Here is a 47,549-nt window from a genome sequence, read left to right on the forward strand (position 1 = left end):
GCACCGCCCCCTGGATGGCCACGCCCCTTCGGGGCTCGCCATGACGGGGGAGGGGACGGGGAGCCGATCTCGGAGGCTGATCTGCACGCATGGGCGAGTCGCGGCCTCTTCTGGTCTCGCGCCGCCGCTTTCGGCTATGGTGCCGGCCGTTCCCGCGGAAGCCGGCGTCATGACCGTACCCGATCCCTTGACCATCGCCCTGCCCAAGGGCCGCATCCTGGACGAGCTGCGCCCGCTGATGGCGCAGGCCGGGCTGGAGCCGGAGCCGGCCTTCGACGACCCGCGTCATCGCGGCCTGTCCTTCGCCACCAACCATCCGCACATCCGGCTGATCCGGGTTCGGTCCTTCGACGTCGCCACCTTCGTCGCCTTCGGCGCGGCGCAGCTGGGCGTCGCCGGGAACGACGTGCTGATGGAGTTCGACTATCCCGAGCTCTACGCGCCGCTGGACCTCGGCATCGGCGCCTGCCGCCTGGCGGTGGCCGAGCCGGTGGACCTGGCCGAAACCGACGACCCGCGGCGCTGGAGCCACATCCGCGTCGCCACCAAGTATCCGCACGTGACCCGCCGCCACTTCGCCGCCCGCGGGGTGCAGGCGGAGTGCATCAAGCTGAACGGGGCGATGGAGCTGGCGCCGACGCTGGGCCTGTGCCGCCGCATCGTCGACCTCGTCTCCTCCGGCGCGACGCTGGAGGCGAACGGGCTGCGCGAGATCGAGCACATCGCCGACGTCACCTCGCGGCTGATCGTCAACCGCGCCGCCTTCAAGACCCGGCCGGAGGAGATCGCCGGCTGGGTCGACCGTTTCCGGAACGCCGTCCATGCCGCTGCGTCTTGATGCCCGCTCGCCCGGCTTCGCCGAGGATTTCGAGGCCTTCGTCTCCGCCCGCCGCGGCGCCCATGCCGACGTCGCCGGCGCCGTCGCCGCCATCGTGGCCGACACCCGGGCGCGCGGCGACGCGGCGCTGATCGACCATACCGAGCGCTTCGACCGGGTGCGGCTGACGCCGGAGACCCTGAGACTCAGCCCGGAGGAAATCGTCGCGGCCAAGGCCCGGGTCGATGCCGAGACCCTGGCGGCCCTGGACCTGGCCGCCCGCCGGATCGAGTCCTTCCATGCGCGGACCGAGCTGCCGAGCCTGTCCTATGTCGACGAGGACGGCATCGGCCTCGGCGCCCGCTGGACCCCGATCGACGCGGTCGGGATCTATGTTCCGGGCGGCCTCGCCAGCTATCCGAGCTCTGTCCTGATGAACGCGATCCCGGCCCGGGTGGCGGGGGTCGGCCGCATCGCCATGGCGGTGCCGGCGCCGGACGGTGTGCTGAACCCGCTGGTTCTGGCCGCGGCGGAGCGCGCCGGGGTGACCGAGATCTGGCGCGTCGGCGGCGCCCAGGCGGTGGCGGCCCTGGCCTACGGCACCGCCAGCATCCGCCCGGTCGACAAGATCACCGGCCCCGGCAACGCCTATGTCGCCGAGGCCAAGCGCCAGGTCTTCGGCGCCGTCGGCATCGACATGATCGCCGGCCCGTCCGAGATCCTGGTGGTGGCCGATGCCGGCAACGACCCGGAATGGATCGCGGTCGACCTCCTGTCCCAGGCCGAGCACGACACCCATGCCCAGTCGGTGCTGATCACCGACGACGCCGCCTTCGCCGACGCCGTGGCGGCAGCGGTCGACCGGGTGCTGGCGCGGCTGCCCAAGGCGGAGATCGCAGGGGCCAGCTGGCGCGACCAGGGCGGCGTGATCGTGGTCGGTTCGCTGGACGACGCGGCGGCGCTGGTCGACCGGCTGGCGCCCGAGCATCTCGAGCTCGCCGTCGCCGATCCGGACCGCATCGCCGACCGGGTCCGCCATGCCGGGGCGATCTTCCTCGGCCGCCATGCGCCGGAGGCGGTGGGCGACTATGTCGCCGGGCCGAACCATGTGCTGCCGACGGCGCGCAGCGCCCGCTTCGCCAGCGGCCTCAGCGTGTTCGACTTCGTCAAGCGCACCACGCTGGTGCGCTGCGACGCCGCGGGCCTGGCCCGGATCGGTCCGGCGGCGGTGCGCCTGGCCCGGGCCGAGGGGCTGGAAGCGCATGCGCTGTCGATCGCCCAGCGGCTGAAGGGATGAACCGCGAGGCCGGCGACGCGGAGGAGGGGCGTCTCGTCGAGATCGTGATCGACGAGAGCGCCGCCGTCCGCCGGTCGCCGGAGGTGGCGCATGAGCGCCGGGTCGCGATCCACGACCTGATCGAGCAGAACAGCTTCCGCCTGGTCGCGGGGCCGCCCGGCCCCTACCGCCTGCGCCTGCGCATGGAGGAGAACCGGCTGATCTTCGAGATCACGAGCGGAGAGGGGGGCGAGCCCGAGCGGGTGGCGCTGCCGGTCCAGCCCTTCCGCCGGATCATCAAGGACTATTTCCTGGTCTGCGAGATCTACTACGCCGCGATCAAGACCGCGCCGCCATCCAGGATCGAGGCGATCGACATGGGCCGGCGCGGGCTGCACGACGAGGGCTCGGTCATGCTCGGCGAGCGGCTGGCCGACCGGATCGCGATCGACCATGCGACGGCGCGGCGGCTGTTCACGCTGCTCTGCGTCCTGCAGATCCGCGGGTGAGCGATGGCGGGGCCGACCAGCGTCCTCTTCGCCTGCACCCAGAACGCGATCCGCTCGGCGATGGCCGAGGCGATCCTGAAGCATGTGGCGGGGTCGCGCATCTTCGTCGACAGCGTCGGGGTGCGGCCGGACGAGCTCGACCCCTTCGCCGTGGCGGTGATGAAGGAGATCGGCATCGACCTCAGCCGCCACCGGCCGAAGGGCTTCGACGACCTCGAGGACGACAATTTCGACCTGGTGATCTCGCTGTCGCCCGAGGCCCAGCACCGGGCGGTGGAGATGACCCGCACCACCGCCTGCGACCTGGAGTTCTGGAACACCTTCGACCCCACTGCGATCGAGGGCAATCGCGAGGCCCGGCTGGCCGCCTTCCGCCAGGTCCGCGACCTGCTGCTGGCCCGCATCCGCGAGCGCTTCGGCGATCTGGAGAAGGAGCGGGCGTGACAATCGTCTCCCGGGTTTCCCTGAATGGCCGGACCGCGGCACAAAACCGCACAAATTTCTTGACCCGGCAGGTCCGGTCGCCCACTTCTTGGGCGGATTCTCAACATGGCGAGTTTGGATGGCCAAGGAAGATTTGATCGAGTTCTCGGGCACCGTGACCGAGCTACTCCCCAACGCGATGTTCCGGGTGAAGCTCGACAACGACCATGAGGTTCTCGCGCACACCTCGGGCAAGATGCGCAAGAACCGCATCCGGGTGCTGGCGGGGGACCGGGTCAATGTCGAGATGACCCCCTACGACCTGACCAAGGGTCGCATCACCTTCCGCTTCAAGTAACCGCCGTGCCCGGTCAGGGCACGGCCGACGTGCTTATCCTCGCCTCGGCCTCGCCGAGGCGTCTCGATTTGTTGCGCCAGATCGGCATCGTGCCGGACCAGGTCCTGCCCGCCGATCTCGACGAGACCCCGCTGAAGCGCGAGCTGCCCGGCCCGCACGCCCGGCGCCTGGCCCAGGCCAAGGCCGAGGCGATTCGGGCCCGGGCGCCCGGCGGCTTCATCCTGGCGGCCGACACCGTGGTCGGCTGCGGCAGGCGGATTCTGCCCAAGGCCGAGACCGACGCCGAGCTGCGGCAGTGCCTGGAACTGCTGTCCGGCCGGCGCCACCGCGTCCATGGCGGCGTCTGCCTGATCGCGCCGGACGGCACCATACGCCAGCGCCTGGTGCAGAGCAGCGTGATCTTCAAGCGTCTGACCCCGGACGAGATCGACGCCTATGCCGCCTCGGGCGAGGGCCGCGGCAAGGCCGGCGGCTATGCCATCCAGGGGCGGGCGGCGGCGCTGATCCGCGCCATCGAAGGGTCCTATTCCAACATCGTCGGCCTGCCGCTGTTCGAGACCGCGCAACTGTTGCGCGGCGCGGGCTTCCGCTGGTGAAGACGGTCGAGGTCACCTCCACGGACGGCGTGCTGCTGGCCGGCGTGGTGATCGACGGCCGGCTGACCGATCTCGCGGCGGAACGCCTGTCCCAGCCCAGCCTGGCCGGCGCGGTGGTGCTGGCGCGGGTCGAGCGGGTCGACCGCGTCTCGGCCGCCGCCTTCCTCGACATCGGCACCGGCCGCAGCGGCTACCTGCCGCTGCGCGGGCCGGACGCCGACGCGCTGCGCGCCGGCGCGCCGGCGATCGTCCAGATCGTGGCCGACCCCCGGGGCGAGAAGGGGGCCGAGGCCACACGCGACGTGGCCCTGCCCGGCGCCGGGCTGATCCATCTGCCGTTCTCGGCGAGCGTGGCCGTATCGACTCGGCTCGGCCCCGCGGCGAAACGGGACTGGCGGCAGCGCCTCGAAGGCGGCTGGATCGTGCGCGCCGCCAGCGCCGGCATGGCGGTCGACGCGGTGCTGGACGAGGCGACGCGGCTGGCGCGGCGCTGGGAGGCGGTCGCCGACCGCGCCGAGGCCACCCGCGCCCCGGCGCTGCTGGAGCCGGCGCCGGGCGCCGCCCGCCGGCTGATCCTGGACCATCCCGACGCCGCCCGAATCGTCGTCGACGGCGCCGCCCTGCTGCCGCCGCTGCAGCGCTGGGCCGCCACGGCGGTGCCCGGCCTCGCGCCCCGCATCGCCGCCGGCGCCGCGCCGCTGGGCGACGCGCTGGACACGCTGCTGAGCCCGACCGTGCCGCTGCCCTCCGGCGGCAGCATCACCATCGAGGCGACGCGCGCCCTGACCGCGATCGACGTCGATGGCGGCCGGGCGCCCGACCATGTCCGCGCCAACCGCGAGGCGGCGGTGGAGATCGCCCGGCAGCTGCGGCTGCGCAACATCGGCGGCACCGTCGTGGTCGACTTCATCTCGATGCGCCGCGGCGGCGACCGCGCGGCGCTGCTCAACGCCTTCCGCGGCGCGCTGGCCGACGACCCGCTGCGGGTTCAGCTGAGCGAGTCGCTGTCGCCGCTGGGCCTGGCAGAGCTGGCGCGCGAGCGGCGCGGCCAAGCCCTGGCCGACGTCGTCCACGTCTGACGGCGGGCTTGAAGCCGCGTGCCGAAGACCCGATTCTGAGAGCCATGACCACGATCACAGAGACCAAGGGGCGCTGCCCGATCTGCCGCAAGCCGACGGTGCATCAGTACCGTCCGTTCTGCTCGCGCCGCTGTGCCGACATCGATCTCGGCCATTGGTTTTCCGAGGCTTACACGGTCCCGGCGAAGCCCGAGGACGAGGCCGAAGAAACATTGCAGCCGGATGAAGATCAGCGCTAGACAGCCGCCGTCCGGTTTCCTATAAGCACGGCCTCCGCACCGCGGAGCCAACGGCGCCCAGGTAGCTCAGTTGGTAGAGCAGGGGATTGAAAATCCCCGTGTCGGCGGTTCGACTCCGTCCCTGGGCACCATTCTCTCTTCTCATCAGCGACACAGGCGCCTTGCGAGGCGGCCGATTTGGGCCGAGGCCCGATCGGCCGATCAGATCAGCAGCCTGCAACGATCCGATGCCGTCAGAGCAGGAAGGCGTCGGCCGTCAACTCCTGCGTGACGCCGGCGAGGTGGATGGAAACCAATCCGAACCACCAATTGCCCCCCACATCGATCACGACGTCGGTGCCGTCCCCGGATCGAACGAGGCGAACTTCGCGGCTCGCGCCGCTGAACTCGTCGTATCCGATGAAGGTGAGGTTCGAGGGCAAGCCGTTGATCGGAGGGCGCCAGTCGGTAAATTCGCTGAGGATGGACAGGTCGATCTTGTCCTGCTCTTGCGCATTGAACGTGAAATCGGTGATCACGTCCGGATCGTCCGGGCGGCTGGCCTCGATCCAATTGAAGACGAACACATCATTTCCGGCGCCGCCGGTGATCTGGTCCGAGCCTGTGGAGTTGGACATGATGGTGTCGTTCCCATCCCCACCATCGAGTTCGAAATGTGTTCCGGCAGGAGAAAATGTGGGATCGGCACCGAGGAAGATCAGATCGTCGCCGCTCTCACCATAGACGTGGCCATTATTTGTCGGAGCCTTAAAGTCCACAGTCGCATACAGCAGGTCGTTGCCGGCCCCGCCGTGTACGAGCGTATTGTTGCCCATGAAGTTGATCGTGTCGTTGCCGTCGCCGCCATAGAGGCGGTCATTCGCCACGACCGCGCGGGTGCGCGTGTCGATAACATCGTCTCCGGCGCCGCCGAAGATGGTGTTCTCTCCTCCTGTGGGATAGTCGGCATCGATACGCACTGTATCAACGCCGTCACCGAGGAGGATCAGGCTGGACCTGCCAATCAGGAGTTGATCGTCGCCGGAGCCGGCGAGAACAATTGCATTGTCGCCCGTGTCGATCGTGTCGTTGCCGCGTCCTGCGAGGATGAGGTCGGCCTCTGCATCCAGGCCAAAGTCTTCCCTCGCGTCGATCACGTCGTTGCCATCGAGCCCGAGGATCAGGTCCGAGGCAGCCGTGCCGGTGAGGCTGTCATCCGCCATGGTCCCGATGATCAGGTTCGGCAAAGCGGCCAGGGCGTTGTCGATATAGTCCCGGATGTCCGTGCTGTCGAACGGCAGTGCGGCTTCGAGTGCTGAAATGCGCATCGACGTTTCCCCCATCTGGCTTGCCGCCGGCTCACCTCACGGGAAAGGCCTTTTGTCCCGGCCGATATCGGCGGCTTCGATTTTCCAGGCTCATTAGGACCGCGATCGATCCAATTTGATTTTATTCTGTCTGATGGCGGTCGGCAATGAGGGGGCCGTTGTAGAGAAGCGGAAACGGACGCCAGCGGATCTGCCGGCGTCCGCTTCTGGGTAATCCCGCTACTCCGCCGGCGCCGCGGCCACCCGCCGCGGCCGCTCCAGGTCGGGCAGGAAGACCGTGAGCAGCCCGATCAGCGGCAGGAAGGAGCAGAGGCGATAGACGAAGCCGATGCTGGTCAGGTCCGCGACCTCGCCCAGCACCGCGGCGCCGATGCCGCCCATGCCGAAGGCGAAACCGAAGAACAGGCCGGCGATCGTGCCGGTCTTGCCCGGCACCAGCTCCTGCGCATAGACGACGATGGCGGAGAAGGCCGAGGCCAGGATCAGGCCGATGATGATGCTGAGGACCACCGTGCCGGTCAGCCCGACATAGGGCATGGCCAGGGTGAAGGGCAGCACGCCCAGGATCGAGCCCCAGATCACGACCTTCCGGCCGAAGCGGTCGCCGATCGGGCCGCCCGCCACCGTGCCCACGGCGACGGCGCCGAGGAAGATGAACAGGTGGATCTGCGCCTCCTGCACCGACACGCCGAAGGTCTGGATCAGGTAGAAGGTGAAGTAGCTCGTCAGGCTGGCCAGGTAGACGTACTTCGAGAACACCAGCAGGCCGAGAATGCCGAGCGACAGGCCCACCTTGCCGCGCGACAGGTCGACCGGCGCGACGGGACGGCGCGGCTTGGCGGCCTGGCTGCGCCGATGCCGCTGGTACCAGGCGCCGACGCCGGTCAGCACCAGGATGGCGAGCAGGGCGGCGGCCGAGAACCAGCCGATGCTGGCCTGGCCGCGCGGCAGCACGATGAAGGCGGCGAGCAGCGGGCCGATCGCCGAGCCGATGTTGCCGCCGACCTGGAACACCGACTGCGCGAGGCCGTGCCGTCCGCCCGAGGCCAGCCGGGCGATGCGCGAGGATTCCGGATGGAACACGGCGGAGCCCATGCCGACCAGGGCCGCGCCCAGCAGCAGCAGCGGGAAGGTCGGGGCCACCGAGAGCACGACGAGGCCGACCAGGGTGAAGCCCATGCCAAGCGGCAGCGAATAGGGCTGCGGCTTGCGGTCGGTGTACAGGCCGATCGCCGGCTGCAGGATCGAGGCGGTCAGCTGGAACACGAAAGTGATGAGCCCGACCTGGCCGAAATCGAGGCCGAAATCCGAGGCGAGCATCGGATAGAGCGCGGGCAGCAGCGACTGCATCATGTCGTTCAGCAGGTGGCTGAAGCTGATCGCGGCCAGGATGGTGAAGACCGTTCCGTCGGTTTCGGGCCTGCGGCCCAGGGTTCCGCTCGTCATTCCGGTAGTCCCGATGGCCGCTGAGCGGCCATCACTAAGGCGCCCGGAGGCGGGAGTGCCTCCGGTTTGGGCAAAGATACGCCTTTCGTGACGCCCTGCTTTCGTGGTTTGGTCTATTAGCTTCGAGACTGGGCCATGGTTCGCAACACCGCCCCCTTCGACTACGAGGACACGCCCCGCGCGGTCATCGCGGTCGGCAACGACTATCCGGCGCACTACGTGATCCTGCCGCATCGCCATCGGCGGTCGCAGCTGCTGTACGGCAGCAACGGCGTGCTCATGGTCCGGACCGAGGCGGGGCGCTGGGTGGTGCCGCCGGAGCGCGCGGTCTGGATCCCGGGCGGCATCACCCATGACGTGCAGCCGATCGGGGCGGTGAAGGTCCGCAGCGTCTATGTCGAGCCCGACGCCGTCCCCGGCCTGCCGGCCGACTGCCGGGTGGTCGGCGTCTCGGCCCTGATGAGCAGCCTGCTGATGGAGGCGGTGGACCTGCCGCTGGAATACGACCTCGACGGCCGCGACGGGCTGGTCATGGCGCTGATCCTGCAGGAGATCGCGCGCATGCCGGTGCTGCCGCTGAACCTGCCGCTGCCGGGCCATGCGGCGCTGGCGGCGCGCTGCCGGCGGTTCCTGGAAGGGCCGACGCCGCACGACACGATCGACGACTGGTGCGGCGCGCTGGGCATGAGCCGCCGGGCCTTCACCCGGCTGTTCCGGCAGGAGACCGGCCTCAGCCTCTCCGGCTGGCGGCAGCAGGCCTGCCTGTTCGCGGCCCTGCCGCGGCTGGCGGCGGGCGAGGCGGTGACAACCGTCGCCCTCGATCTCGGCTATGACAGCGCCGCCGCCTTCACCACCATGTTCAAGCGCCTGCTCGGCGCGCCGCCCAGCCGCTACTTCGCGGCGGGCGCGAACGGCGCTTCCGGCCCCAGCCCGTAGGAGGTGACGCGCAGCGCCTCGCGGATGTCGGGGATCGCCGCCTCCGCCGCCGCGTAGCCCAGGTCGATCAGCTCCGCCGCCCGGTCGAACTCGGCGGCGCCGATATGGCCGAGCCTGGGGTCGATCGCCACATCCGGCGGCTCCGCCGCCAGGCGGGTGCGGCCCATGCGGTCGAGGATGATGTTGAGCGAGGCCATCATCACCCCGAACAGGCTCGGCATGTCCGGGTCGCGCCGGAACAGCTTGCGGGCGACGCCGTTGATGCCGCCCAGCAGCATGCCGCCCGGCATCAGCTCGAGGATGTCGAAGCCGGCGATGCGGGCATAGCCGCCCTCAGGCACCCGGGTCCGGCCCATGATGTCGCCGTTGAGGTTGACCGCGATCACCACCTCGGCCCCCAGCGCGCGGCAGACCGAGACCGGCACCGGGTTGACCAGGGCGCCGTCCACCAGCATGTGGCGGCCGATGTGTCGCGGCGGGAACACGCCCGGCAGGGCGTAGGAGGCTTGGACCACCTCCGACACCCGGCCCTCGCGCAGGCAGACCTCATGGCCGGTGAACAGGTCGACGCAGACGGCGCCGAAGGGCACGCCGAGATCCTCGACCCTGAGGTCGCCGAAGCTCTGGTCCAGGAGCCGCCCCAGCTTGCGGCCGCTGATCAGGGCAGGCAGGCCGAGGCCGAAATCGAGATAGGACACCATTCGCTGCCGGTTCAGCCCGCGTGCCCAGGATTCGAGCATGTCGAGCCGGCCGGAGAGATGGGCGGCGCCGGCCAGGGCGCCGACCGAGGTGCCGCACACCACCTGCGGCTTGATGCCGGCGGCGTCGAGCGCCCGCAGCACGCCGATATGGGCCCAGCCGCGGGCGATGCCGCCGCCGAGCGCCAGCCCCAGGACCGGCGGGGCCGTGCCGCCGGAATCAACGGTCATGAGACCCGCCGGATGCGGCCGTCGACCTTCGGCGACACGGTCTTCATCGCGGTGACGTAGTCCATCACCACCGTCGCCATCAGCCGTGCGGCCGAAGTGTCGATCAGCACCTTGCCCTTGGTGAAGGCGGCATAGCCGTCGCCGCCACCGGCCATGTAGTCGTTGGTGGCGACGCGGTAGACCGTGGCGTCGTCCAGCGGCTTGCCGTCGACCGTGACCGAGATCACCCGGCTGCCGGGCGGCTTGGCGGGGTCCCAGACGAAGGCGAGGCCGGAGACCTGCGGGAAGCGGCCGGCGACACCCTCGACCTGGGACACGCCGTTCTCCAGCGCCGCGCGGATCTCCGCGCCGGTCAGCTCCAGCAGCACCGCGACATTGCCGAAGGGCAGCTCGGCCAGGATATCCTTGCGCGTCAGCTGGGTACCGGCGGCGATCAGCCGGTCGCCGCGCACGCCGCCGCCGTTGACGATCGCCATCTGGGCGCCGGAGACGCCCCATCGCAACCCGTCGGCGATCAGGTTGCCCATCGTCGTCTCCTGGGTGCGGACGGCGCCGCGCTGGCTGTCGAGCTCGACCGAGGTGGTGCCGATGACGATGCCCAGCGCGTCGTCCAGCGCCTTGTTGAAGGCATCGACCTTGCCCTGGATCTCCGGGTCCGGCTCGACCCCCGCGGTCGGGCGCACCTCCCAGCTCGGAAGCACCGCGATCACCGGCCCGTCCTTGGTGTCGCGGGTCGAGATCTCCAGCTCGACCACGCCGAGATAGTGCGAATCGTAGCCGGCTTTGAAGATCAGGACGTTGTTCTCGTAGAACATGATCGGGTCGTGGTCGTGCCCGCCCAGCACCAGGTGCAGGCCCTTGACCGACTGCGCCAGCTGCCGGTCCTGGGAGATGCCGAGATGGGTCAGCGCCACCAGGATGTTGGCGCCCTCGGCCTTCAGCGCCTCGACCGCCTGTTTCGCCGTGGTGATGATGTCGGGGAAGCTGATGTCGGGGCCGGGGCTCGACAGCACCGCCGTGTCCGGCGTCAGGATGCCGAGGAAGCCGATGGTGTAGTCGCCGACCTTGCGGGTGGCGGTGGCGACGCCGCCGCCGAAGGGCTTGCCGTCCTTGCCCAGGACATTGGCGCCGAGCCAGGGGAACTTCGATTCGCCGATCCGCTGCGACGCCAGCTCCGGCCCGTAGTCGAATTCGTGGTTGCCCCAGACCGCGTAGTCGACGCCGACCGCGTTGAACAGGTCGATCATCTGCGAGCCCTTGGTCAGGCCCGACATCACCGAGGGCGACAGCGTGTCGCCGCCGAAGGTGGTGATGCTGTGCGGGTTCTCGGCACGGGCCTGCTTCAGCAGGGTCGCCAACTGGCCGAAGCCGCCCTGGCCGCGCACCGGCCCGATCTCGTAGACGTCGTTGACGTGCAGGAAGGTCAGGCGCAGCGGGGCGGCCGCCGCCCATCCCGGCAGGGGCGCGGTGGCGAAAACGGTGGCGAGCATGACCTGGCGGCGCGACGGGCCCTGCATGGCTGGATCTCCCTCCGGATGGTGGTGCCAGAATGGACCGGCCCGCGGCCCGGTGTCATCCTCCGCCGCGTTGCGACGCGGTGACAAGTGAGCGGATCGGATGACACGGGATACCCTTTACCATCCGGCCACCGCCGACACTTCTCGTACCGTGCCGAGCTACTGGGAGGACACTGCCGGCCCGGCACCCGAGGGCTGCGCGCCGCTGGCCGGCGACGAGGCCTGCGACGTCGCCGTGATCGGCGGCGGCTATACCGGCCTTTCGGCGGCGCTGCACCTGGCCCGCGACCTCGGTGTCGATGTCCGGGTGCTTGAGGCGGGGCCGATCGGCTGGGGTGCCTCCGGCCGCAACGGCGGCTTCAACTGCGTCGGGGCCGCCAAGCTGTCCGGCCCGGCGATGCTGCAGCGGGTCGGCCGCGACGAGGTGCGGCGCTACTACGCCGCCCAGGTCGAGGCGACCGAGCTGGTGGCGACGCTGGCCCGGGACGAGGGCATCGATCTCGACCGCCAAGGCGACGGCGTCATCAGCGTCGCCCACAAGCCGAGCCGGATGCGCGAGCTGGAGGAGGATGCGCGCTGGGACCGCGAGGTCTCCGGCCTGGTCTCGACGCTGTGGAGCCGGGACGAGCTGCGCGAGCGCGGTCATGCCGGGCCGGAGGCGCATGGCGCGCTGCACCACGCCGCCGGCTTCGGCCTGCATCCGCTGAAATACCATCGCGGCCTGACCCGCGCCGCCCTGGCGCGCGGCGCCCGGATCCACGAGCGCAGCCGGGTCATCGGCTGGGAGCGGGAGGGCGGCGGGCACCGCCTGGTCACCGCGGGCGGCTCGCTGCGGGCGGAGCGGGTGCTGATCGCCACCAACGGCTACACCACCGACGGGCTGCATCCCCATCTGGCCGGCACCTTCCTGCCGGCCCTGTCGAACATCGTCGTCACCCGGCCGCTGACCGAGGCGGAGCGCACGGCCCAGGGCTGGACCACCGGGACGCCGCTGTCCGACACCCGCAACCTGCTGTTCTACTTCCGGCTGCTCACCGATGGCCGGCTGCTGCTCGGCGCCCGCGGCGGCACCTGGGGCAGCCCGGAGGCGGCGGCGAAATATCGGCGCTGGCTGGAGGGGCGGATCGGCATCGCCTATCCCGCCTGGCGCGGGATCGAGACCACGCATTTCTGGTCCGGCCTGGTTTGCCTGTCGGCCAATCTGACGCCGATGGTGGGTCAGGTGCCGGACGATCCGGGCGTCTGGTACGCGCTGGCCTATCACGGCAATGGCGTGGCCAGCGCCGGCTGGGCCGGCCGCGCCGTCGCCCACGCCATGACCGGCAGCCCGGTGCCGGGCGTCGGCATCCCGGCGCTGATGGCGACGCCGCCGACGCGCTTCCCGCTCGGCGCCCGCCGGCGCTGGCTGCTGAAGGCCGCCTACATCAAGTTCATGCTGCAGGATCTTCTCTGAGAGCCTTGGCTCTGACGCCGGGGCAGCTCCGCAGTCTCGGCATTTGGCGAGGCGGCCGGCCGGACCGTAGCCTGCCTGCATGCCGACCTGCGGAGCGACGCCGTGAAGATCCTGACCCTGCAGAACAACGACCGCACCCCTTCGGGCCTGATCGGCGAGGCGATCGCGGAGGCGGGCGGGGCCGAGGATGTGCGCTTCCCCGATCATGGCGATGCCGTGCCGGCCGACGCCTCCGGCCATGACGGGCTGCTGGTGCTGGGCGGGGGCCAGTTCGCGGGCGACGATGCCGCCCATCCCTATCTGCCGGCGGAGCTGGCCGCGATCCGCGCCTTCGCCGCCGCCGGCAAGCCGGTGCTGGGCATCTGCCTTGGCGCCCAGCTGCTGGCCCGGGCGCTGGGCGGGACGGTGCGCCGCCACCACACGCCGGAGGTCGGCTTCACCGCGATCGAGGCGACCGAGGCCGCTGCATCAGACCCGCTGCTGTGCGGCCTGGCGCCGCTGCCGAAGCTGATGCATTGGCACTACGACACCTTCGACCTGCCGCCGGGCGCGACGCTGCTGGCGACCAACGCGGTCTGCCCGAACCAGGCGTTCAGCGCCGGCCCGGGCGTGTACGGGCTGCAGTTCCATCTCGAGGTCACGGCCGACATCGTCCAGGGCTGGGTCGACGCCACTTCAGACTGGGTGCCGCGGGAGCTCCCGGACTTCTTCGCGGCCTATCGCACGCAACTGGCCGAGCATTGCCCGGCCTCGGCCCGCTTCGCCCGACAGGTCGGGCTGTGCTGGATGGAGATGGTCCGGGCAGCGCGCGCGGAGAGCCAGCGGGCGGCCTGAGGGCGGGCGATGACCTTCGACGATGTCTGCGCCATCGCCCTGGCCTGGCCCGGCGTCGAACGGTCGACCTCCTACGGCACGCCGGCGCTGAAGGTGAAGGGCAAGCTGCTGACCCGGCTGCGCGAGGACGGCGAGACGCTGGTCGTGCCCGGCGTCGGCTTCGACGAGCGCGAGATGCTGATCGAGGCCGAGCCCGAGGTGTTCCACCTCACCCCGCATTACCGCGACTGGCCGATCGTGCTGATGCGGCTGCCGAAGGCCAGTGCGGATGCGGTCGAGGCCCTGCTGCTCCGGCGCTGGCGCGAGCTCGCGCCGAAGCGGCTGGTGAAGGACTTCGACGCGGCTGCGGGCTGATCCTCAAGTATCCGGTTCAGCTCTTCAGTTGTGATTTGATCTCTTATTGTCATTGCCGGGCTTGACCCGGCAATCCAGGGGCCATCCAGAGCGGCTTCGACATTCCCTGGATGCCCGGGTCAAGCCCGGGCATGACAGCATAAAAATGATCGGATTTCCAAATCCATAGGTCTGTCATCTTTAACCGGACGACCCGCGGTTGATCAGCCCGGCAGCATCCGGCGCAGCACGCCGTCGCGCAGCGCATAGTGATGGATCAGTGCCGCGGCGGCATGCAGCCCGGCCAGGATGATGATCGCCCAGGCGACCGTGTCGTGCAGCCCGCCGATCCTGTGCGCCAGGTCGGGATCGGGCGCGAAGGCCGCCGGCACGTCGAACAGGCCGAAGAACTGGAACGGCTCGCCCTGCGCCCAGCGGAACAGGAAGCCCAGCACCACCTGCGCCGCCAGCAGCAGGTACAGCGCCCGATGCGCCGCCTTGGCCGCCAGGTGCTGCAGGCCGGTCGTCGCCGGCGGCAGGCGGCGGCCCCGGCCGCCGCGCCAGGCGAGCCGCGCGATCAGCACCACGGTCAGCAGCAGCCCGAACGAGATGTGCAGCGACTGCGCACCCTTCCGCAGCGGCGTGCCGCGCGGCAGGAAGCCCCAGATCTCCGCCAGCGCGAACAGCGCGATGACGAGCGCCGCGGTCAGCCAGTGCAGCAGGATGGTCGCCCGGTCGTAGCGGCCCGCGGGCTGGTCGGTCGGGGCCGCGGTCATGGCGGCCGGCTGGATCGTCATCTCGATGCTCGTGGCTGTGTTGGCAGTGGCTCTTGCGGCCTCGGCCTGTTCGCCTATACAGCCAGCGGAGATACGATCAATACGCAAGACAATTCGACGCAGCGGCGCATCACAGCCGCGCCATCAGCATGGCGAAGCGGGTCAGGCCCTCCGGCCAGGGGCCGTGGCCGCTGGCGCCGTCGAGGCCGCCGGCGTCGCCGGCATCGATGAACTGGCTGCCCCAGGCGGCCGCGAGGTCGTCGGCCACGGCCAGAGCGCAGCGCGGGTCGCTGGCGCTGGCGACCAGCAGGGAGGGGAAGGGCAGCGGGTCCCGTGGCACAGCCTCGTAGCCGGGCACGCCGGCCGGGTCCGGCGGCGCCACCAGCAGCGCCCCGGCGACGCGGCCGTTCAGGCGCGGGGCGGCGAAGGCGACGGCCAGCACGCCCAGCCCATGGGCGATCAGCACCACCGGCTTGTCGGCGGCATCGACCGCGGCGACCAGGGCGTCGACCCGGCTGCCTCGGTCCGTCGGGTCACCGGCGCTGCCGACCCAGCGCGCGGTCTTCAGCCGCGATTGCCAGCGCGACTGCCAATGCCCCTCGTCCGGCGAAGCCAGGCCGGGGACCATGAGGATGTGGGCGTCGGAAGATTTCATGACGAATGTGCTACCGATCAGACCCCGGCCTTGTCCAGGGCGGCGGCGAGGGCCCGGAACGGCAGCTCGACGCAGTCGTGCCGGCTGCGCACGGCGCGGACCGGGGTGAAGATCTCCAGCTCCGGCCAGGGCGGCGCGGCCCCCTCGCGCAGCATCGGCTTGATCCTGGCGGCGGCCTGGCGCAGCGCCGCCGGGGCCTGGCCGATCGCCTGCTCGGCGATCAGGGCCGCCGACGCCTCGCACAGCACGCAGCCGCGCACCAGATGGCCCAGCGTCGCCACCTTGCCATCGGCGAGGGTGAGGTCGATGGTCACCCGATCGCCGCAGAGCGGGTTGTCGATCATCGCCGACCCGTCCGGCTCGGGCAGCCGCCCGGCGCCGGTTGCCGCTCGCGCCTTCTGCAGGATCGCCTGGTCGTAGAGCGCGTCGATCATCGCGTCGGCACCTTGGCGGCGGCGGTCAGGGTCGACAGCGTCTCCGGCGTGTCGACGTCGAACAGCACGGCGGTGTCGCCGGCCTCGATCTCCACCACCTCGTCGGCATGCTCGCCGATCAGGTGGCGGGCGCCGACGTCGCCGGCGACCGACGCCATGGAAGGGAAGAAGCGGCGGTCCCACAGCACCGGGTTGCCGCGCTTGCCCTGATGGGTCGGCACCACGATCGAGCGGCCCTCCGTCGGCGCATAGGCGGCGACCAGCCGCTCGATCAGCTTCGCGCTGATCCGCGGCATGTCGCCCAGGCAGACGATGGCGGCGTCGATCTCGTGCGGCAGCGCCGCCAGCCCGGCGGCGAGCGAGGTGCTGAGCCCTTCGGCATAGCGCGGATTGGCGGTGAAGGTGACCGGCCGACCCGTCAGCGCCGCCTCGACCTGCTCGCGTTCGTGTCCGGTGACGACGACGACCGGGCCGATACCCTTGGTTCCCAGCGCGGCGTCGACGGCGTGCGCCACCATCGGCTTGCCCTCGACCGGGGCCAGCAGCTTGTTCAGCTCGCCCATGCGGCGCGATTGTCCGGCCGCCAGCACCACCACGCCGACATTCGGCGCATGCGGCATGCCGTTGCCGTCGGCGGCACGGTCGCGGGGCAGGGGGCGGCTGGGGATCTCGGCCAGGAGGCCGCCGACGCCCATCGCCATGACGTCGAGGCGGGTGACGGTCAGGCCGGCGGCGATGCGCTGCAGCACCCAGTCGAAGCCGTTCAGCTTGGGCGACCGGGCGCAGCCGGGCAGGCCCAGCACCGGCATGGCGCCGATGCGGCCCATCAGGATCAGGTTGCCCGGATCGACCGGCATACCGAAATGCTCGACGATGCCGCCCGAGGCCTCGATCGCCGCCGGCAGCACGTCGCGCCGGTCGGTGATCGCCGAGGCGCCGGCGATCAGCAGCAGGTCGAGGCCGAGATTCTGCACCATGCGGATCTCGCTGGTCAGCGCCGGGGCCCTGTGGTCCGACCGGCGCTCCCGCGCCAGCGTGCCGCCCAGCCGGGCCAGCCGCTCCGCCGTCACCTGGGCAGTCTTGTCCAGCACGGTCGGCTTGGTGGTCGGCAGCTTCGTCTGGATCAGCCCGACCTTGAGCGGCCGGTAGCGGGCCAGGCGCAGCGCCGGGCCGCGCTCGGGCAGCACCGACATCACCTCGACCAGCGACACCGCATCGGTCGGCGCGGCGAAGGGGATGATCTTGATGGTCGCCACCATCTGCTTGGGCGCGACCTCGGCCCATTCCGGCAGGGTGGCGATGGTGATCGATTCGTCGAGACGGTTCAGCCGGTCGATCCGCTCACGGTCGATCACCACGACACCGGCCGCCTCGGCATAGAGGTTGACCCGGCCGGTGAAGGCGGCGCTGGCGCTCAGCCCCGGCCCCTGCACGGCCGCGGCCACCCGCTCGGCCGCCTGGTCCTCATGGATGTCGCTGCGCTCCAGCCGCGCCGCCTGCACCTCCTCGACGCCGGCGGCCTTGAGCGCCGCGATGTCGGCCTCGCTCAGCCGCCGTCCCTTGCGGAACACCGTGTCGCCGGCGGCGACGGCGTGGGCCAGGATGGCGCCGGCGGCCTCGGCGACAGGCAGGGAGCCGAAGATCACGCGGGGGCCTTTCCGTGCGGTTCGGCGCCGTGCAGCACCGCGGTCATCTGCGCCATCACCGCGATCGCGATCTCGGCCGGGGAGACGGCGCCGAGGGCGAGGCCGGCCGGCCCGTAAATTCGGGCCAGCGCGTTCGCGCCGTGGCCACGCGCGGTCAGCCGCTCGATCCGCCCGGCATGGGTCTTCCGGCTGCCGAGCGCGGCGATGTAGAAGGCAGGCGACCGCAGCGCCACGTCGAGCGCCGGGTCGTCCAGCTTGGGGTCGTGGGTCAGGGTGACGACCGCGGTGCGGCCGTCCGGCTTCAGCGCGGCGAGGCCGTCATCCGGCCATTCGGTGCTCACCTTGACGCCCGGGAAGCGCTCATCCGAGGCGAAGGCGCGGCGCGGGTCGATCACGGTGACGTCGTAGCCGGCCAGCGCCGCGATCGGCGCCAGGGCCTGGGCGATGTGGACGGCGCCGACGATGGCCAGCCGCAGCGGCGGCACGAAGGCCTGGATGAACAGCTTGCCGTCCGCGGCCGTGCGGCTGCGGTTGTGGCGCAGCGCCTCCTCGATGGCGCCCCGCAGCGCCGGGTCGACCGGCAGGTCGCCGGTCACGGCGCCGTCGATCACCAGGGACTGGGCTCCGCTGGCCAGGTCGGTGATCAGCGCCGCGGTCTTGTGCTCGGCGCGGGCGGCCTGCAGCGCGTCGAGGATCTCGCGCTTCACGACAGCCGCTCGACGAAGACCTGGACCTTGCCGCCGCAGGCCAGACCGACATCCCAGGCCTGCTCGTCGGTGACGCCGAAATCGAGCAGGCGCGGCTTGCCGTCCGCCATCACCTCCAGCGCCTCGCGCACCACGGCGCCCTCGATGCAGCCGCCGGAGACCGAGCCCTGCATCCGGCCGTCGCCGTCGATCACCAGCTGGCTGCCGGCCGGGCGGGGCGAGGAGCCCCAGGTCGAGACCACCGTCGCCAGCGCCACCGGATGCCCCTCGGCGGCCCATGCCGAGGCCTGGGCCAGCACATCGTCATGATCGCTCATTGCACCACCTCCTGCTGGGCGGCGAGGTGCCGCCATCGGGCCATGCGTCTGTCGCCCCGCGCAGAGTCCTCGGCCAGCACATCCACCAGCGCGGCCAGGCTGGCCAGGCTGTGGACCGGTCGGAACTCGTCGACATGCGGCATCAGGGCGCGCGCCCCCATAGATCTTGGCGCATACCCGTCCCAGCGCAACAGGGGGTTCAGCCAGATCAGCCGGCGGCAGCTGCGGTGCAGCCGGTCGATCTCGTCCTCCAGCCGGTCGCCGGCGTCGCGGTCGAGCCCGTCGGTGATCAGCAGCACCACGGCGCCCTGGGCCAGCACGCGGCGGCCCCAGACCCGGTTGAACTCGGCCAGGCAGGCGCCGATGCGGGTGCCGCCGCCCCAGTCCTGCGCGGCCCGGCCGACGCGGTCGAGCGCGTCGTCGACGTCGCGGCGGCGCAGCTGGCGCGTGATGTTGGTCAGCCGGGTGCCGAAGACGAAGCTGTGCACCCGGTCGCGCTCGGTGGTCACCGCGTGCAGGAAGTGCAGCAGCATGCGGGAATACTGGCTCATCGAGCCGGAGATGTCGCACAGCACCACCAGCGGCGGCGGCCGGGTTCTGCGGATGCGCCGGGCCAGGTCGATGGAATGGCCGCCAGCGCGCAGCGACTGGCGCAGCGTCTGGCGCATGTCGACCAGCGGTGCCGAATGGTGCGGGGCGTAGCGCCGGGTCGGCACGTCGCGCACCGGCAGGCGGAAGCGCGCGATCGCGGCCCTGGCGCGGGCCAGCTCCTCGGCGCTCATCTGCTCGAAATCCTTGTGCTGCAGCTTCTCACGCTCGGAGAAGGTCAGGCTGGCATCGACCTCCAGCTCCGGCGGTTCCTCGGCATCGTCGGGCGCCTCGCCGCGGCCGGGCTGGTTGCGGTCGGCGAAGGCTTCGGCGACGCGGCGGTTGACCGCACGCTCCTCCTCGCGGCCGGTGCGGATCTGCGGCAGCATCAGCGTCATGGCGCGCTTCAGCATGTCCGGGTTGCGCCAGAACAGGTGGAAGGCCTGGTCGAAGATCTCGCGCTGGTCGCGCCGGTTCACCAACGTGGCGTGCAGCGCCCAATAGACGTCCTGCCGGCTGGCGATGCCGACCGTCTCCAGCGCCTCCAGCGCCGCCAAGGTGCGGCCGGGCCCGACCGGCAGGCCGGCGGCGCGCAGGGCACGACAGAACTGCATGACGTTGAGGGCGAGGCGGCCCTTCTCCGGACCATCCGAGGCCGCGGGGGCGTTCATACCGGCATGGTCACCGCGGCGGCGGCCGCGGCGTTGATCTCCGCCCGCATCTCGGACAGGAGCCGCGCCGCCTCGGCGCCCTGGATGCGCTCGATGTCGTCCTGGTACTTCAGGATGGTGCCCAGCGTGTCGCGCACCACGTCGGGGTCCAGCTCCAGCACGTCCAGCTCGGTCAGCGCCTGGGCCCAGTCCAGCGTCTCGGCCACGCCGGGGTGCTTGAACAGGTCCAGGCGGCGCAGCTTCTGGACGAAGGCGACGATCTGGGCGCTCAGCGCCTCCGGCGTGCCCGGCGCCTTGGCGTGCAGGATGGCGCGCTCGCGCTCGGCATTCGGGTAGTCGACCCAGTGGTAGAAGCAGCGGCGCTTCAGCGCGTCATGGATCTCGCGGGTGCGGTTCGAGGTGACGATGACGATCGGCGGCTCCGCCGCCTTGATGGTGCCGAGCTCCGGGATCGTCACCTGGAAGTCGGACAGCACCTCCAGCAGGAAGGCCTCGAACGGCTCGTCGGTGCGGTCCAGCTCGTCGATCAGCAGCACGGCGGGGCCGGCGACGTCGGGCTCCAGCGCCTGCAGCAGCGGCCGGCGGATCAGAAAGCGCTCGGCGAAGATGTCGCTGGCCAACTGGTCGCGGTCCTGCACGCCGCCGGCCTCGGCCAGGCGGATCTCCAGCATCTGGCGCTGGTAGTTCCACTCATAGACCGCGGCGGCGATGTCGAGCCCCTCATAGCATTGCAGCCGCACCAGGCGCCGGCCCAACGTCGCCGCCAGCACCTTGGCGATCTCGGTCTTGCCGACCCCGGCCTCGCCCTCCAGGAACAGCGGCCGCCTCAGCCGCAGGGCCAGGAACAGCGCGGTCGCCAGCGGCCGGTCGGCGACATAGTCGCCGCGCGACAGCAAAGCGAGGGTCTCCTCGACGGAGGCAGGCAGAGCGTTCATCGGACGAATCCCAATTTTCCCGCAGGATACGGGTATGGACGGGCAGGGGCCAGTGCCAGCGCTGCCGCGGGCCGTCACGCGGCTGTCACCGCCCCGTCGTCAATCCGTCGCCGCCGATGTGGTTCCTTCCGCGCTCTCGAAGAAGGGGAGGAACCGATGTTCGACACTGCCTTCACGATCCGCCGGCGGACGCTGGTCGGCGGCCTGGTCGCTGCGGCCGCGCTGACCCGTGCCGGGACTGCCGGTGCCGCCGTCGCGCCGGCCGCGCCCGAGGGGACCGCGGCCGAGCTGGCCCGCAACACCGCCTATTGGGACGAGGTGCGCCAGCTCTACGCGGTGACCGGCGAGATCACCAATCTGGAGAACGGCTACTGGGGCATCATGGCCGAGCCGGTGCGCCGCAAATATCTGCGCCTGACCGACATGGTGAATCGCGACAATTCCTTCTACGCCCGGGCCAAGTCCGGCGCGGACCTCGAGGCCGTGCGCCAAGCCGTGGCGGCCGCGGTCGGTGCGGCGCCGGAAGAGATCGCCCTGACCCGCGGTGCCACCGAGGCGCTGCAGCTCCTGATCGGCAACTACAACCGGCTGCAGCCCGGCGACACGGTGATCTATTCCGACCTCGACTATGATTCGATGCAGTACGCGATGAACGCGCTGAAGGCCCGGCGCGGCGTCGAGGTGGTGAAGTTCGCGCTGCCGGAGCCGGCGACGCGCCAGGCCGTGCTGGACTCCTATGCCCAGGTGCTGGCCGCCAACCCGAAGGCCCGCCTGCTGCTGCTGACCCATATCAGCCACCGCACCGGCCTGGTGATCCCGGTCGCCGAGGTGGCGGCCATGGCCAGGGCGCGCGGGGTGGATGTGATCGTCGACGCCGCCCATTCCTGGGGCCAGATGGATTTCCGGGTGACCGACCTGGGCGCCGATTTCGTCGGCTTCAACCTGCACAAATGGATCGGCGCGCCGCTGGGCGTCGGCTTCCTCTACATCCGCAAGGACCGGATCGCCGACATCGACCGCGACATGGGCGACGAGGACTGGCCGGAGGCCGATATCCGCTCCCGCGTCCACACCGGCACGGTGAACTTCGCCGCGGTGCTGGCGGTGCCGCAGGCGATCGCCTTGCACCAGGAGATCGGCGCCGCGCGGAAGCAGGCGCGGCTGCGCTACCTGCGGGACACCTGGGTGTCCAGGGTGAAGGGCTTCAAGGACCTGCAGATCCTGACTCCGGACGAGCCTGGCCTGTATGGCGCCATCACCTCGTTCCGCCTGGCCGGCCGGACCGACAAGGCGGCGAACGACGCGATCGTGGCGACGCTGCGCGACACCCACGGCGTGCTGACGGTGCGGCGCGCCGGCGTGGCCGCGGGCCAGTGCATCCGGGTGACCCCGGCCCTCTACACGCAGGAGGCCGACCTGGACAAGCTGGTGCGGGCGCTGGCGACGGTGACCGGCTCGACCGCCGGGTAGCTTCAGGTGTTAGATACGGCATGACTGACCTGAAGAACCGGGTGGCCCTGGTCACCGGCGGCTCGCGTGGCATCGGCAAGGCGGTCGGCCTGGCGCTGGCCGAGGCGGGCGCGGCGGTCGCCGTGAACTATCGCGAACGCGGCGGAGAGGCGGAGGCTGTCGCCGAAGCCATCCGCAAAGGCGGCGGCCGCGCTGCCGTCTTCGGCGCCGACGTCTCGCTTGGCGCCGCCGTGCACAGCATGGTCCGCGACGTGGAACAACGCCTCGGCCCGGTCGACATCCTGGTCAACAATGCCGGCATGGCGGCGCCGCGCGGCCTCGACGACATCACCGAGGAGGATTTCGACCGCGCGGTCGCGGTCAATCTGAAATCCGCCTTCCTCTGCACCCAGGCCGTCCTGCCGGGCATGCGGGTACGGCGCTGGGGCCGGATCGTCAACATCTCCTCGATCGGGGCCCGCATCGGCTCCGGCTCGGTCAGCATCGCCTATGCCGCCGCCAAGGCCGGGCTGGAAGGCCTGACACGCGGCTATGCCCTGCGGCTGGCGCCGGAGGGCGTGACGGTCAACGCCGTGGCGCCGGGCCTGGTGGATACAGAGATGGGCCAGCCGCTGATCGCGGCGGGCGTCACCGCCCACATCCCGGTCGGGCGCAGCGGCACGGCGGACGAGATCGCCCGGGCGGTCATGCTGCTCGTGGACAACGGCTACATCACCGGCCAGACGGTCGCGGTCAACGGCGGCTCGTTCTTTTCCTGAGGCTACGCCGCGTTCGGGATGGTCTCGCCGCGCAGCTCGGCGGCCGGGGTGAACAGCTCCTGCGGCTGCGGCACGCCGCGCAGGCGGCGGGTGCCGCAGGAGACCAGGCGCACCGGGCTCAGCTCGGCGAAGCGGGACGAGGTCAGGATGCGCCGGCCGATCAGCTTGGTCATCTGCTCGATCCGCGCCGCGCGGTTCACCTCCGGCCCGACCACGGTGAAGTCGAGCCGGTCGGGCGCGCCGATATTGCCGAAGATCACCTCGCCGACATGCAGGGCGATCCCGGCCTCGATCGCGTCCAGCCCCTCGGCGCGGCGGCGGTCGTTCATGGCGTCCAGGCCGGCAAAGGCGTCCAGCGCGCCGATCAGGCCGCGGGCGCAGGCCTCCTCCGCCGCCTCGCCGTCGCCGAGGCGGAAGATGGCGAGGATGCCGTCGCCCATGAACTTCAGCACCTCGCCGCCGGCGCCGTGCACCGCGCCGACGACGATGGTGAAGTACTCGTTCATCAGCCGCAGCAGGGCGTCGCGCGGCGTCGCCTCGGCCCGGGCGGTGAAGCCGCGCATGTCGCAGAACAGGATCACGGCCTCCAGCGACCGGGCGCCGCCGCGGACCACCTCGCCCTCCAGGATCCGCCGGCTGGCCTCGCGCCCGACATAGGTCTCGAGCAGATGGGCCATCTTCTGCCGGTCGATCATGATCTCGCAGACGGCGCCGAGCGCGGGCAGGATGCGCTGCACCAGGGCGATCTGGTCGGCCGAGAAGCCGTCCGGATGATCCGAGACCATGCTGAAGCCGGTCGTCCGCGGCTCGTCGGTGCCGAAGCGCATCGGCATCAGCACATAGTCCGCCGCGCCCTGGTCGTGCAACTCCTGCAGCAGCGGAAATTCCGGATTCGCCTCGGGGCCGACCAGGCGCCGGCGCACCATCCGGCCGGTGCGGTGCAACAGCCCCATCGGGCTGTTGTGATAGATCGGACCGTCCGCCCGCTCACGCTCGAACCGGATCTCGCGCACTTCGCCCAACGCCGGCCGCCATTCATAGGACGCCGAGCTGATCAGGGGATGGAATTGCGGCAGGAGGAAGTTCAGCCGCCACAGCGGGAACCCGGCCCGGACCAGGCGCTGGGCCAGCTCCTGCAGCACCGGGGCTGGTGAGGGCAGGGCGCGCGCCGGCCCGAGCAGCCAGCAGATGATCTCGTCGGGATCGAGCATGGTCCCAGGATGGAATATGGGCCAGGTTTCGGGAAGGGGGCAGTGCGGGGCTTCAGATGTCCGCTGCTTTCAGGATGGCGATCCAATCCTGCCGGCCGCCGAGCAGGCGCAGAATGGCAACGTGGTCGCCGCTTTGCGTGTAGATGATCAGATGGCTCTGGTACGCATGGATGCGCACCGGCGGGTCGAACTCTCGATGCTCCCGAGCCAGGGTCGGCACGGCGGCGATCATCTCGAAGACACGGACGAGATCGTCCACATAGCGATCGGCTTGCCCGACGGACCAGGTTTCGGCCGAAAATCGCCAGATATCGTCGAGGTCGGCAAGAGCGGCCGGAGTCAGCCGATACCGGGCAGCTTCACCCATGCTGCCGGCGCATCCGAAGCTTGAATGCCGTGGCGTCGAAGGGTTCGGCTTCCCCGCTTTCGACACCCGCCGTAATGGCGGCTTGCAGGGCAGCGATGGCTTCCGTCCGCTCCTGATCCTTGCGGATCAGGTCCCGGATATAATCGCTGACATTCCCATAGCGGCCGCCCTCGGCTTGCCTCTCGACCCAAGCCTTCATGGCGTTCGGCAGGGAAACATTCATCGTGGCCATGGCTGTCCTTTCCGATGCCCCACGATATGACATTCTTTGCCAATAGTCATGGCAAAGAATGTCATATCGTGACAGCGCCGGCCCGCCCCGGTCTCCCGGAGGCGGGCCGCGATCGGAACGGAAGGATCAGCCGGCGGCCTGGACCGCGCGCTTGGCCATCACCTTGACCAGATGCGCCCGGTATTCGGCCGAGCCGTGGATGTCGCCGTTCATGCCGCCGGGATCGACCGACAGCCCGTCCAGCGCCGCGGCGGAGAAGTTCCCGGCCAGCGCCTGCTCGGCCTCGGCCCAGCGGAACGCGCCGTCAGAGCCGGCGCCGGTGACGGCGACGCGGATGCCGCCGGTGGTCTTCGCCACGAACACCCCGACCATGGCGTAGCGGCTGGCCGGGTTGTCGAACTTGACGTAGGCCGCCTTCTCCGGCTTCGGGAAGTGGATCGCGGTGATCAGCTCATCCTCCGCCAGGGCGGTGGTGAACATCCCCTGGAAGAAGTCGTCGGTCGCGATCTCGCGCTTGGTCGTGCGCACGGTGGCGCCGAGCGCCAGCACCGCCGCGGGGTAGTCGGCGCTGGGGTCGTTGTTGGCGACCGACCCGCCGAGAGTGCCGCGGTTGCGGACCTGGGCGTCGCCGATGTCGCCGGCCAAAGCGGCGAGGGCGGGGATCACCCGGCGCACCACGTCCGAGGCCGCGACCGCCGCATGGGTGGTCATGGCGCCGATGGTGAGGCCGTCGGCTTCTTCCTTGATCCCCTTCAGCTCGGCCGCGCCGCCGAGGTCGACGACGTCGGAGGGCGAGGCCAGGCGCTGCTTCAGCGTCGGGATCAGGGTCATGCCGCCGGCCAGGAACTTGCCGTCGGAGGCGGCGGTCAGCTTGGCCACCGCGTCGGCCGCGGAGGAGGCCTTGTGATAATTGAAGGCGTACATCGTCGTCTCCTCACTCGGCGGCCAGAGCGGGGGTGTGGATCGCCCGCCACACCCGCTCCGGCGTCGCCGGCATGTTCATGTCGCGGCCGATCGCATCGGTGATCGCGTTCATCAGCGCCGCCGGCGCCGCGATCGCCCCGGCCTCGCCGCAGCCCTTCACCCCGAGCGGGTTGGAGGGGTTGATGGTCTCGATCATGCCGACCTTGAAGCTGGGCAGGTCGTCCGCCCGCGGCATGCAGTAATCCATGAAGGATCCGGTCAGCAGCTGCCCGGTCTCCGGATCATAAGCGCAGTTCTCCAGCATGGCCTGGCCCAGTCCCTGGGCGACGCCGCCATGCACCTGGCCCTCGACGATCATCGGGTTGATCACCCGGCCGAAATCGTCGACCGCCGTGTAGTGGACGACGGTGACGACGCCGGTGTCCGGGTCGACCTCGACCTCGCAGATCTGGGTGCCGGCCGGGAAGGTGAAGTTGATCGGGTCGTAGAATGCGCTCTCCTCCAGCCCCGGCTCCACCCCCGCGGGATAGTTGTGCGGCACGTAGGCGGCGAAGGCGACCTCCTGGATCGTCTTGGCCCGGTCGGTGCCGGCCACGGTGAACTTGCCGTCCTTGAACTCGATGTCGGCCTCGGCCGCCTCGAGCTGGTGGGCCGCGATCTTCTTGCCCTTGGCGATGATCTTCTCCGCCGCCTTGACGATGGCGGAGCCGCCGACGGCCAGCGAGCGCGAGCCGTAGGTGCCCATGCCGAACGGCGTCTTGTCGGTGTCGCCGTGCACCACCTCGACCTGGTCGGCCGGCACGCCGAGATAGCTGGTCAGCAGCTGGGCGAAGGTCGTCTCGTGGCCCTGGCCGTGGCTGTGGCTGCCGGTGTGGACGGTGACGTTGCCGGTCGGATTGAACCGGATCTTCGCCGACTCCCACAGGCCGACGCCGGCGCCGAGCGACCCGACCGCGGCCGACGGCGCGATGCCGCAGGCCTCGATGTAGCTGGAGAAGCCGATGCCGCGCAGCTTGCCACGGCTCTGGCTGTCGGCCTTGCGGGCCTGGAAGCCGCTGTAGTCCGCCAGCTTCAGTGCCTCGTCCAGCGCCTTCGGGTAGTCGCCGCAATCATAGGTCATGATCACGGGGGTCTGGTACGGGTACTGGGTCGGCTGGACGAAGTTGCGGCGGCGCAGCTCCGCCGGGTCCAGCTTCAGCTCGCGGGCCGCCAGCTCGACGATGTGCTCGATGACGTAGGTCGCCTCCGGCCGCCCGGCGCCGCGATAGGCGTCGACCGGCGCGGTGTTGGTGTAGACCCCGTCGACCTCGCAATAGATCGCCGGGATGGCGTATTGGCCGGACAGCAGCGGCGCGTAGAGGAAGGTCGGCACGCAGCTGGCGAAGGTCGAGAGATAGGCGCCGAGATTGGCCGTGGTGTGGACGCGCAGGGCCAGGAACCTGCCGTCCTGGTCCATCGCCAGCTCGGCATGGGTGACGTGGTCGCGGCCATGCGCGTCGGCCAGGAAGCTCTCGCCGCGCTCGGCCGTCCATTTCACCGGCCGGCGCACCTTCTTCGCCGCCCAGACGCAGACCGTCTCCTCGGCATAGATGAAGATCTTCGAGCCGAAGCCGCCGCCGACATCGGGCGCGATCACCCGCAGCTTGTGCTCCGGCGCGATGCCGATGAAGGCGGACAGGACCAGCCGGGCCACATGGGGGTTCTGGCTGGTGGTGTAGAGGGTGAAGCTGTCCGAGCCGCGGTCGTATTCGCCGATCGCCGCCCGCGGCTCCATCGCGTTCGGGATCAGCCGGTTGTTCTGCAGGTCCAGCCTGGTGACATGGGCGGCGCGGGCGAAGGCGGCCTCGACATCGGCCTTGTTGCCCAGCTCCCACTCGTAGACGGTGTTGGCCGGGATGTCGTCATGCACCAGGGCGGCGGCACTGCGGGCCTTTTCGGGCAGGACGACGGGCGGCAGCTCCTCGTAATCGACATTGATCTTCTCGGCCGCGTCCTTGGCCTGGTCGCGGGTCTCGGCGATCACCACCGCGACATGGTCGCCGACATATCGCACCTTGCCCTGGGCCAGCGCCGGGTGCGGGCCGGCCTTCATCGGCTCGCCGTCCTTCGACTTGACCAGCCAGCCGCAAATCAGCCCGCCGATCTTGTCCTTCGCCAGGTCATCGCCGGTGAACACGGCGATGACGCCGGGCGCCGCCTCGGCCGCGCTGGTGTCGATACCGCGGATCCGGGCATGCGCCACCGGCGAGCGCAGGAAATACGCATAGGCCTGGCCGGGGCGATCGATGTCGTCGGTGTAGTGACCGTTGCCGGTCAGGAAACGATAATCCTCCTTGCGGCGCAGCGGGGCGCCGATGCCGTCGGATGCCATGACCGCGCCCCCCTCATTCGGCCGCGACGCGCTGTCCGCCGGACCTGGCGGCGCAGTCGAGGACGGCCTTGACGATGTTGTGGTAGCCGGTGCAGCGGCAGATGTTGCCTTCCAGCCAGTCACGGACCTCGTGCTCGGTCGGGTTCGGGTTGTTCTGCAGCAGGTCGACCGCGCTCATCACCATGCCGGGCGTGCAGAAGCCGCATTGCAGGGCGTGATTCTCGCGGAAGGCCTCCTGCATCGGGTGCAGCGTGCCATCGGCGGCGGCCAGGCCCTCGATCGTGGTCACCGAGCTGCCTTCGGCCTGGACGGCCAGCATGGTGCAGGACTTGACCGACCGGCCGTCGACATGGACGACGCAGGCGCCGCACTGGCTGGTGTCGCAGCCGACATGCGTCCCGGTCAGCTGCAGATGTTCGCGCAGAAGCTGTACGAGCAGTGTGCGCGGTTCGACCTGCCGCGTCACCGACCTCCCGTTCACCGTCAGGGTCACGGTGGTGGTCATAGAGTCCTCCCAAGCTGGCGTCAGGCCGCCGGGCACCGGCTGCGGCTGTTGCGCGCCGCTTGCAGTGCCCGATCAGGCCACCCGGATCGAAGGCTAAGGTTTCGTCCGACGATCGGTCAAGCCGGCCGAGGGTACGGTTCCGCCTGCGTTACAAATACAGATACAGCAGCACCAGCACGATCACGACCAAGGCGGTGATCCAGACCGCGGGGCTCAAGCCCCCGCGGCGCTCCTCGGCTGGCGGCGGGGCGGGGCGGGGCGGCGGCGCGACGGCGGGCTCGGGTCTGGCCGCCGGCTCGGCAACGGGCGCCGGCTGCGGTGCGGGAATCGGCTCGGCGGTGCCCAGGCTGGGCGCCTCGGCCGGACTCGGCGGCGTCAGGGTTTCCTCGGCCGGGACCGGAACCGGCACCGGGATCTCAGGCGTCGGCTCAGCCGCCGCTGCGGGGGCGGGCGCCGGGGCCCCGGCACGCTGCTCCATCTCGGCGGCGAAGCGGGTGAAGAAGTCGTCCGCCATCTTCTTGGCGGTGCCGTCGATCAGCCGGGCGCCGAGCTGCGCCAGCTTGCCGCCGATATTGGCCTTCACCGCATAGTGCAGCAAGGTGCCGTCGCCGTCTTCGACCAGCTTGACGTCGGCGCCGCCCTTGGCGAATCCGGCCGCGCCGCCCTTGCCCTCGCCGGAGATGGTGTAGCTCTCGGGCGGGTTCAGGTTGGACAGGGTGACCTGGCCGCCGAAGGTGGCCTTGACCGGCCCGACCTTGGCGGTGACGGACGCCGTCATCTCGGTCGGCGAGGTCTTCTCCAGGCTGTCGCAGCCGGGAATCGACCGGCGCAGCACCTCGGGGTCGTTCAGCCCTTCCCAGACCACCGACCGCGGCGCCGCGATCCGATGCTCGCCCGTCATCTCCATGGTGCGATTCCCTTGTCTCGAGCCGGTCGGCTCCGTCTTGTCGAAGCTAGTGCGGGCCACCGGCCGCGACAACCCTGCCTTGGATGTGGCGGCCGCAGCGCATTGGTCGCGGTCTGAAAAGGTTGGCTGCTTCTGCCTTCATCGCCATACTCCGGCCGCCTAAAATTTCGAAGCCAGAAGGGATGTTCATGCCGGTGTCTCGACATGCCCGCCGCTGCCTGGGAGCCGCGGCGGGAACGATAGCTCTCATGTCGACCGCACCGGCCTTGGCCGCCACCGACGGCGCCCCGCATCTCGACGGGTCGGAGCTCGGCCTGGCCTGGATCATCCCCTTCGTTGGCATCCTGCTGTCGATCGCGCTGTTCCCGCTGATCCGGCCGCATTTCTGGCACCGCCATTTCGGCAAGATCGCCGCCTTCTGGGGGCTGGCCTTCCTCGTCCCGTTCGCCGTGGTTCATGGGCCCGAGCTGGCGCTGTTCGAAGTGGTGGCCGTCGCCCTGACCGAGTACCTGCCCTTCATCATCCTGCTGGCGTCGCTGTTCGTGGTCGCCGGCGGGGTGCGGCTGAAGGGCTCGCTGGTCGGCACGCCCGCGGTCAATCTCGGCATCCTTTTCGTCGGCACCGCGATTGCCAGCTGGATGGGCACCACCGGCGCCTGCATGCTGCTGATCCGGCCGCTGCTGCGCGCCAACGAGAACCGGCGCTTCCGCGTCCACACCGTCGTGTTCTTCATCTTCCTGGTCGGCAATATCGGCGGCGCGCTGACGCCGCTGGGCGACCCGCCGCTGTTTCTCGGCTTCCTGCAGGGCGTGTCGTTCTTCTGGCCGACGCAGCACCTGCTGCTGCCGATGCTGTTCTGCTCGGCGATCCTGCTGGCGCTCTATTTCGCGATCGACACCGTGCTGTTCCGGCGCGAGCACGCACTGCGCGAGGTGCCGCCGGAGCCGCGCGTGCCGTTCGGCCTGGAGGGCGGGATCAACCTGCTGCTGCTGGCCGGCGTCGTTGGCGCGGTGCTGCTGAGCGGCGTCTGGAAGCCGGGCGTGACGCTGACCGTCTATCACGTCCCGGTGGCGCTGGAGAATCTGGCCCGGGACCTGCTGCTGCTCGCCATCATCGGCCTGTCCTGGGTGCTGACCAGCCGGGAAAGCCGGCGGCTCAACGACTTCAACTGGTTCCCGATCGTCGAGGTCGGCAAGCTGTTCGCGGCGATCTTCGTCACCATCGTGCCGGCGATCGCGATCCTGCGCGCCGGGCGCGACGGGGCGCTGGCCGACCTGGTCGACCTCGTCGGCGGCACCGGCGACCCGAACAACCTGGCCTATTTCTGGCTGACCGGCCTGCTGTCCAGCTTCCTCGACAATGCGCCGACCTATCTCGTCTTCTTCAACATGGCCGGAGCCGACGCGCAGCACCTGATGGGCGCCTGGGCGACGACGCTCGGCGCCATCTCGGCCGGCGCCGTGTTCATGGGGGCGAACACCTATATCGGCAACGCCCCGAACTTCATGGTGCGGTCGATCGCGCAGGAGCGCGGCGTGCAGATGCCCAGCTTCTTCGGCTACATGGTGTGGTCCTGCGGCATCCTGCTGCCGCTGTTCGTGCTGGTGTCGCTGCTGTTCTACTCGGAGGCGTGAGGGACCGCTCGGACCGGTGCCATCGCCTCCAACTGTCATGCCCGGGCTTGACCCGGGCATCCAGGGAATGTCGATGCCGCTCTGGGCGGCCCCTGGATTGCCGGGTCAAGCCCGGCAATGACAAGGAAATTGAACGGAACCCTCTAGCCACCCACCGGCCCCACATAGCCGAGATAATCGGCGATCTCCGGCAGCGGCGGGCGGGTCAGCAGCTCGGTGGCCGGGCCGGTGGCGGCAATGCGGCCGTCCTCGATGAAGGCGGCCTGCGCGTCGATGCCGGGCAGGGCGTCGAGCTGGTGGCTGACCATCAGCACGGTCAGGCCGCGCTCCTGCCGCAGCCGGTCGACCAGCCCGACCATCTCGCGCCGCTGCGCCGGGCCCAGCGCGGCGAAGGGTTCGTCCAGCAGCAGGATCGGGCGGTCGCGCACCAGGCTGCGGGCCAGGGCGACGCGCTGCCGCTCGCCGCCGGACAGCTCGGCCGGCCGGCGCGCCTCCAGCCCCGACAGGTCGACATGGGCCAGCGCCTCCTGCACCCGTGCCGCCTCGGCCGGGCTCAGCCGGCCGGGGTGCAGCCCCAGCGCCACGTTCTTCGCCGCGGTGAGATGCGGGAACAGGTTGTGGTCCTGGAACAGGGTGGTGACCGGCCGCGCCGCCGGCGGCAGGCCGAGCACGTCGCGGCCGAGCAGGCACAAACGTCCGGACACGGGCGCCTCGAAGCCGGCGATCAGGTTGAGCAGCGTGCTCTTGCCGGCGCCGCTGGGCCCGAACAGCACGACGAAGGCGCCGGCCTCGACCGCCAGGTCGAAGCGCATCTCCATCGCCTCGTAGCGATAGGTCAGGCTCTCGATCTCAATCGCGCGTGTGGCCACCGAAGATCCTTTCGATCAGGCCGAACAGGGCCAGCCCCATCAGCACCAGCAGCAGCACGACGGTCGACGCCTCCTGCAGCCGGTAGGCGCCGAGCAGTTGCGCCACCAGCACCGGCAGGGTCTGGTTGCCGTCGCCGCCGAACAAAGCGGCGGCGCCGAGGTCGCCGAAGGCCAGGCCCGCCGCGATCGCCAGGGCGAAGCCGGCCGGCCGGCGCAGCAGCGGCCATTCCACCAGCCGCAGCCGGGCCCAGCCGGACAGGCCGAGGCTGTCGGCCAGCCTTCCGTGGCGATGCTGCGCCAGCTCGGCGGCGCCGACCAGCAGGCGCAGCACGAAGGGCAGGGCCATCAGCGCGTTGACCATGGCGACGATCGGCAGCGCCCAGCGCCGCAGGTCGGCGGTGCCGAGCAGCATGACGAACAGGCCGGCGCCGAGCGCCAGCGGCGGCACCACCAGCACCACCGTGCCGCTCAGCTCGAACAGCCGCGCCAGCCGTCGCCGCCTGCGGCCGATGCGCAGCACGGCGATGCTGTGCGCCAGCGCCCAGCCCAGCACCAGGGCGAGCGTGGCGGCGCCGAGGGCGACGGCCAGGCTGCGCCCGGCGGCGTGCCACAAAGCGGGGCTGGACAGGATCGGCTTGCCGATGCCGCCCAGGCCTTCGACCAGGATCGCGACCAGCGGCAGCAGCACGAAGCCGGCGGCGAGGACCAGCACGACGGTGTCGATCGCGCGGGCCGCCGCCGTCTGCCCGTCATCCCGCAGCACCGGCCGGCCGACGCCGCCCTCATCGGCGACCCGGCCGGTCAGCCGCATCGCCGCCAGCACCAGGAGGGCGCAGAGGGCGATCTGCAGCAGCGACAGGGCGACGGCGCGGCCGGGGTCGAAGTCGAAGCGCAGCGCCTGGTAGATCGCGATCTCGATGGTGGCCGAGGCCGGGCCGCCGCCGAGCGTCAGCACCACGGCGAAGCTGGTGAAGCACAGCAGGAAGACCAGGGCGGTCAGGCCGGGCAGCTGGCGCCGCAGCATCGGCCATTCGACCAGCCGGAACAGGTCGGCGCCGCGCAGCCCCAGCATCGACGCCAGGCGCCAGCTTTCGGCCGGGATCGTGCCCCAGGCCGAGAGCAGCACGCGCACGGCGAAGGGCATGTTGAAGAACACATGGGCCAGCAGGATGCCGGTGAGCCCGTAGATGTTGGGCCGGATGGTCAGTCCCAGCGCCGCGAACAGGTCGGCGAGCAGGCCGGACCGGCCGAACACGGTCAGAATCCCGAAGGCGCCGGCCACCGCCGGCACGATCATCGGCAGCCCGAACAGGCGCAGCAGCAGGGTGCGGCCGGGGAAGCGGCGGCGCGACAGGGCGCGGGCGACCGGGATGGCGATGGCGACGCTGATCAGCGCCGACAGCCCGGCCTGCAGCGCGGTGAAGCGCAGCACCGACCAGAGATAGGGATCGGCCCAGACCGACAGCAGGTCGAGCTCCGACGCGGCGCGGATCAGGCCGGTCGCGGCCGTTGCGATCAGCGCCAGGATGGCGAGGAGCGCGAGGAGGCCGGGGAGGGATGGCACTCCGCCCGTAGGTTGGGTTCGCCGTGGCGAACCCAACAGGCCGGTCCCGCCGTCGGGTGTTGGGTTCGCGTGCCGCGAACCCAACCTACGGTCGCTCAACGACTCGTCGCCTGCAGCCATTCGGCGATCCAGGCAGCGCGGTTGGCGGCGACCTCTTCCGGCGGGTACAACAGCGCCTTGGCCGGGGCCGGCAGCGCCTTGTAGGCGTCGGGCAGCCCGGCCTTCGGCGTCACCGCCGGGTACATCCACTGCGTCGTCGGCAGCAGGTCCTGGAAGGCGGGGCTCAGCATGAAGGCGAGGAACTTGTCGGCCAGCTCGGGATGCTTGGAGGAAGCCAGCTTGGCCGCGACCTCGACCTGCAGGTAGTTGCCCTCGCTGAACACCGCGGCGCCGACATTGCTGTCGTTCTCGGCGATCACGTGATAGGGCGGCGAGGTCAGGTAGCTGAAGGTCATCGGCACCTCGCCCTTGCGGAACAGGCCGTAGCTCTCGCTCCAGCCCGGGGTGACGGTGAGGATCCGCGGCTTCAGCCTGGCCCAGGCCTCCGGCGCCTTGTCGCCGTACACCTGCTTGACCCAGAGCAGCAGGCCGAGACCCGGCGTGCTGGTGCGCGGGTCCTGGATGGTCAGCTCCAGGTCGCTGTTCTCGACCAGGTCGTGCAGGCTCTTGGGCGGGTTCGGCACCTTGGTCTTGTCGTAGACGAAGGCGAAGTAGCTCCAGTCGAAGGGCACGAAGACCGGGTCGGTCCAGGCCACCGGCAGCGACAGCCCGTCGAGCTTCATGCCGTGCGGCGCGAACAACCCGGTCGCCGCCGCCTCCGCGGTCAGGTTGGTGTCGAAGCCCAGCACGACATCGGCCTGGGTCGACTTGCCCTCCAGCTTCAGCCGCGACAGCAGGGCGACGCCGTCCTCGACCGAGGTGAACTCGATCGTGCAGCCGCATTCGGCCTCGAAGGCCTTCTTCACTTGCGGCCCCGGGCCCCAGTCGGCGGTGAAGGATTCGTAGGTGTAGACCTTCAGCACCGGGGTCTCGGCCGCGGCCGGGCCGGCAAGGGCGGAGGTCAAGGCCGTCAGCAGGACGGCGGCAAACAGGCGCATCTCGTTCCTCCGCGGGGTCGAAGCGGGGCGGAGAAGAGGGACGTGCCGATGCCTGAGGCGTCGTCTCGCGCTCCCTCCGCCGGCATGACCCGGATCAGGTTCGTCGGGTTGACGCTGACGCGCCTCTCAGCCCCCGTTCGGGCACCCCGGCAAGACGCGCGCATCATCGGGTCGCGCGCAGACCCTGTCAACGCGGGCGCGATCGCTTGGAGAACGACAATTTGGAGGTCTTGCGGCGAGGCATCCGATGGCACATGTCTCCTGCACAGGTTGGAGGAACTCATGGTCGAGCGCGGAATTGTGGCCCTGCTCAAGACGATGAAGCCGCTGAATGAGGATTTCCCGGAGATCGACGATCCCGCGCCGGAGCCTGAGATCGTTCTGGTTGAAGACGACGCTCCTGATGACACCGGACCTGCGGCGCGGTAAAATTACAGAATTAACGATAACTGGAGGTAAATATGGCCGGACCGCTCGCGATTGGTGAGGACGCGCCCGATTTCGAAGTCGAGACCACCGAGGGGCGGATCCGCTTCCACGACTGGCTCGGCTCGTCCTGGGGCGTGCTGTTCTCGCATCCCAAGGACTTCACCCCGGTTTGCACCACCGAGCTCGGCGCCGTGGCCAAGCTGAAGCCGGAATTCGACCGCCGCGACGTCAAGGTGATCGGCCTCAGCGCCGACCCGGTCGACCGGCACGAGAGCTGGGCCCAGGACATCAAGGAGACCCAGGGCGCCGCGCCGAACTTCCCGGTGATCGCCGACTCCGAACTGGTCGTCTCCAAGCTCTACGGCATGCTGCCGGCCGATGCCGGCACCACGTCGGAGGGCCGCACCGCGGTCAACAACCAGACCGTGCGCAACGTCTATGTCGTCGGCCCGGACAAGAAGATCAAGCTGGTGATCTCCTACCCGATGACCACCGGCCGCAACTTCGACGAGGTGCTGCGGGTGATCGATTCGCTGCAGCTGACCGCCAAGCACAAGGTGGCGACGCCGGCCGACTGGAAGAACGGCGAGGATGTCATCATCGTCACCTCGGTCTCGGACGAGGAGGCGAAGCAGAAGTTCCCGGCCGGCTTCAAGACGCTGAAGCCCTATCTCCGCACGGTCGCGCAGCCGCGCGACTGACGTCCGATCCGTGACGCCCGGGCTCAGTCGAGCCCGGGCACTGTCTCGCGCGGCACCAGCCAGCCGGCATCCGGCTGCAGCCGGTAGATGGTGCGGCCGACAATGTGGTCGACCGCAATCGGCCCCATGCTGCGGCTGTCCAACGAATTGTCGCGGTTGTCGCCCAGGACAAAGACCGACCCGGCCGGGACCGTGACCTCGGCTGTGGTGTCGAAGTGGCCCTGCTTATTAAAATCCACGATCTCGTAGGGTAACTCGCCGGGCAGAGCCTCAGCAGCCACTGCGCCGACTGGGTTCGACAAAGAGAGAGTTGTGTACAGCGAGCCCTTCGCTTGCCAGGGGACGACGGTGCCGTTCAGAACCAGGCGGCCGTCCTGCATCGCCACCCGGTCGCCAGGCAACCCGACCACGCGCTTGACGTAGGTGGACGGCGAGTCCGAGGCTTGAAACACGATCATGTCGCCCCGGTGTGGAGTCTGCCCGGCAACACGACTATCCGCCAGAAGAACGTCCCCGGGCCGCAGTGTCGGCAGCATGCTTCCGCTCGGCATAGTGAAGCTGCGCACCGTGATGTTTGCCTCCGCGAACCGCGCGGCGATGTCTGTGCCGTCGGACCAGTCCGACAACGTCGCCGCGGCGGCTGGGTCGACGGACAGGGCCAGCAGGGAGACGCCGGTCAATCGAATCATCTCGCGGCGGCTGCAGCATCTCAATCGGCCTCGCATCATCGCCGTAGTAGGTCCTTCGCCATCATCATGTGCACGCCCTTGCAACCGTTCACGGTCTGGGTGATGCGCAGGTCGCCGGCCAGGCTGCACAGGGTATAGGCGTCATAGCGCGACAGCCCGGCGGTCTCGCCCAGCAGCACGATCATGTCGCGCAGCGCCATCTCGGCGCAGCGGTCGAGGTCCGGGTCCATCCCCATGGTGATGTGGTGGGTCGGGGTCTCGGCCCGTGGATAGGCGAAGGTGAGGTCGTCGCGGACGATCAGCTGGAAGGTGCCCTGCAGCGCCGTCTCGATCGCGGTGATGCAGACCTCGCCGTCGCCCTGGGCGCCGTGGCCGTCGCCGCAGGAGAACAGGGCGCCGTCGTTGAAGATGGGCAGGTAGAGGATGGTGCCGGCCACCAGCTCCTTATTGTCGATGTTGCCGGCATGGGCGCGCGGCTGGATCGAGCTGATCCGGCCCCAGCCCTTCGGCGGCGCCACGCCCATGACGCCGAAGAAGGGCCTGAGCGGCAGGTCCAGCCCCCAGGGCAGCCGGGCGGTGCCGGCGGCGGCGTCGAGCGGGATGTTGAGAAGGCGCGACTCCTCGAAATCGTAGGGCAGGGTGCCGGCCAGCGGCCGGATCACGTTGTAGCCCCAGTCCTGGCGCAGCGAGACGTCGAGGATCCGCACCTCCAGCACCTGGCCGGGCCGGGCGCCGCGGACCGCGACCGGGCCGGTCAGGATATGGCCGGGCGTCGACCGGTCGCAGCGCTCATGGATCTCGTGGATCTCGGGCGGGATGTGGAAATCGCCCTTCGGCAGCACCTCGGGTCCGCCATTCACGGTGTCGATCACGACCGTGTCGCCGCTGTCGACCGTCAGCACCGGCTCGCGCGCGGCGTCGAAATGGCCCCAGGCGCAGGTTGCGGCCGAGGCGGGCACATGGTGTCGCGGCATGATTCCCTCCGGTGGAGCCGACACGCTCCGCCGTTTCGAGGCTCCGTTCAAGCCCCAGGTCAGCCCTTCACCGCACCGGCGGTCAGGCCCTGCACCAGGTAGCGCTGGATCACGGCGAAGAAGATGCAGACCGGGATCAGCGCCAGCACCGAGGCCGCGGTCATCTGGCCCCAGTCGACGCCGAATTTGGCGACGAAGGTCAGCAGGCCGACGGCGAAGGTCTTCTGGCTGTCGGAGTTGATCAGCATCAGCGCGAACAAGAGCTCGCTCCAGGCCGCGGTGAAGACGAAGCCCAGCGTCGCGCCCATGCCCGGCAGGGTCAGCGGCAGGATCACCCGGCGCAGCGCCTGGAACCGGCTGCAGCCGTCGATCATCGCCGCCTCTTCCAGGTCCTTCGGGATGGCGTCGAAGAAGGACTGCATCAGGAAGGTGGCGAAGGCGACATTGAAGGCGCTGTAGATGACGATCAGCCCCATCAGGTTGTTGGTCAGGCCCAGCGGCGCCATCAGCCGGTAGACCGGCGGGATGATCATCACCAGCGGGAAGGTCTGGGTCAGCAGCAGCACGAACATCACCGCCGGCTTGGCCTTGAAGCGGAAGCGCGAGAAGGCGTAGCCGGAGGCCGAGGCGCAGAGCGTCACCACCGCCGCGGTGGCGATCGAGACGATGACGCTGTTCAGGAAATAGCGCGGGAAGTTGCTGGCGGTCAGCACCGAGCCGAAATTCGCCAGCGTCCATTCCGACGGCCAGTAGGTGATGCCCTCGGAGAACAGGAGCTGGGTCGGGGTGACCGAGATCTTGATCAGCCAGTACAGCGGGAACAGCGCGAACAGCAGATAGGAGCCGATGCCGAGATAGAAGCCGGTGCCGCCGGCGAGGCGGCCGAGGGGCGAGCGTCCGACGATGTTCATGTCATTGCCCCGCGAGCAGGCTCTTGCGCATCCGGATCAGGATCGCGGCATAGAGCAGGAGGAGGAGCAGCAGCACCGTCGCCACGGCCGAGGCGTAGCCGAAGTTCAGCCGCGAGAAGGCCTGGGCGAAGATGTAGGTCGACAGGATGCTGGTGGCGTTGGCCGGGCCGCCATTGGTCATCACCCAGATCAGGTCGGCGAAGGTGGCGATCCAGATCGTGCGCAGCAGCACGGTGATGGCGATGGTCGGCGCCAGGAACGGAATGGTGATCTTGGTGAAGCGCTGCCAGGCCGAGGCGCCGTCGATCGCCGCCGCCTCGTAGTAGTCGCCCGGGATCGCCTGCAGCGCCGCCAGGAGGGTGATGGCGAAGAACGGGATGCCGAACCAGATGTTGGCCAGGATCGGGCCCCACATCGCCAAGTCCGGGTCGGACAGGATGTTCAGCGGCTCGGGCAGCAGGCCGAGACCGGCCATCCAGTAGGGCAGGGGCCCGACCACCGGGTTGAACAGCCAGGCGAAGACAAGGCCGGACAGGAAGGTCGGCACCGCCCAGGGCAGGAACACCAGCGCCTGGACCAGGCGCTTGCCCGCGAAATCCCGGTTCAGCAGCAGGGCGAGGCCGAGCCCGCCGAAGAACTGGAACACCAGGCTGCCGACGGTCCACCAGACGGTGTTCTTCAGCGCCCGCCAGAAGTTGGCGTCGCCGAGCAGCGTCTCGAAGTTCTTCAGCCCGGCCCAGGTGCTTTTCCCGAACGGCCCGAAGTTCTGGAAGGCATAGGACAGCCCGACGATCAGCGGCACCAGCATGCTGAGCGTCAGGAGGATGATGGCCGGGCTGAGATAGAGCCAGGGCTCCAGCGCATTGCCCAGCGCGCGGCGGAAGGATCCCGGGCGGGGGCCCGGGATCGCGTGGATCGCAGTCACTTCTTGCCGGCCAGGAACTTCTGCTGCGCGGCGGTGAGGTAGTCCGACCACTCCTTGGCGACGTCGGCGGTCTGCTTCTGGCCCAGCAGGGCCTCCTGGAAGCTCTGCACCGACATCACGTCGAAGAAGTAGCCGAACTCCTCGAGATGGGCCGGCCAGGGGATCGGCTGCCACCGCGGGTCGTTCAGCTCCTGGAACCAGCCGGCATAGCGCTCGCCGGCGAAATGCTCGTCCTGCTCGGCGCCCTTGTGGATCGGCAGCACGCCGACGAACTTGGCCCATTCCTTGTTCTGGGCGCTGTCGAGCAGGAAGGACATCAGCTTCCAGCTCTCCTCCTTGTGCTCGCTGTTGGCGAACATCGACCAGCCGGCATAGCCGATCGAAGGATAGGCATGGCCGCCGGGCCCGAGCGGCATCGGCGCCACCGCGAAATCCTCCGGCTTCATGTGGTCCAGGATGCCGATCATGGCGTCCGGATCATTGTCCAGCATCGCGCAGGTGCCGGAATAGAAGCCGGTGACGGTCTCGTTGAAGCCCCAGTTCAGGCTGTCCTTCGGCGCGCCGCCGGCCTTGTACAGGTCGACCAGGAACTGCATGCCCTTGGCCGCGTCGGCGTCGCCGAGGGTCGAGGTGCCGTCGTCGTTGAAGAACTTGCCCTTGCCGTCCATTGTCAGCATGAAGAAGGCGGTGCCGCCGGTGCCACCCTTGCCGCCGCGCAGGCAGTAGCCGGCCTTGCCGCCGCCCAGCGCCGCGATCTTCTTCGACACGTCCATGAACTCGTCGAGCGTCTTCGGCGGGGCCGCCACGCCGGCCTCCTGGAACAGCTTCTTGTTCCAGTACAGGCCGCGCAGATAGAAGCCGTAGGGCACCATGTAGGGGGTGTCGTTCACGGTCTTCGCGAACTGCACCGTGCGGTCGCTCAGGGTCGAGGCCTCGTCCCACTTGCCGATATAGGGGGACAGGTCCTCGAGCTGGCCGTTGTTGGCGTAGAGCGACATCCAGCGCTCCGGCATCTCGGCGATGTCCGGGGTCTCGCCGGCCTGCACCATGGTCAGGAACTTCTCGAACGCCTCGCCCCAGGGCAGCGAGACGATCTCGACATGGACGCCGGGGTTGGCCGCCTCGAACTTGCCGATCTGGCCCTTCAGGAACTCGGTGCGCTGCGGGCTGGTGATGACCTCGACCAGCTTGAGATTGGTGTCGGCCAGCGCCGGTCCGGTGAAGGCGATCGCGGCCAGACCGGCCAGGAGCAACAGTCGTTTCATTTTTGCCTCCCTGTTTGCAGAACGAAGATCAATTCACGGAAGTATCGAGGGCGCGGGCGAGATCGGCCCACAGGTCCTCGGTGTCCTCGAGCCCGACGGCGAGCCGGACGATGCGCTGCGTGACCCCGAAATCGGCCATGGAGTTCGGTCCCTGGGCCTGGCGCAGCGAGGCGCGGGCCGGGACCACCAGGCTCTCATGCCCGCCCCAGCTGACGCCGAGCTTGAACAGCCGCAGCGTATCGACCAACCGCGGCACGTCGACCTGCTCCTCGACCTCGAAGGAGAACAGGCCGCTGTGGCCGCTCAGCGTGGCGCCGCCGGGGTGGTTGGAGAAGGCCGGGTGCAGCACCCTTGTGACCAGCGGATGGTCCGCCAGGCGGCGGGCGATGGCCAGGCCGCTCTCCTGGTGCTGGCGCATCCTGAGCGGCAGGGTGCGCATGCCGCGGATCAGCAACCAGGCCTCGAAGGGCGACAGCTTGCCGCCGAGATAGGGATAGGCCAGGTCATTGACCCGGGCGATGCGCTCGGCCGACCCGGCGATCACGCCGGCCACCGTGTCGCTGTGGCCCGACAGGTATTTCGAGGCCGAGTGGACGACCAGGTCGACGCCGTGCCTGATCGGCTGCTGGAACAGCGGCGTGGCCCAGGAATTGTCGATGATGGTGGCCGCGCCATGCGCCTTGGCCAGGACCGCCAGCCGCCCGATCTCCTGCAGCTCGAACATCATCGAGGTCGGGTTCTCGAGATACAGCAGCCTGGCCCCGGGCAGCGCCGCCTCGACCGCCGCCAGATCGCCGGCATCGACATAATCGACGGTGATGCCCAGCCGCGGCAGCAGTTTCTCGAACAGGCGGTAGGCGTCGCCATAGACGTGGCGGGTGCACAGGATACGGTCGCCGGTGCCGGCGATGCTCAGCACGGCGCAGCTGATCGCCGCCATGCCGCTGGCGGTGCCGCGGGCCGCCTCGGCCCCCTCCAGCACCGCCACCTTGCGCTCGAACTCCTGCACCGTCGGGTTGTCGCCGCGGGAATAGATCGGGCGCTTCACCTGGCCGGAGAACGCCGCCTCCATCTCCGCATAGCTGGCGAAGGTGAACAGCGAGGTCTGGTAGATCGGCGGCACCACCGCGCCGGCGGGGAAGGCGTCGTCATGCGCCAGCGTGGTGGCGGCCGCATAGGCGTCGGGCACTGGGAAATCGTCGGTCATCGGGTCCGTCTGCGGTCGGCGTCTCGGATGTCCTCATCGACCATGTCGATGATGGTCAGCGCGGCGTCGCGGGCGCCGTCCGGGTCGCGCCGGACGATCGCGTCGTACATCACGCGGTGATAGGGGAAGGTGCGGCCGGCGAAATCCGGCATGTCCAGCGGGTTCTCCCAGAAGCGGTGGAAGGCGTCCCGCATGGTCGCCAGGATCTGCCCGAAGATCGGGTTCTCGGTGGCGCGGAAGATCGACTGGTGGAACTCCCAGTCCTGCTCGGGCGCGTCGCCGTACTTCGTGTGATGCGCTTCCATGATGTCGAGGCGGCGGCCGATCTCGGCGATCTGCTCTTCCGTCGCCCGGCGGGCGCAGATCGCCGCCGCCTCGCCCTCCAGCGCCCGGCGCACCTCCAGCGTGTGCAAGAGCGTGGCGACGTCCGAGGTGCGGTCGATGGTCAGCGGCCTGTGGATGCTGGCGGTCGACACCGGCACCTTCAGGTAGGTGCCGCTGCCCTTGCGCATCTCGATGATGCCCAGGCCTTCCCAGCGCTTCAGCGCCTCGCGCACGGTGGAGCGGCTGACCTGCAGCTGCTCCGCCAGCTCGCGCTCGGGCGGCAGCCTTTCGCCGGGCTTGATGCCGGTGCGCTCGACATGCTCCGCGATCGCCGCCAAGGCCGCCTCGTCACGCGTCGGCGTGCGGATCGGCGACAGGGAGGGGCGGAGGCGGGCGGACATCGAGGGCGGCACGTGTCTATGCAGTGAACGGGCAAAATTGGTCTGACATCCTGACCACTTTGGTCGAATGCATCGAATGCCGTCAATATCGGTTTGTCGCTGCCGCGCGGGCGGCTACAAATCGCAACATCGTTGCGGGGTGATCCGGGATGCGCGTGCGGTCATGGGGCTGGATCGGGGTCGTCTGGGTCCTGCTGTCCTGCAACGGCGCCGGCGCCGCGCAGGACGAGACGGTGGAGCAGGCGGTATGCCGGCTGATCGAGCAGTCCGCCGCGGCCGAGAACCTGCCGCTGGAGTTCTTCACGCGGCTGATCTGGAAGGAAAGCCGGTTCCGGCCGCGCGCGGTCAGCCCGAAGGGCGCGCGGGGCGTGGCCCAGTTCATGCCCGGCACCGCCAAGCTGCGCGACCTGGAGGATCCGTTCGACCCGGAGACGGCGCTGCCGGCCTCCGCCGCCTTCCTGGCCGAGCTGCGCGACCAGTTCGGCAATCTCGGCCTCGCCGCCGCCGGCTACAATGCCGGGCCGAACCGGGTCGAGAGCTGGGTCGGCGGCCGCGGCTTCCTGCCGCTGGAGACCGAGGACTACGTGCTGTTCGTCACCAAGCGCCCGGCCGACGACTGGGTGCCGAAGGCGGATGGCAGCGTCCCCGGCTTCGACGGCAGCCCGAAGCCCTGCCTGGAGCTCCTGGCGTCGCTGAAGACCGAGGCGGACCGGGACGAGCTGGTCTCGCCGACCGCGCCCTGGCACGTGCAGATCGCCGGCAACTTCTCCAAGGGCCGGGCGCTGGCCTCGTACAACCGCGTCCGCCGGCGCTTCCCGCAGCTGATGGCGGAGATCCAGCCGATGATCGTCGGCACCCGCATGCTCAGCATGGGCACGCGCCGCTTCTACCGGGTCAGCGTGCCGGCTCAGAGCCGGGCCGAGGGCAACCAGTTCTGCACCCGCCTGCGCCGGGCCGGCGGCGCCTGCATCGTGCTGCGGAACTGATCGGTGCTTGACGAACGCCGCTTCGCACCGATTCTCAATCGGATGCCGTCGAGGGAGGATGAGATGCGTTTTCCAAGATGCCTGATCGTGATCGGCCTGGCCGCATCGGTCGCGTCGTGCCAGTTCGACAGCGCGCCGAACACGATCGGCGGGGCCGCCGCCGGCGGCCTGGCCGGGGCCGGCATCGGCGCCCTGGTCAGCGGCGGCAACCGCGGCGCGGGCGCCCTGATCGGGGCCGGCGTCGGCGCGCTCGCCGGCGGCGCCATCGGCAACTACATGGACCGGCAGCAGGCCGATCTGCGGCGCAACCTGGCCGGCACCGGCATCGATGTCACCCGCCGCGGCGACAACCTGATCGTGGACATCCCGGGCGACGTCACCTTCGCCACCGATTCCGCGACCATCAAGCCGGCGTTCTACGGCCCGCTCGACAGCGTCGCGGCGACGCTGAACCAGTACACCAACACCTATATCGACGTGGTCGGCCACACCGACAACACCGGCTCGGCCCAGTACAACCAAGGGCTGTCGGAGGCGCGGGCGCGCTCGGTCGCCGACTACATCTCCTCGCGCGGGGTCTACCCGCCGCGGATCAACATCGGCGGCGTCGGCGAGGCCCAGCCGATCGCCACCAACGCCACGGCCGCGGGGCGGCAGGAGAACCGGCGGGTGGCGCTGACGATCCGGCCCAACGGCCAGTGACCTGGGAGCAGTAATCCGGAGAGGGTTTCTTCGACCAAAGGCGGAGGCGGTACGCGACGGGTTCCCAACCCGAAGGACGGCGCGCTAGGCTGTTTGCCGGACATAAGATCCGCAACGGGAGGAACGGCCATGCAGTTGAGTCGCGACGACCTTTTGCGTGCCTATCGACAGATGCGCCTGATCCGGGAATTCGAGGATCGGGTCCATCTCGAATTCGCCACCGGCGACATTCCGGGTTTCGTCCATCTCTATGCCGGTGAGGAGGCCAGCGCCGTCGGCGTCTGCCTGCACCTGACCGACCGCGATTCGATCGCCAGCACCCATCGCGGCCACGGCCACTGCATCGCCAAGGACTGCGATCCGGCGGCGATGATGAAGGAGATCTACGGTCGCCGCGACGGGCTGTGCGGCGGCAAGGGCGGGTCGATGCACATCGCCGACCTGTCCAAGGGCATGATGGGCGCCAACGGCATCGTCGGCGGCGGCCCGCCGCTGATCTGCGGCGCCGCGCTGGCGGCCAAGACGCTGGGCACCGGCGGCGTCGCCGTGTCCTTCACCGGCGATGGCGGCTCGAACCAAGGCACCACCTGCGAGGCGCTGAACCTGGCCACGGTCTGGAAGCTGCCGGCGATCTTCGTGTTCGAGAACAACGGCTATGCCGAGGCGACCTCGAGCAAGTATTCGGTCAGCTGCAAGGACATCGTCGAGCGCGCCCAGGCCTTCGGCATGCCGGGCGTGATGGTCGACGGCCACGACTTCTTCGCGGTGTGGGAGGCGGCGCGGGAGGCGATCGACCGCGCCCGGTCCGGCGGCGGCCCGACCCTGATCGAGGTCAAGCTGAACCGCTATTACGGCCATTTCGAAGGCGACGCCCAGACCTATCGCGCCCCCGGGGAGGTCGATGCGATCAGGGCCCAGCGCGACAGCCTGGACCTGTTCCGCAACCGGGTCACCGAGGCCGGGCTGCTGGAGGTCGCGCAGATGGAGGCCATCGACGCCGAGATCAGGCAGGCGATCGACCGCGCCGTGGTCGACGCCAAGGCTGCTTCGGTGCCGGGGCCGGCCGACCTTCTGACCGACGTCTACGTCTCGTATTGAGGGAGGCAGGGCATGAGCAGAAAGAGCTTCCGCCAGGCGGTCAACGAGGCGCTGGCGCAGGAGATGCGGCGCGACCCGCGCGTGATCCTGATGGGCGAGGATATCTCCGGCGGCTCCGGCTCGCCCGGTGAGCAGGACGCCTGGGGCGGTCCGCTGGGCGTCACCAAGGGCCTGTACAAGGAGTTCGGGCCTTCCCGTGTGCTGGACACGCCGATCACCGAGAGCGCCTTCATCGGCGCCGCGGCCGGCGCCGCGGCCAGCGGCCTCAGGCCCGTCGCCGAGCTGATGTTCGTCGACTTCATGGGGGTCTGCTTCGACCAGATCTTCAACCAGGCCGCCAAGTTCCGCTACATGTTCGGCGGCAAGGCGGTGACGCCGCTGACCATCCGCACCATGTACGGCGCCGGCTTCCGCGCCGCGGCCCAGCACAGCCAATGCCTGTACCCGGTGTTCACCCACATCCCCGGGCTGAAATGCGTCATCCCGTCCTCGCCCTATGAGGCGAAGGGCCTGCTGATCCAGGCGATCCGCGACGACGACCCGGTGATCTTCTTCGAGCACAAGGTGCTGTACGACATGGAGGAGGAGGTGCCGGACGAGCCCTACACCATCCCCTTCGGCGAAGCGAACCTGGTGCGCGAGGGCGAGGACGTCACCATCGTCGCCATCGGCCGCATGGTGCAGATGGCCAAGGCGGCGGCCGAGGCGCTGGCCAGGGAAGGCGTCGACTGCACCATCATCGACCCGCGCACGACCTCGCCGCTCGACATGGACACGATCCTGGAGAGCGTCGAGGAGACCGGCCGGCTGGTGGTGGTGGACGAGGCCAGCCCGCGCTGCAACGTCGCCACCGACATCTCGGCCCAGGTGGCGGACCAGGCCTTCGGCGCGCTGAAGGCGCCGATCAAGATGGTGTCGCCGCCGCATGTGCCGGTGCCGTTCTCGGCAGCGCTGGAGGATCTGTACATCCCGAACGCCGACAAGGTGGCGGCGGCGGTGCGCACGGTGATGGGCGCGCCGGACCGGCGGGAGGCCGCCGAATGACCGGGACCATCCATCCGATCACCATGCCGAAATGGGGCCTGGCGATGACCGAGGGCCTGCTCGCCGCCTGGACGGCGGAGGAGGGGGCGCGGATCGAGCCGGGCACCGAGATCGTCGACATCGAGACCAGCAAGATCACCAACGCGCTGGAATCGCCGGTCGCCGGCACGCTGCGCCGGCGGGTGGCCGAGGAAGGCCAGACCCTGCCGGTCGGCGCGCTGCTCGGCGTCGTGGTCGAGGGCGAAGTGGATGACGGCGAGCTCGACCGCTTCATCGAGGCCTTCCAGGCCGAGGCGGCGGCCGCGGCCGAGAGCGCCGCCCCGCCGCCCGAGCCCAAGGTGGTGCAGGCCGGCGGCCGGCCGATCCGCGCCCTGGTGACGGGCGAGGGCGACGGCACGCCGGTGGTGCTGATCCACGGCTTCGGCGGCGACCTCAACAACTGGCTGTTCACCCAGCCGGCGCTGACCGGCCGCCCGGTCCATGCCATCGACCTGCCGGGCCATGGCGGCTCCGGCAAGGAGGTCGGAGCCGGTGACCTCGCAGCACTCTCCGCCGCGGTGCTGGCCTATCTGGATGCCGCCGGGATCGCCAGGGCGCATCTGGCCGGCCATTCCATGGGCGGCGCGGTGGCGCTGTCCCTGGCGCTCGACGCGCCGGACCGGGTGGCCTCGGCGACCCTGATTGCCCCGGCCGGCCTGGGGGTGGAGATCAACGGCGGCTATATCGACGGCTTCATCGGCGCGCAGAAGCGCAAGGATTTGAAGCCGCATCTCGAGGCGCTGTTCGCCGACCCGGAGCTTGTGACCCGCGACCTGGTCGAGGACGTGCTGAAGTACAAGCGCCTGGACGGGGTCGAGGCGGCGCTGAAGACGATCGCCGGCGCCGTCTTCCCCGGCGGTCGCCAGGCGGTGTCGCTGCGCGACCGGATCGGCAGTGCGAAGGCGCCGGTCCAGGTGATCTGGGGCACCGCCGACGCCATCCTGCCGGCCGCCCATGCCGACGGGCTGCCGGCGTCGATCCCGGTGCACCGCTTCGACGGCAAGGGCCATATGGTCCATATGGAAGCCGCGGCCGAGGTGAACCGGCTGATCGAGGCATTCGTCGGAAACGGCTAGGGCCAATCGACATTCAGCCTTCCCAGAGCTGAATGGTGCTGAATCAATACGTTCCGGATTTGCTGATTCGGAGCGAAGGGATGGGGGT

The 47,549-nt window shown here is 69.9% G+C and carries 51 protein-coding genes, 1 tRNA gene and 1 riboswitch; of the genes, 23 read left to right on the forward strand and 29 right to left on the reverse strand.

What is annotated here, in order from left to right:
* Window positions 1-169 precede the first annotated feature (169 nt).
* From hisG to ACFW16_RS28925, 9 genes are all read left to right on the forward strand, one after another.
* Complete coding sequence (gene hisG / locus ACFW16_RS28885; protein WP_380311665.1) at window positions 170-838, forward strand: ATP phosphoribosyltransferase; 669 nt, start codon at window positions 170-172, stop codon at window positions 836-838.
* Window positions 822-2,114 carry a histidinol dehydrogenase gene (hisD, locus tag ACFW16_RS28890; protein ID WP_380311667.1) on the forward strand — a complete coding sequence of 431 codons (1,293 nt, stop codon included), beginning with the start codon at window positions 822-824 and terminating at the stop codon, window positions 2,112-2,114. Before hisG ends, hisD begins: the two co-directional genes overlap by 17 nt.
* Entirely contained in the window at window positions 2,111-2,602 is a 492-nt protein-coding gene (locus tag ACFW16_RS28895) for a UPF0262 family protein (RefSeq protein ID WP_380311669.1), read from the forward strand. Before hisD ends, ACFW16_RS28895 begins: the two co-directional genes overlap by 4 nt.
* A 3-nt stretch (window positions 2,603-2,605) precedes the next feature.
* Window positions 2,606-3,046, forward strand: a complete 441-nt coding sequence (locus ACFW16_RS28900; RefSeq protein ID WP_380311671.1) for an arsenate reductase ArsC — start codon at window positions 2,606-2,608, stop codon at window positions 3,044-3,046.
* 118 nt (window positions 3,047-3,164) lie between these two features.
* Window positions 3,165-3,383, forward strand: a complete 219-nt coding sequence (infA, locus tag ACFW16_RS28905) for a translation initiation factor IF-1 (protein ID WP_026870679.1) — start codon at window positions 3,165-3,167, stop codon at window positions 3,381-3,383.
* 29 nt (window positions 3,384-3,412) lie between these two features.
* On the forward strand, window positions 3,413-3,979 hold the full coding sequence (locus ACFW16_RS28910) for a Maf family protein (RefSeq protein WP_380311673.1): 567 nt from the start codon (window positions 3,413-3,415) through the stop codon (window positions 3,977-3,979).
* Window positions 3,976-5,058: a ribonuclease E/G gene (locus ACFW16_RS28915; protein WP_380311675.1), complete on the forward strand. Its 1,083-nt coding sequence runs from the start codon at window positions 3,976-3,978 to the stop codon at window positions 5,056-5,058. Before ACFW16_RS28910 ends, ACFW16_RS28915 begins: the two co-directional genes overlap by 4 nt.
* Before the next feature lie 44 nt (window positions 5,059-5,102).
* Window positions 5,103-5,297: a DNA gyrase inhibitor YacG gene (locus ACFW16_RS28920; protein ID WP_380311677.1), complete on the forward strand. Its 195-nt coding sequence runs from the start codon at window positions 5,103-5,105 to the stop codon at window positions 5,295-5,297.
* 55 nt (window positions 5,298-5,352) lie between these two features.
* Window positions 5,353-5,428: transfer RNA gene (locus tag ACFW16_RS28925), tRNA-Phe, on the forward strand.
* A gap of 102 nt (window positions 5,429-5,530) precedes the next feature.
* Here ACFW16_RS28925 and ACFW16_RS28930 read toward each other — a convergent pair.
* On the reverse strand, window positions 5,531-6,604 hold the full coding sequence (locus ACFW16_RS28930) for a calcium-binding protein (RefSeq protein ID WP_380311679.1): 1,074 nt from the start codon (window positions 6,602-6,604) through the stop codon (window positions 5,531-5,533).
* Window positions 6,605-6,823: 219 nt separating this feature from the next.
* Window positions 6,824-8,050 carry an MFS transporter gene (locus ACFW16_RS28935; RefSeq protein WP_380311681.1) on the reverse strand — a complete coding sequence of 409 codons (1,227 nt, stop codon included), beginning with the start codon at window positions 8,048-8,050 and terminating at the stop codon, window positions 6,824-6,826.
* A gap of 135 nt (window positions 8,051-8,185) precedes the next feature.
* On the opposite strand from ACFW16_RS28935, the gene ACFW16_RS28940 reads away from it, so the two are divergent.
* Window positions 8,186-8,986 carry an AraC family transcriptional regulator gene (locus ACFW16_RS28940; RefSeq protein WP_380311683.1) on the forward strand — a complete coding sequence of 267 codons (801 nt, stop codon included), beginning with the start codon at window positions 8,186-8,188 and terminating at the stop codon, window positions 8,984-8,986.
* Here ACFW16_RS28940 and ACFW16_RS28945 read toward each other — a convergent pair.
* A complete protein-coding gene (locus ACFW16_RS28945) occupies window positions 8,941-9,915 on the reverse strand; it encodes a patatin-like phospholipase family protein (RefSeq protein ID WP_380311685.1) in 975 nt (324 codons plus the stop codon). The genes ACFW16_RS28940 and ACFW16_RS28945 overlap by 46 nt on opposite strands.
* Window positions 9,912-11,432 (reverse strand): bifunctional metallophosphatase/5'-nucleotidase, encoded by a 1,521-nt coding sequence (locus ACFW16_RS28950; RefSeq protein WP_380311687.1) that lies wholly within the window; start codon window positions 11,430-11,432, stop codon window positions 9,912-9,914. The genes ACFW16_RS28945 and ACFW16_RS28950 overlap by 4 nt, the downstream gene beginning before the upstream one ends.
* A 100-nt stretch (window positions 11,433-11,532) precedes the next feature.
* Between ACFW16_RS28950 and ACFW16_RS28955 the strand changes: the two genes are divergently transcribed.
* The 3 genes from ACFW16_RS28955 to ACFW16_RS28965 all read left to right on the forward strand — a co-directional run bounded on the left by ACFW16_RS28955 (window position 11,533) and on the right by ACFW16_RS28965 (window position 14,073).
* Window positions 11,533-12,885 (forward strand): NAD(P)/FAD-dependent oxidoreductase, encoded by a 1,353-nt coding sequence (locus ACFW16_RS28955; RefSeq protein WP_380311688.1) that lies wholly within the window; start codon window positions 11,533-11,535, stop codon window positions 12,883-12,885.
* A gap of 102 nt (window positions 12,886-12,987) precedes the next feature.
* The gene (locus ACFW16_RS28960; protein WP_380311690.1) at window positions 12,988-13,719 is read left to right on the forward strand and encodes a type 1 glutamine amidotransferase; all 732 of its coding nucleotides are present in this window, start codon (window positions 12,988-12,990) and stop codon (window positions 13,717-13,719) included.
* Between the two features lie 9 nt (window positions 13,720-13,728).
* Window positions 13,729-14,073, forward strand: coding sequence for an MmcQ/YjbR family DNA-binding protein (locus ACFW16_RS28965; RefSeq protein WP_380311692.1), 345 nt, complete (start codon window positions 13,729-13,731; stop codon window positions 14,071-14,073).
* Window positions 14,074-14,276: 203 nt separating this feature from the next.
* On the opposite strand, the gene ACFW16_RS28970 is transcribed toward ACFW16_RS28965, so the two are convergent.
* The 8 genes from ACFW16_RS28970 to ACFW16_RS29005 form a co-directional block, all read right to left on the reverse strand.
* Entirely contained in the window at window positions 14,277-14,849 is a 573-nt protein-coding gene (locus tag ACFW16_RS28970) for a cytochrome b (protein ID WP_380311694.1), read from the reverse strand.
* A 109-nt stretch (window positions 14,850-14,958) separates the two neighbouring features.
* The gene (locus tag ACFW16_RS28975; protein ID WP_380311695.1) at window positions 14,959-15,483 is read right to left on the reverse strand and encodes an RBBP9/YdeN family alpha/beta hydrolase; all 525 of its coding nucleotides are present in this window, start codon (window positions 15,481-15,483) and stop codon (window positions 14,959-14,961) included.
* A gap of 17 nt (window positions 15,484-15,500) precedes the next feature.
* On the reverse strand, window positions 15,501-15,917 hold the full coding sequence (locus ACFW16_RS28980) for an iron-sulfur cluster assembly scaffold protein (protein WP_380311697.1): 417 nt from the start codon (window positions 15,915-15,917) through the stop codon (window positions 15,501-15,503).
* Complete coding sequence (locus tag ACFW16_RS28985) at window positions 15,914-17,563, reverse strand: NTP transferase domain-containing protein (protein WP_380311699.1); 1,650 nt, start codon at window positions 17,561-17,563, stop codon at window positions 15,914-15,916. Before ACFW16_RS28985 ends, ACFW16_RS28980 begins: the two co-directional genes overlap by 4 nt.
* A complete protein-coding gene (locus ACFW16_RS28990) occupies window positions 17,560-18,270 on the reverse strand; it encodes an XdhC family protein (RefSeq protein ID WP_380311701.1) in 711 nt (236 codons plus the stop codon). Before ACFW16_RS28990 ends, ACFW16_RS28985 begins: the two co-directional genes overlap by 4 nt.
* Complete coding sequence (locus tag ACFW16_RS28995; protein WP_380311702.1) at window positions 18,267-18,587, reverse strand: XdhC family protein; 321 nt, start codon at window positions 18,585-18,587, stop codon at window positions 18,267-18,269. Before ACFW16_RS28995 ends, ACFW16_RS28990 begins: the two co-directional genes overlap by 4 nt.
* A complete protein-coding gene (locus tag ACFW16_RS29000; RefSeq protein WP_380311704.1) occupies window positions 18,584-19,846 on the reverse strand; it encodes a VWA domain-containing protein in 1,263 nt (420 codons plus the stop codon). The genes ACFW16_RS28995 and ACFW16_RS29000 overlap by 4 nt, the downstream gene beginning before the upstream one ends.
* A complete protein-coding gene (locus ACFW16_RS29005) occupies window positions 19,843-20,781 on the reverse strand; it encodes an AAA family ATPase (protein ID WP_380311705.1) in 939 nt (312 codons plus the stop codon). The genes ACFW16_RS29000 and ACFW16_RS29005 overlap by 4 nt, the downstream gene beginning before the upstream one ends.
* Window positions 20,782-20,937: 156 nt before the next feature.
* Between ACFW16_RS29005 and ACFW16_RS29010 the strand changes: the two genes are divergently transcribed.
* Both ACFW16_RS29010 and ACFW16_RS29015 read left to right on the forward strand, forming a co-directional pair.
* Window positions 20,938-22,251: an aminotransferase class V-fold PLP-dependent enzyme gene (locus tag ACFW16_RS29010; protein WP_380311707.1), complete on the forward strand. Its 1,314-nt coding sequence runs from the start codon at window positions 20,938-20,940 to the stop codon at window positions 22,249-22,251.
* Between the two features lie 20 nt (window positions 22,252-22,271).
* On the forward strand, window positions 22,272-23,009 hold the full coding sequence (locus tag ACFW16_RS29015) for an SDR family NAD(P)-dependent oxidoreductase (protein WP_380311708.1): 738 nt from the start codon (window positions 22,272-22,274) through the stop codon (window positions 23,007-23,009).
* A gap of 2 nt (window positions 23,010-23,011) precedes the next feature.
* Here the strand turns inward: ACFW16_RS29015 and ACFW16_RS29020 are convergent, their stop codons facing one another.
* The 7 genes from ACFW16_RS29020 to ACFW16_RS29050 all read right to left on the reverse strand — a co-directional run bounded on the left by ACFW16_RS29020 (window position 23,012) and on the right by ACFW16_RS29050 (window position 29,526).
* Entirely contained in the window at window positions 23,012-24,220 is a 1,209-nt protein-coding gene (locus ACFW16_RS29020) for an adenylate/guanylate cyclase domain-containing protein (RefSeq protein WP_380311710.1), read from the reverse strand.
* A 52-nt stretch (window positions 24,221-24,272) separates the two neighbouring features.
* Window positions 24,273-24,587 carry a type II toxin-antitoxin system RelE/ParE family toxin gene (locus ACFW16_RS29025; RefSeq protein ID WP_380311712.1) on the reverse strand — a complete coding sequence of 105 codons (315 nt, stop codon included), beginning with the start codon at window positions 24,585-24,587 and terminating at the stop codon, window positions 24,273-24,275.
* The gene (locus ACFW16_RS29030; RefSeq protein ID WP_380311714.1) at window positions 24,580-24,819 is read right to left on the reverse strand and encodes a type II toxin-antitoxin system ParD family antitoxin; all 240 of its coding nucleotides are present in this window, start codon (window positions 24,817-24,819) and stop codon (window positions 24,580-24,582) included. Before ACFW16_RS29030 ends, ACFW16_RS29025 begins: the two co-directional genes overlap by 8 nt.
* Before the next feature lie 126 nt (window positions 24,820-24,945).
* The gene (locus ACFW16_RS29035; protein WP_380311716.1) at window positions 24,946-25,743 is read right to left on the reverse strand and encodes an FAD binding domain-containing protein; all 798 of its coding nucleotides are present in this window, start codon (window positions 25,741-25,743) and stop codon (window positions 24,946-24,948) included.
* 10 nt (window positions 25,744-25,753) lie between these two features.
* Complete coding sequence (locus ACFW16_RS29040) at window positions 25,754-28,114, reverse strand: xanthine dehydrogenase family protein molybdopterin-binding subunit (RefSeq protein ID WP_380311718.1); 2,361 nt, start codon at window positions 28,112-28,114, stop codon at window positions 25,754-25,756.
* A 13-nt stretch (window positions 28,115-28,127) separates the two neighbouring features.
* Window positions 28,128-28,619, reverse strand: coding sequence for a (2Fe-2S)-binding protein (locus tag ACFW16_RS29045; RefSeq protein ID WP_380311720.1), 492 nt, complete (start codon window positions 28,617-28,619; stop codon window positions 28,128-28,130).
* A 148-nt stretch (window positions 28,620-28,767) separates the two neighbouring features.
* A complete protein-coding gene (locus ACFW16_RS29050; protein WP_380311722.1) occupies window positions 28,768-29,526 on the reverse strand; it encodes a carbon monoxide dehydrogenase subunit G in 759 nt (252 codons plus the stop codon).
* A 248-nt stretch (window positions 29,527-29,774) separates the two neighbouring features.
* Here ACFW16_RS29050 and ACFW16_RS29055 point away from each other — a divergent pair, with 248 nt between their 5' ends.
* Complete coding sequence (locus ACFW16_RS29055) at window positions 29,775-31,160, forward strand: sodium:proton antiporter (protein WP_380311724.1); 1,386 nt, start codon at window positions 29,775-29,777, stop codon at window positions 31,158-31,160.
* 143 nt (window positions 31,161-31,303) lie between these two features.
* Here the strand turns inward: ACFW16_RS29055 and thiQ are convergent, their stop codons facing one another.
* The 3 genes from thiQ to thiB form a co-directional block, all read right to left on the reverse strand.
* Window positions 31,304-32,029: a thiamine ABC transporter ATP-binding protein gene (gene thiQ, locus ACFW16_RS29060; protein ID WP_380311726.1), complete on the reverse strand. Its 726-nt coding sequence runs from the start codon at window positions 32,027-32,029 to the stop codon at window positions 31,304-31,306.
* Window positions 32,010-33,593: a thiamine/thiamine pyrophosphate ABC transporter permease gene (gene thiP, locus ACFW16_RS29065; protein WP_380311728.1), complete on the reverse strand. Its 1,584-nt coding sequence runs from the start codon at window positions 33,591-33,593 to the stop codon at window positions 32,010-32,012. Before thiP ends, thiQ begins: the two co-directional genes overlap by 20 nt.
* Before the next feature lie 95 nt (window positions 33,594-33,688).
* Complete coding sequence (thiB, locus tag ACFW16_RS29070) at window positions 33,689-34,690, reverse strand: thiamine ABC transporter substrate binding subunit (RefSeq protein ID WP_380311729.1); 1,002 nt, start codon at window positions 34,688-34,690, stop codon at window positions 33,689-33,691.
* A 54-nt stretch (window positions 34,691-34,744) separates the two neighbouring features.
* Window positions 34,745-34,849: riboswitch (TPP riboswitch) on the reverse strand.
* Window positions 34,850-34,972: 123 nt separating this feature from the next.
* Here thiB and ACFW16_RS29075 point away from each other — a divergent pair.
* On the forward strand, window positions 34,973-35,119 hold the full coding sequence (locus ACFW16_RS29075; protein ID WP_380311731.1) for a hypothetical protein: 147 nt from the start codon (window positions 34,973-34,975) through the stop codon (window positions 35,117-35,119).
* A gap of 32 nt (window positions 35,120-35,151) precedes the next feature.
* Complete coding sequence (locus ACFW16_RS29080) at window positions 35,152-35,820, forward strand: peroxiredoxin (protein WP_380311733.1); 669 nt, start codon at window positions 35,152-35,154, stop codon at window positions 35,818-35,820.
* A gap of 23 nt (window positions 35,821-35,843) precedes the next feature.
* Here the strand turns inward: ACFW16_RS29080 and lepB are convergent, their stop codons facing one another.
* From lepB to ACFW16_RS29115, 7 genes are read right to left on the reverse strand one after another with little or no spacing between them, the layout of a single operon-like run.
* Window positions 35,844-36,500 (reverse strand): signal peptidase I, encoded by a 657-nt coding sequence (gene lepB / locus ACFW16_RS29085; RefSeq protein WP_380311735.1) that lies wholly within the window; start codon window positions 36,498-36,500, stop codon window positions 35,844-35,846.
* 44 nt (window positions 36,501-36,544) lie between these two features.
* A complete protein-coding gene (locus ACFW16_RS29090) occupies window positions 36,545-37,483 on the reverse strand; it encodes an acetamidase/formamidase family protein (RefSeq protein ID WP_380311737.1) in 939 nt (312 codons plus the stop codon).
* Window positions 37,484-37,542: 59 nt separating this feature from the next.
* The gene (locus ACFW16_RS29095) at window positions 37,543-38,394 is read right to left on the reverse strand and encodes a carbohydrate ABC transporter permease (RefSeq protein ID WP_380311740.1); all 852 of its coding nucleotides are present in this window, start codon (window positions 38,392-38,394) and stop codon (window positions 37,543-37,545) included.
* A 1-nt stretch (window position 38,395) separates the two neighbouring features.
* Window positions 38,396-39,319 carry a carbohydrate ABC transporter permease gene (locus tag ACFW16_RS29100; RefSeq protein WP_380311742.1) on the reverse strand — a complete coding sequence of 308 codons (924 nt, stop codon included), beginning with the start codon at window positions 39,317-39,319 and terminating at the stop codon, window positions 38,396-38,398.
* Window positions 39,316-40,584, reverse strand: a complete 1,269-nt coding sequence (locus tag ACFW16_RS29105) for an ABC transporter substrate-binding protein (RefSeq protein ID WP_380311744.1) — start codon at window positions 40,582-40,584, stop codon at window positions 39,316-39,318. The genes ACFW16_RS29100 and ACFW16_RS29105 overlap by 4 nt, the downstream gene beginning before the upstream one ends.
* 28 nt (window positions 40,585-40,612) lie before the next feature.
* Complete coding sequence (locus ACFW16_RS29110) at window positions 40,613-41,791, reverse strand: PLP-dependent transferase (RefSeq protein ID WP_380311745.1); 1,179 nt, start codon at window positions 41,789-41,791, stop codon at window positions 40,613-40,615.
* Window positions 41,788-42,516 (reverse strand): FadR/GntR family transcriptional regulator, encoded by a 729-nt coding sequence (locus tag ACFW16_RS29115; RefSeq protein ID WP_380311747.1) that lies wholly within the window; start codon window positions 42,514-42,516, stop codon window positions 41,788-41,790. Before ACFW16_RS29115 ends, ACFW16_RS29110 begins: the two co-directional genes overlap by 4 nt.
* A gap of 149 nt (window positions 42,517-42,665) precedes the next feature.
* On the opposite strand from ACFW16_RS29115, the gene ACFW16_RS29120 reads away from it, so the two are divergent.
* From ACFW16_RS29120 to ACFW16_RS29140, 5 genes are all read left to right on the forward strand, one after another.
* Complete coding sequence (locus ACFW16_RS29120; protein WP_380311750.1) at window positions 42,666-43,502, forward strand: lytic transglycosylase domain-containing protein; 837 nt, start codon at window positions 42,666-42,668, stop codon at window positions 43,500-43,502.
* Between the two features lie 63 nt (window positions 43,503-43,565).
* The gene (locus ACFW16_RS29125) at window positions 43,566-44,204 is read left to right on the forward strand and encodes an OmpA family protein (protein ID WP_380311752.1); all 639 of its coding nucleotides are present in this window, start codon (window positions 43,566-43,568) and stop codon (window positions 44,202-44,204) included.
* 129 nt (window positions 44,205-44,333) lie between these two features.
* Complete coding sequence (locus ACFW16_RS29130; RefSeq protein ID WP_380311754.1) at window positions 44,334-45,302, forward strand: thiamine pyrophosphate-dependent dehydrogenase E1 component subunit alpha; 969 nt, start codon at window positions 44,334-44,336, stop codon at window positions 45,300-45,302.
* A gap of 12 nt (window positions 45,303-45,314) precedes the next feature.
* The gene (locus ACFW16_RS29135; RefSeq protein ID WP_380311755.1) at window positions 45,315-46,346 is read left to right on the forward strand and encodes an alpha-ketoacid dehydrogenase subunit beta; all 1,032 of its coding nucleotides are present in this window, start codon (window positions 45,315-45,317) and stop codon (window positions 46,344-46,346) included.
* Window positions 46,343-47,461, forward strand: a complete 1,119-nt coding sequence (locus ACFW16_RS29140; protein ID WP_380311757.1) for an acetoin dehydrogenase dihydrolipoyllysine-residue acetyltransferase subunit — start codon at window positions 46,343-46,345, stop codon at window positions 47,459-47,461. Before ACFW16_RS29135 ends, ACFW16_RS29140 begins: the two co-directional genes overlap by 4 nt.
* Window positions 47,462-47,549: the final 88 nt, after the last annotated feature.

The sequence above is a fragment of the Inquilinus sp. NPDC058860 genome, from assembly GCF_042743185.1.
GTDB lineage: Bacteria > Pseudomonadota > Alphaproteobacteria > DSM-16000 > Inquilinaceae > Inquilinus.

What these genes read in the sequence shown, in the direction of transcription:
- hisD (WP_380311667.1), top strand. Translation starts at nt 822, where the DNA reads ATGCCGCTGCGTCTTGATGCCCGCTCGCCCGGCTTCGCCGAGGATTTC.
- ACFW16_RS29010 (WP_380311707.1), top strand. Translation starts at nt 20,938, where the DNA reads ATGTTCGACACTGCCTTCACGATCCGCCGGCGGACGCTGGTCGGCGGC.
- ACFW16_RS28955 (WP_380311688.1), top strand. Translation starts at nt 11,533, where the DNA reads ATGACACGGGATACCCTTTACCATCCGGCCACCGCCGACACTTCTCGT.
- ACFW16_RS29035 (WP_380311716.1), bottom strand. Translation starts at nt 25,743, where the DNA reads ATGTACGCCTTCAATTATCACAAGGCCTCCTCCGCGGCCGACGCGGTG.
- ACFW16_RS28900 (WP_380311671.1), top strand. Translation starts at nt 2,606, where the DNA reads ATGGCGGGGCCGACCAGCGTCCTCTTCGCCTGCACCCAGAACGCGATC.
- ACFW16_RS28920 (WP_380311677.1), top strand. Translation starts at nt 5,103, where the DNA reads ATGACCACGATCACAGAGACCAAGGGGCGCTGCCCGATCTGCCGCAAG.
- ACFW16_RS28975 (WP_380311695.1), bottom strand. Translation starts at nt 15,483, where the DNA reads ATGAAATCTTCCGACGCCCACATCCTCATGGTCCCCGGCCTGGCTTCG.
- ACFW16_RS29055 (WP_380311724.1), top strand. Translation starts at nt 29,775, where the DNA reads ATGTCGACCGCACCGGCCTTGGCCGCCACCGACGGCGCCCCGCATCTC.
- hisG (WP_380311665.1), top strand. Translation starts at nt 170, where the DNA reads ATGACCGTACCCGATCCCTTGACCATCGCCCTGCCCAAGGGCCGCATC.
- ACFW16_RS28950 (WP_380311687.1), bottom strand. Translation starts at nt 11,432, where the DNA reads ATGCAGGGCCCGTCGCGCCGCCAGGTCATGCTCGCCACCGTTTTCGCC.
- ACFW16_RS29045 (WP_380311720.1), bottom strand. Translation starts at nt 28,619, where the DNA reads ATGACCACCACCGTGACCCTGACGGTGAACGGGAGGTCGGTGACGCGG.
- ACFW16_RS29115 (WP_380311747.1), bottom strand. Translation starts at nt 42,516, where the DNA reads ATGTCCGCCCGCCTCCGCCCCTCCCTGTCGCCGATCCGCACGCCGACG.
- ACFW16_RS28940 (WP_380311683.1), top strand. Translation starts at nt 8,186, where the DNA reads ATGGTTCGCAACACCGCCCCCTTCGACTACGAGGACACGCCCCGCGCG.
- ACFW16_RS28995 (WP_380311702.1), bottom strand. Translation starts at nt 18,587, where the DNA reads ATGAGCGATCATGACGATGTGCTGGCCCAGGCCTCGGCATGGGCCGCC.
- ACFW16_RS28945 (WP_380311685.1), bottom strand. Translation starts at nt 9,915, where the DNA reads ATGACCGTTGATTCCGGCGGCACGGCCCCGCCGGTCCTGGGGCTGGCG.
- ACFW16_RS29135 (WP_380311755.1), top strand. Translation starts at nt 45,315, where the DNA reads ATGAGCAGAAAGAGCTTCCGCCAGGCGGTCAACGAGGCGCTGGCGCAG.
- infA (WP_026870679.1), top strand. Translation starts at nt 3,165, where the DNA reads ATGGCCAAGGAAGATTTGATCGAGTTCTCGGGCACCGTGACCGAGCTA.
- ACFW16_RS29005 (WP_380311705.1), bottom strand. Translation starts at nt 20,781, where the DNA reads ATGAACGCTCTGCCTGCCTCCGTCGAGGAGACCCTCGCTTTGCTGTCG.
- thiB (WP_380311729.1), bottom strand. Translation starts at nt 34,690, where the DNA reads ATGCGCCTGTTTGCCGCCGTCCTGCTGACGGCCTTGACCTCCGCCCTT.
- ACFW16_RS29030 (WP_380311714.1), bottom strand. Translation starts at nt 24,819, where the DNA reads ATGGCCACGATGAATGTTTCCCTGCCGAACGCCATGAAGGCTTGGGTC.
- ACFW16_RS29120 (WP_380311750.1), top strand. Translation starts at nt 42,666, where the DNA reads ATGCGCGTGCGGTCATGGGGCTGGATCGGGGTCGTCTGGGTCCTGCTG.
- ACFW16_RS28895 (WP_380311669.1), top strand. Translation starts at nt 2,111, where the DNA reads ATGAACCGCGAGGCCGGCGACGCGGAGGAGGGGCGTCTCGTCGAGATC.
- ACFW16_RS29105 (WP_380311744.1), bottom strand. Translation starts at nt 40,584, where the DNA reads ATGAAACGACTGTTGCTCCTGGCCGGTCTGGCCGCGATCGCCTTCACC.
- ACFW16_RS29075 (WP_380311731.1), top strand. Translation starts at nt 34,973, where the DNA reads ATGGTCGAGCGCGGAATTGTGGCCCTGCTCAAGACGATGAAGCCGCTG.
- ACFW16_RS29020 (WP_380311710.1), bottom strand. Translation starts at nt 24,220, where the DNA reads ATGCTCGATCCCGACGAGATCATCTGCTGGCTGCTCGGGCCGGCGCGC.
- ACFW16_RS28930 (WP_380311679.1), bottom strand. Translation starts at nt 6,604, where the DNA reads ATGCGCATTTCAGCACTCGAAGCCGCACTGCCGTTCGACAGCACGGAC.
- ACFW16_RS28935 (WP_380311681.1), bottom strand. Translation starts at nt 8,050, where the DNA reads ATGACGAGCGGAACCCTGGGCCGCAGGCCCGAAACCGACGGAACGGTC.
- ACFW16_RS29015 (WP_380311708.1), top strand. Translation starts at nt 22,272, where the DNA reads ATGACTGACCTGAAGAACCGGGTGGCCCTGGTCACCGGCGGCTCGCGT.
- ACFW16_RS29140 (WP_380311757.1), top strand. Translation starts at nt 46,343, where the DNA reads ATGACCGGGACCATCCATCCGATCACCATGCCGAAATGGGGCCTGGCG.
- ACFW16_RS29130 (WP_380311754.1), top strand. Translation starts at nt 44,334, where the DNA reads ATGCAGTTGAGTCGCGACGACCTTTTGCGTGCCTATCGACAGATGCGC.
- ACFW16_RS28980 (WP_380311697.1), bottom strand. Translation starts at nt 15,917, where the DNA reads ATGATCGACGCGCTCTACGACCAGGCGATCCTGCAGAAGGCGCGAGCG.
- ACFW16_RS29090 (WP_380311737.1), bottom strand. Translation starts at nt 37,483, where the DNA reads ATGCCGCGACACCATGTGCCCGCCTCGGCCGCAACCTGCGCCTGGGGC.
- ACFW16_RS29000 (WP_380311704.1), bottom strand. Translation starts at nt 19,846, where the DNA reads ATGAACGCCCCCGCGGCCTCGGATGGTCCGGAGAAGGGCCGCCTCGCC.
- ACFW16_RS28965 (WP_380311692.1), top strand. Translation starts at nt 13,729, where the DNA reads ATGACCTTCGACGATGTCTGCGCCATCGCCCTGGCCTGGCCCGGCGTC.
- ACFW16_RS29040 (WP_380311718.1), bottom strand. Translation starts at nt 28,114, where the DNA reads ATGGCATCCGACGGCATCGGCGCCCCGCTGCGCCGCAAGGAGGATTAT.
- ACFW16_RS29025 (WP_380311712.1), bottom strand. Translation starts at nt 24,587, where the DNA reads ATGGGTGAAGCTGCCCGGTATCGGCTGACTCCGGCCGCTCTTGCCGAC.
- ACFW16_RS29095 (WP_380311740.1), bottom strand. Translation starts at nt 38,394, where the DNA reads ATGAACATCGTCGGACGCTCGCCCCTCGGCCGCCTCGCCGGCGGCACC.
- ACFW16_RS28970 (WP_380311694.1), bottom strand. Translation starts at nt 14,849, where the DNA reads ATGACGATCCAGCCGGCCGCCATGACCGCGGCCCCGACCGACCAGCCC.
- ACFW16_RS29080 (WP_380311733.1), top strand. Translation starts at nt 35,152, where the DNA reads ATGGCCGGACCGCTCGCGATTGGTGAGGACGCGCCCGATTTCGAAGTC.
- ACFW16_RS29125 (WP_380311752.1), top strand. Translation starts at nt 43,566, where the DNA reads ATGCGTTTTCCAAGATGCCTGATCGTGATCGGCCTGGCCGCATCGGTC.
- ACFW16_RS29050 (WP_380311722.1), bottom strand. Translation starts at nt 29,526, where the DNA reads ATGGAGATGACGGGCGAGCATCGGATCGCGGCGCCGCGGTCGGTGGTC.
- ACFW16_RS29110 (WP_380311745.1), bottom strand. Translation starts at nt 41,791, where the DNA reads ATGACCGACGATTTCCCAGTGCCCGACGCCTATGCGGCCGCCACCACG.